Source organism: Stenotrophomonas maltophilia (assembly GCF_004920835.1).
In the GTDB taxonomy this organism is placed as follows: Bacteria; Pseudomonadota; Gammaproteobacteria; order Xanthomonadales; family Xanthomonadaceae; genus Stenotrophomonas; species Stenotrophomonas maltophilia_AQ.
Genome location: NZ_QFHO01000029.1, coordinates 1 through 56,257, shown reverse-complemented (window position 1 = coordinate 56,257; position 56,257 = coordinate 1). Strand labels below are relative to the sequence as shown.

At 66.1% G+C, this 56,257-nt stretch carries 53 protein-coding genes; 25 read left to right on the top strand and 28 right to left on the bottom strand.

Translation table 11 applies throughout. From position 1 onward, the window contains the following. Window positions 1-9: 9 nt before the first annotated feature. From DI041_RS17375 to DI041_RS17365, 3 genes are all read right to left on the bottom strand, one after another. Window positions 10-645, bottom strand: a complete 636-nt coding sequence (locus DI041_RS17375; protein WP_136639514.1) for a glutathione S-transferase family protein — start codon at window positions 643-645, stop codon at window positions 10-12. A 57-nt stretch (window positions 646-702) separates the two neighbouring features. Continuing rightward, window positions 703-1,038, bottom strand: coding sequence for a hypothetical protein (locus DI041_RS17370; protein WP_136639513.1), 336 nt, complete (start codon window positions 1,036-1,038; stop codon window positions 703-705). A 122-nt stretch (window positions 1,039-1,160) separates the two neighbouring features. Next, window positions 1,161-2,678, bottom strand: a complete 1,518-nt coding sequence (locus DI041_RS17365; protein WP_046984349.1) for a fumarate hydratase — start codon at window positions 2,676-2,678, stop codon at window positions 1,161-1,163. Window positions 2,679-2,835: 157 nt separating this feature from the next. Between DI041_RS17365 and DI041_RS17360 the strand changes: the two genes are divergently transcribed. The 5 genes from DI041_RS17360 (at window position 2,836) to DI041_RS17340 (ending at window position 7,857) form a co-directional block, all read left to right on the top strand. Continuing rightward, complete coding sequence (locus tag DI041_RS17360) at window positions 2,836-3,732, top strand: RNA polymerase sigma-70 factor (protein ID WP_046984384.1); 897 nt, start codon at window positions 2,836-2,838, stop codon at window positions 3,730-3,732. Window positions 3,733-3,768: 36 nt separating this feature from the next. Further along, window positions 3,769-4,218: a carboxymuconolactone decarboxylase family protein gene (locus tag DI041_RS17355; RefSeq protein ID WP_046984350.1), complete on the top strand. Its 450-nt coding sequence runs from the start codon at window positions 3,769-3,771 to the stop codon at window positions 4,216-4,218. A 240-nt stretch (window positions 4,219-4,458) separates the two neighbouring features. After that, entirely contained in the window at window positions 4,459-6,330 is a 1,872-nt protein-coding gene (locus DI041_RS17350) for an ABC transporter ATP-binding protein (RefSeq protein ID WP_046984351.1), read from the top strand. A gap of 80 nt (window positions 6,331-6,410) precedes the next feature. After that, complete coding sequence (locus DI041_RS17345) at window positions 6,411-7,190, top strand: ferredoxin--NADP reductase (RefSeq protein ID WP_046984352.1); 780 nt, start codon at window positions 6,411-6,413, stop codon at window positions 7,188-7,190. 109 nt (window positions 7,191-7,299) lie between these two features. Beyond that, on the top strand, window positions 7,300-7,857 hold the full coding sequence (locus DI041_RS17340; RefSeq protein WP_248298499.1) for a TlpA disulfide reductase family protein: 558 nt from the start codon (window positions 7,300-7,302) through the stop codon (window positions 7,855-7,857). 28 nt (window positions 7,858-7,885) lie between these two features. Here the strand turns inward: DI041_RS17340 and DI041_RS17335 are convergent, their stop codons facing one another. Continuing rightward, a complete protein-coding gene (locus DI041_RS17335; RefSeq protein WP_136639512.1) occupies window positions 7,886-8,365 on the bottom strand; it encodes a glutathione peroxidase in 480 nt (159 codons plus the stop codon). Window positions 8,366-8,495: 130 nt separating this feature from the next. Here DI041_RS17335 and DI041_RS17330 point away from each other — a divergent pair, with 130 nt between their 5' ends. Continuing rightward, window positions 8,496-10,664, top strand: coding sequence for a M3 family metallopeptidase (locus DI041_RS17330; protein WP_136639511.1), 2,169 nt, complete (start codon window positions 8,496-8,498; stop codon window positions 10,662-10,664). Between the two features lie 82 nt (window positions 10,665-10,746). On the opposite strand, the gene cfa is transcribed toward DI041_RS17330, so the two are convergent. From cfa to DI041_RS17315, 3 genes are read right to left on the bottom strand one after another with little or no spacing between them, the layout of a single operon-like run. After that, window positions 10,747-11,862, bottom strand: a complete 1,116-nt coding sequence (gene cfa, locus DI041_RS17325; RefSeq protein WP_046984355.1) for a cyclopropane fatty acyl phospholipid synthase — start codon at window positions 11,860-11,862, stop codon at window positions 10,747-10,749. A 19-nt stretch (window positions 11,863-11,881) separates the two neighbouring features. Further along, complete coding sequence (locus tag DI041_RS17320) at window positions 11,882-12,763, bottom strand: DUF3298 and DUF4163 domain-containing protein (RefSeq protein ID WP_136639510.1); 882 nt, start codon at window positions 12,761-12,763, stop codon at window positions 11,882-11,884. A gap of 37 nt (window positions 12,764-12,800) precedes the next feature. After that, entirely contained in the window at window positions 12,801-13,103 is a 303-nt protein-coding gene (locus tag DI041_RS17315) for a GNAT family N-acetyltransferase (RefSeq protein WP_006377679.1), read from the bottom strand. Window positions 13,104-13,312: 209 nt separating this feature from the next. On the opposite strand from DI041_RS17315, the gene DI041_RS21280 reads away from it, so the two are divergent. Beyond that, window positions 13,313-13,474: a hypothetical protein gene (locus DI041_RS21280; protein ID WP_012511601.1), complete on the top strand. Its 162-nt coding sequence runs from the start codon at window positions 13,313-13,315 to the stop codon at window positions 13,472-13,474. A gap of 56 nt (window positions 13,475-13,530) precedes the next feature. On the opposite strand, the gene DI041_RS17310 is transcribed toward DI041_RS21280, so the two are convergent. Then, window positions 13,531-14,157 (bottom strand): rhomboid family intramembrane serine protease, encoded by a 627-nt coding sequence (locus DI041_RS17310; RefSeq protein WP_006377680.1) that lies wholly within the window; start codon window positions 14,155-14,157, stop codon window positions 13,531-13,533. A 7-nt stretch (window positions 14,158-14,164) separates the two neighbouring features. Next, window positions 14,165-15,730: a POT-type proton-dependent oligopeptide transporter gene (locus DI041_RS17305; protein WP_012511603.1), complete on the bottom strand. Its 1,566-nt coding sequence runs from the start codon at window positions 15,728-15,730 to the stop codon at window positions 14,165-14,167. Window positions 15,731-15,892: 162 nt separating this feature from the next. Between DI041_RS17305 and DI041_RS17300 the strand changes: the two genes are divergently transcribed. Then, window positions 15,893-16,729: an endonuclease/exonuclease/phosphatase family protein gene (locus tag DI041_RS17300; RefSeq protein ID WP_136639509.1), complete on the top strand. Its 837-nt coding sequence runs from the start codon at window positions 15,893-15,895 to the stop codon at window positions 16,727-16,729. Window positions 16,730-16,917: 188 nt separating this feature from the next. On the opposite strand, the gene DI041_RS17295 is transcribed toward DI041_RS17300, so the two are convergent. Further along, window positions 16,918-17,529 (bottom strand): superoxide dismutase, encoded by a 612-nt coding sequence (locus DI041_RS17295; protein WP_005410310.1) that lies wholly within the window; start codon window positions 17,527-17,529, stop codon window positions 16,918-16,920. A 220-nt stretch (window positions 17,530-17,749) separates the two neighbouring features. On the opposite strand from DI041_RS17295, the gene DI041_RS17290 reads away from it, so the two are divergent. After that, the gene (locus DI041_RS17290) at window positions 17,750-18,202 is read left to right on the top strand and encodes a guanyl-specific ribonuclease (RefSeq protein WP_136639508.1); all 453 of its coding nucleotides are present in this window, start codon (window positions 17,750-17,752) and stop codon (window positions 18,200-18,202) included. Then, the gene (locus DI041_RS17285) at window positions 18,199-18,612 is read left to right on the top strand and encodes a barstar family protein (protein WP_006377729.1); all 414 of its coding nucleotides are present in this window, start codon (window positions 18,199-18,201) and stop codon (window positions 18,610-18,612) included. Before DI041_RS17290 ends, DI041_RS17285 begins: the two co-directional genes overlap by 4 nt. Before the next feature lie 144 nt (window positions 18,613-18,756). Here the strand turns inward: DI041_RS17285 and DI041_RS17280 are convergent, their stop codons facing one another. Together DI041_RS17280 and DI041_RS17275 are read right to left on the bottom strand one after the other, a co-directional pair. Then, window positions 18,757-20,523, bottom strand: coding sequence for a hypothetical protein (locus DI041_RS17280; RefSeq protein ID WP_136639507.1), 1,767 nt, complete (start codon window positions 20,521-20,523; stop codon window positions 18,757-18,759). A gap of 10 nt (window positions 20,524-20,533) precedes the next feature. Next, on the bottom strand, window positions 20,534-21,133 hold the full coding sequence (locus tag DI041_RS17275) for an NfuA family Fe-S biogenesis protein (RefSeq protein WP_006377738.1): 600 nt from the start codon (window positions 21,131-21,133) through the stop codon (window positions 20,534-20,536). Window positions 21,134-21,223: 90 nt separating this feature from the next. On the opposite strand from DI041_RS17275, the gene DI041_RS17270 reads away from it, so the two are divergent. The 3 genes from DI041_RS17270 (at window position 21,224) to zupT (ending at window position 22,894) form a co-directional block, all read left to right on the top strand. After that, on the top strand, window positions 21,224-21,574 hold the full coding sequence (locus tag DI041_RS17270) for a 4a-hydroxytetrahydrobiopterin dehydratase (RefSeq protein ID WP_006377739.1): 351 nt from the start codon (window positions 21,224-21,226) through the stop codon (window positions 21,572-21,574). Beyond that, window positions 21,571-21,987 carry an energy transducer TonB gene (locus DI041_RS17265; protein ID WP_046984361.1) on the top strand — a complete coding sequence of 139 codons (417 nt, stop codon included), beginning with the start codon at window positions 21,571-21,573 and terminating at the stop codon, window positions 21,985-21,987. Before DI041_RS17270 ends, DI041_RS17265 begins: the two co-directional genes overlap by 4 nt. A 97-nt stretch (window positions 21,988-22,084) precedes the next feature. After that, entirely contained in the window at window positions 22,085-22,894 is an 810-nt protein-coding gene (gene zupT, locus DI041_RS17260; RefSeq protein WP_006456115.1) for a zinc transporter ZupT, read from the top strand. Between the two features lie 126 nt (window positions 22,895-23,020). On the opposite strand, the gene DI041_RS17255 is transcribed toward zupT, so the two are convergent. Continuing rightward, the gene (locus DI041_RS17255) at window positions 23,021-23,995 is read right to left on the bottom strand and encodes an RluA family pseudouridine synthase (protein WP_136639506.1); all 975 of its coding nucleotides are present in this window, start codon (window positions 23,993-23,995) and stop codon (window positions 23,021-23,023) included. 408 nt (window positions 23,996-24,403) lie between these two features. On the opposite strand from DI041_RS17255, the gene DI041_RS17250 reads away from it, so the two are divergent. Beyond that, on the top strand, window positions 24,404-27,718 hold the full coding sequence (locus DI041_RS17250) for an Rne/Rng family ribonuclease (RefSeq protein WP_136639505.1): 3,315 nt from the start codon (window positions 24,404-24,406) through the stop codon (window positions 27,716-27,718). A 142-nt stretch (window positions 27,719-27,860) separates the two neighbouring features. Here DI041_RS17250 and DI041_RS17245 read toward each other — a convergent pair whose 3' ends face one another. The 10 genes from DI041_RS17245 to DI041_RS17200 all read right to left on the bottom strand — a co-directional run bounded on the left by DI041_RS17245 (window position 27,861) and on the right by DI041_RS17200 (window position 41,747). Further along, the gene (locus DI041_RS17245; protein ID WP_136639504.1) at window positions 27,861-28,748 is read right to left on the bottom strand and encodes an endonuclease/exonuclease/phosphatase family protein; all 888 of its coding nucleotides are present in this window, start codon (window positions 28,746-28,748) and stop codon (window positions 27,861-27,863) included. Between the two features lie 2 nt (window positions 28,749-28,750). Then, entirely contained in the window at window positions 28,751-31,918 is a 3,168-nt protein-coding gene (locus DI041_RS17240; RefSeq protein ID WP_136639503.1) for a discoidin domain-containing protein, read from the bottom strand. Beyond that, window positions 31,915-32,751: a carbohydrate ABC transporter permease gene (locus DI041_RS17235; protein WP_006378064.1), complete on the bottom strand. Its 837-nt coding sequence runs from the start codon at window positions 32,749-32,751 to the stop codon at window positions 31,915-31,917. Before DI041_RS17235 ends, DI041_RS17240 begins: the two co-directional genes overlap by 4 nt. Further along, window positions 32,748-33,629, bottom strand: coding sequence for a carbohydrate ABC transporter permease (locus tag DI041_RS17230; RefSeq protein WP_046984366.1), 882 nt, complete (start codon window positions 33,627-33,629; stop codon window positions 32,748-32,750). The genes DI041_RS17235 and DI041_RS17230 overlap by 4 nt, the downstream gene beginning before the upstream one ends. Continuing rightward, window positions 33,626-34,966: a sugar ABC transporter substrate-binding protein gene (locus DI041_RS17225; protein ID WP_006378067.1), complete on the bottom strand. Its 1,341-nt coding sequence runs from the start codon at window positions 34,964-34,966 to the stop codon at window positions 33,626-33,628. The genes DI041_RS17230 and DI041_RS17225 overlap by 4 nt, the downstream gene beginning before the upstream one ends. A gap of 4 nt (window positions 34,967-34,970) precedes the next feature. Next, window positions 34,971-36,575 carry a glucoamylase family protein gene (locus tag DI041_RS17220; RefSeq protein WP_136639502.1) on the bottom strand — a complete coding sequence of 535 codons (1,605 nt, stop codon included), beginning with the start codon at window positions 36,573-36,575 and terminating at the stop codon, window positions 34,971-34,973. Between the two features lie 251 nt (window positions 36,576-36,826). Beyond that, entirely contained in the window at window positions 36,827-39,913 is a 3,087-nt protein-coding gene (locus DI041_RS17215; RefSeq protein WP_136639501.1) for a TonB-dependent receptor, read from the bottom strand. 76 nt (window positions 39,914-39,989) lie between these two features. Next, entirely contained in the window at window positions 39,990-41,027 is a 1,038-nt protein-coding gene (locus DI041_RS17210) for a LacI family DNA-binding transcriptional regulator (RefSeq protein ID WP_046984369.1), read from the bottom strand. A gap of 148 nt (window positions 41,028-41,175) precedes the next feature. Continuing rightward, the gene (locus DI041_RS17205; protein ID WP_046984370.1) at window positions 41,176-41,451 is read right to left on the bottom strand and encodes a BolA family protein; all 276 of its coding nucleotides are present in this window, start codon (window positions 41,449-41,451) and stop codon (window positions 41,176-41,178) included. After that, complete coding sequence (locus DI041_RS17200) at window positions 41,448-41,747, bottom strand: YciI family protein (protein WP_046984387.1); 300 nt, start codon at window positions 41,745-41,747, stop codon at window positions 41,448-41,450. Before DI041_RS17200 ends, DI041_RS17205 begins: the two co-directional genes overlap by 4 nt. A 361-nt stretch (window positions 41,748-42,108) precedes the next feature. Between DI041_RS17200 and DI041_RS17195 the strand changes: the two genes are divergently transcribed. The 3 genes from DI041_RS17195 to DI041_RS17185 are packed head-to-tail and all read left to right on the top strand — an operon-like array spanning window position 42,109 to window position 45,575. Further along, the gene (locus DI041_RS17195) at window positions 42,109-43,014 is read left to right on the top strand and encodes a segregation and condensation protein A (protein WP_046984371.1); all 906 of its coding nucleotides are present in this window, start codon (window positions 42,109-42,111) and stop codon (window positions 43,012-43,014) included. 13 nt (window positions 43,015-43,027) lie between these two features. Continuing rightward, entirely contained in the window at window positions 43,028-43,903 is an 876-nt protein-coding gene (scpB, locus tag DI041_RS17190; RefSeq protein WP_046984372.1) for an SMC-Scp complex subunit ScpB, read from the top strand. Further along, window positions 43,896-45,575, top strand: coding sequence for a pseudouridine synthase (locus tag DI041_RS17185; protein ID WP_046984373.1), 1,680 nt, complete (start codon window positions 43,896-43,898; stop codon window positions 45,573-45,575). The genes scpB and DI041_RS17185 overlap by 8 nt, the downstream gene beginning before the upstream one ends. A 115-nt stretch (window positions 45,576-45,690) precedes the next feature. Here DI041_RS17185 and DI041_RS17180 read toward each other — a convergent pair whose 3' ends face one another. After that, entirely contained in the window at window positions 45,691-46,479 is a 789-nt protein-coding gene (locus DI041_RS17180; RefSeq protein WP_046984374.1) for an AraC family transcriptional regulator, read from the bottom strand. A 90-nt stretch (window positions 46,480-46,569) separates the two neighbouring features. Here DI041_RS17180 and DI041_RS17175 point away from each other — a divergent pair, with 90 nt between their 5' ends. Continuing rightward, window positions 46,570-47,724: an MFS transporter gene (locus DI041_RS17175; protein WP_136639500.1), complete on the top strand. Its 1,155-nt coding sequence runs from the start codon at window positions 46,570-46,572 to the stop codon at window positions 47,722-47,724. 78 nt (window positions 47,725-47,802) lie between these two features. On the opposite strand, the gene DI041_RS17170 is transcribed toward DI041_RS17175, so the two are convergent. Then, a complete protein-coding gene (locus tag DI041_RS17170; protein WP_012511621.1) occupies window positions 47,803-48,210 on the bottom strand; it encodes a hypothetical protein in 408 nt (135 codons plus the stop codon). Window positions 48,211-48,563: 353 nt separating this feature from the next. Here DI041_RS17170 and DI041_RS17165 point away from each other — a divergent pair, with 353 nt between their 5' ends. Continuing rightward, window positions 48,564-48,857, top strand: coding sequence for a hypothetical protein (locus tag DI041_RS17165; protein ID WP_046984376.1), 294 nt, complete (start codon window positions 48,564-48,566; stop codon window positions 48,855-48,857). On the opposite strand, the gene DI041_RS17160 is transcribed toward DI041_RS17165, so the two are convergent. The 3 genes from DI041_RS17160 to DI041_RS17150 form a co-directional block, all read right to left on the bottom strand. Beyond that, window positions 48,844-49,278, bottom strand: a complete 435-nt coding sequence (locus tag DI041_RS17160; protein WP_046984377.1) for a hypothetical protein — start codon at window positions 49,276-49,278, stop codon at window positions 48,844-48,846. The two genes, DI041_RS17165 and DI041_RS17160, sit on opposite strands and share 14 nt — an antisense overlap. A gap of 103 nt (window positions 49,279-49,381) precedes the next feature. Then, entirely contained in the window at window positions 49,382-50,188 is an 807-nt protein-coding gene (locus DI041_RS17155) for an amidohydrolase (RefSeq protein ID WP_136639499.1), read from the bottom strand. Between the two features lie 13 nt (window positions 50,189-50,201). Continuing rightward, window positions 50,202-51,350, bottom strand: coding sequence for a pyridoxal phosphate-dependent aminotransferase (locus DI041_RS17150; RefSeq protein WP_005410338.1), 1,149 nt, complete (start codon window positions 51,348-51,350; stop codon window positions 50,202-50,204). A gap of 186 nt (window positions 51,351-51,536) precedes the next feature. Between DI041_RS17150 and ccmA the strand changes: the two genes are divergently transcribed. From ccmA to DI041_RS17120, 6 genes are read left to right on the top strand one after another with little or no spacing between them, the layout of a single operon-like run. Beyond that, entirely contained in the window at window positions 51,537-52,166 is a 630-nt protein-coding gene (gene ccmA, locus DI041_RS17145; protein WP_005413987.1) for a heme ABC exporter ATP-binding protein CcmA, read from the top strand. After that, window positions 52,163-52,858: a heme exporter protein CcmB gene (gene ccmB, locus DI041_RS17140; RefSeq protein ID WP_006456616.1), complete on the top strand. Its 696-nt coding sequence runs from the start codon at window positions 52,163-52,165 to the stop codon at window positions 52,856-52,858. The genes ccmA and ccmB overlap by 4 nt, the downstream gene beginning before the upstream one ends. A gap of 43 nt (window positions 52,859-52,901) precedes the next feature. Continuing rightward, a complete protein-coding gene (gene ccmC / locus DI041_RS17135; RefSeq protein ID WP_006378253.1) occupies window positions 52,902-53,672 on the top strand; it encodes a heme ABC transporter permease CcmC in 771 nt (256 codons plus the stop codon). Continuing rightward, window positions 53,669-53,857: a heme exporter protein CcmD gene (locus DI041_RS17130; protein ID WP_046984380.1), complete on the top strand. Its 189-nt coding sequence runs from the start codon at window positions 53,669-53,671 to the stop codon at window positions 53,855-53,857. Before ccmC ends, DI041_RS17130 begins: the two co-directional genes overlap by 4 nt. After that, window positions 53,854-54,315, top strand: a complete 462-nt coding sequence (gene ccmE, locus DI041_RS17125) for a cytochrome c maturation protein CcmE (RefSeq protein ID WP_136639498.1) — start codon at window positions 53,854-53,856, stop codon at window positions 54,313-54,315. Before DI041_RS17130 ends, ccmE begins: the two co-directional genes overlap by 4 nt. Then, the gene (locus DI041_RS17120; RefSeq protein WP_065724273.1) at window positions 54,316-56,235 is read left to right on the top strand and encodes a heme lyase CcmF/NrfE family subunit; all 1,920 of its coding nucleotides are present in this window, start codon (window positions 54,316-54,318) and stop codon (window positions 56,233-56,235) included. Window positions 56,236-56,257 lie beyond the last annotated feature (22 nt).

Genomic DNA, 56,257 nt, shown 5'->3' with positions numbered 1-56,257 from the left:
CAGAACGGACTACAGCCAGTCGGTGATGCCTTCGCGGCGGTACACCTCGGCGAACGCCGGGCGTGCCTTCATCGCCGTGGCATGCGCCTTGAGCGGCGGCCAGGTGTCGCTGGGCTTCGGCATGTTGCGCGACCAGCGCATCAGCATCACCAGCATGTAATCGGCCACGCAGGGCGTCGCGCCCAGCAGGTACGGTCCGTGTGCCTGCAGGTGCGTGGCCACATGCTGCCAGGCCGCTTCCAGGCGCTGCCGTGCCATCTCGCGGCTGGCCTCCACGTTTGCCTCGCCCGCCACTTCGTGCGGATAGAACCAGGCACGATAGGCCGGCTGCAGCGTATTGGCACACCAGAACATCCAGCGGTAGGCATCGGCGCGCTGCGGCGTGCCCAGTGCGGGCAGCAGGTGGGCCTCCGGATGGCGGTCAGCCAGATACAGTGCGATCGCCGCCGCTTCGGTCAGTACCAGGCCATCGATCAGCAGCGTCGGCACTACACCGGCCGGATTCAGCGCCAGATACTCCGCTGATTTGTGCTCGCGCGCGTCGAAATCCAGCAGCACCAGTTCGTGTTCGATGCCCAGCTCGATCAGCAGCCAGTGCACCACCAGCGCGGCAGTACTGGTTGAACCATACAGCGTGGTGCTCATGCGCGGCTCCTGTGTGGATGGATCCGCCGATTATGCGCCCACGCGAGCGGTCGTTGCTCAGCCGCAGCGGCTCATGCAGGTATCGCGGCCTTCGCCACAGGACATGATCGGTGTGCGTACTGCGCAGTCATGCGCCTTCAGTTCACAGGAGCGGCGCAACTCGGGGTTGGTGACGTCCTTGCAGCGCTTGTCCGGCGCCGGCACCATCTGTTGTTCGCAGCTGAAGTCGTTGCTGCCGATACTGCCCCGCGCCATGCAGCTGCGATAGTCGGCCTGGCACTGCATGCGGCACTGCGAGGAGGCGGAGAAGTCCGCACCTTCGTACGAGGATGTGCTGCTGCAGCCGGCCAGGGCCAGCAGGATCGCAACGGTGATGAATCGATGCAGGCCCATGAACACGTCCTGTGTGAGGTCGCGCCGAGCCTAGCAGAGCAGATGCTGCAGGTTCGTTAACCCTCACCACACAACAACGGCGCCACACGGGCGCCGTTGCTTGAACCGGATGCGCGGCAGGATTACTCCACCACCACCGGAATCTTGCCGATGCGGGCCTGCCATTCGCGCGGGCCGGTCTTGTGCACCGATTCACCGGTTGAATCCACCGCCACGGTCACCGGCATATCCTGCACGGTGAACTCGTAGATCGCTTCCATGCCCAGGTCGGCGAAGCCAACGACCTTGGCCGCCTTGATCGCCTTGGACACCAGGTAAGCCGAACCACCGACGGCCATCAGGTAGGCCGACTTGTTGTCACGGATCGCTTCAATCGCCGCCGGACCGCGCTCGGCCTTGCCGACCATGCCCAGCAGGCCGGTCTGTTCCAGCACCTGGCGGGTGAACTTGTCCATGCGGGTGGCCGTTGTCGGGCCGGCCGGGCCCACTACTTCGTCACGCACCGGATCGACCGGGCCGACGTAGTAGATGAAGCGGCCCTTCAGATCGACCGGCAGCTGCTCGCCCTTGTTGAGCATGTCGACCATGCGCTTGTGCGCCGCGTCGCGACCGGTCAGCAGCTTGCCGTTGAGCAGCAGGGTCTGGCCCGGCTTCCAGCTGGCCACGTCCTCTGGGGTGATCGTGTCCAGGTCCACGCGGGTGCCCTTGGACGAATCGTAGGTCAGCTTCGGCCAGTCTTCCAGCGACGGCGGGTCCAGCATCACCGGGCCGCTGCCATCCAGGGTGAAGTGCGCATGGCGGGTGGCGGCGCAGTTCGGAATCATCGCCACCGGCAGGTTGGCCGCATGGGTCGGGTAATCGTTGATCTTGATGTCGAGCACGGTGGTCAGGCCGCCCAGGCCCTGCGCACCGATGCCCAGCGCGTTGACCTTCTCGTACAGCTCCAGGCGCAGCTCCTCGATGCGGTTGGACGCACCACGGGCTTGCAGCTCGGTGATGTCGATCGGCTCCATCAGCGCTTCCTTGGCCAGCAGCATCGCCTTCTCGGCAGTGCCGCCGATGCCGATGCCGAGCATGCCCGGCGGGCACCAGCCGGCGCCCATGGTCGGCACGGTCTTCAGCACCCAGTCGACGATCGAGTCGGACGGGTTGAGCATGGCGAACTTGGTCTTGGCTTCCGAACCACCGCCCTTGGCAGCGACGATCACTTCGACCGTGTTGCCCGGCACCACCTTGACGTTGACCACGCCCGGGGTGTTGTCCTTGGTGTTGATGCGCTTGCCGGCCGGGTCGGCCAGCACCGAGGCGCGCAGCTTGTTGTCCGGGTGCATGTAGGCGCGGCGCACGCCTTCATTGGCCATGTCCTCCACGCCCATGGTGGCGTCATCCCAGCGCACGTCCATGCCGATTTCCAGGAAGACGGTGACGATGCCGGTGTCCTGGCAGATCGGCCGATGGCCTTCGGCGCACATGCGCGAATTGATCAGGATCTGCGCCATCGCTTCCTTCGCGGCCGGCGACTCCTCGCGCTCATAGGCGGCGGCAAGGTTCTTGATGTAGTCGACCGGGTGGTAGTACGAGATGTACTGCAGCGCGTCGGCGATGGACTGGATGAGGTCTTCCTGCTTGATCGATGTCACGGATTGCTCGCTTGCTGAAGGCTGGCGGAGGTAATCCGCCCATTTTACCCCCTCCCCCGGCCGCAGGTAGAGTCAGGGGTCAGATCCCTTTCCCAGGGAAAGGGATCTGACCCCGCCTCCCTGTCACGCCATGCGCCACTACGGCGTCCTTGCCCACATGAACGCCGAAACCGCTTTCCAGACCCACCGCCCGCGCCTGATGGCGCTGGCCTACCGCCTGCTCGGCAGCCGCGCCGACGCCGAAGACGTGGTCCAGGATGCCTGGCTGCGCTGGTCCGGCGCCGACCCGGCGGCCGTCCGCGACCCCGAAGCCTGGCTGGTCACCACCACCACCCGGCTCGGCCTGGACCGGCTGCGCGCGGCCAAGCGCGAGCGCGTGCACTACGTCGGCCCGTGGCTGGCCGAACCGCTGGCGGTCACCCTCGAGCCTGACCCGGCGCCCGGTCCGGCCCAGCTGCATGCGCTGGCCGACGACGTCTCGGTCGCCTTCCTGACCCTGCTCGAACAGCTCGGCCCCGAGGAACGCGCCGCCTTCCTGCTGAAGGAGGCCTTCGACCACGACTACCGCGAAATCGCCGACCTGATCGGCCACAGCGAGGCCAACTGCCGTCAACTGGTGCACCGTGCCCGGCAACGCCTGCAGGCCGGACGACCGCGTTTCAACGCCGATGCAGGCCAGCACCGGCAGTTACTCACGCGCTTCATGGACGCCTCCCAGCGCGGCGACAGCGAGGCGATCCAGGCCCTGCTGCACGCCAACGCGCTGCTGGTCTCCGACGGTGGCGGCGTGGTCACCGCAGCGGTGCGCCCGCTGCTGGGCGCCGAACGCATCGGCCGCCTGTTCTGGGCCATCGCCCGCCGCGGCGCGGTGCATCCGGCGCAATTGGGCTACGTCAATGGCGAACCGGCGATCCTGCGTTTCCAGGGCGATCGCCTGCACTCGATCACCACCATCGAAGTGGTCGATGGCCGCATCGCCAACGTGTACAGCGTGTTGAATCCGGAAAAGTTGCCGGACGTTGTCACGCGCGGTGACGGTGCGGCGTCCTTGTAATGAAAGGCGGCCATCGTGGCCGCCGTGGAGCCGAAAATGTCCGACCACGCCTCTCCCCGCGTCCCTTACACCCGCCTGGCCGCCGAAGCCTTCAAGGGCCTGCTGGCCACCAGCAAGGCGGTGCATGACAGCTCGATCGATCCGACGTTGATGGAACTGGTGTTCCTGCGCGTCTCGCAGCTCAACGGCTGCGGCTACTGCATGGACATGCATGCCACCACGCTACGCAAGGGCGGCATCGAGCCGCGCAAGCTGGACACCCTGCCCGCGTGGCACGAAAGCCGCTTCTTCGATGTGCGCGAACGCGCGGCGCTGGGCTGGGCCGAGGCGCTGACCCGCTTGACCGACGGTGCGCCGTCGCAGGCGGCGTTCGATGCACTGGCGCCGCACTTCGATGAGAAGGGCATCAGTGACCTGAGCATGGGCATTGCGGTGATCAATGCCTGGAACCGGCTGGGGGCGGGCCTGCTGCCGCCGCTGCCGTAAAAGGGGGCCAGCCCGGTAGGTCAGGTTCCTGCAGCTGTTGGTAGATGTCGACCTTGGTCGACACGGTAGATCCACGCCATGCGTGGATGTGGTTGGGTCGGATCCCTTCGCAACGCGAAGGGCTCTGACCCGATCTGGCTGGTGGGGTCAGAGCCCTTTGCGCAGCAAAAGGATCCGACCCCGGCGGCCACACGGCTGCCCTGACCCCACCTGCACGTATCAGGCGCGCACAATGGCGGCATGCCAGCCTCTCCCATTGCCGGCGCTGCCGCCGCGAAGAAACCCAGCCTGCGCCAGCGCTTCAAGGCGATGCGCAACCTGCCGCCGTTCCTGCGCATGGTCTGGCAGACCAGCCCCGCCCTGACCCTCGCCAGCCTGGGGCTGCGCCTGATCCGTGCGCTGCTGCCGGTGGCGATGCTCTTCGTCGGCAAGCTGATCATCGACAGCGCCCTGCACCTGAGCCAGCACGACGCTGGCTTCCCGCCACTGGGCGAAGCACTGTCCAGCGGCGTGCTGAATCCGTTGCTGGGCCTGCTGGCGCTGGAGCTCGGCCTGGCCATCGCCTCGGATCTGCTCGGCCGGCTGGTCAGCTATGCCGATGCGCTGCTGTCGGAACTGTTCGCCAACGTCACCAGCATCCGGCTGATGGAACACGCGGCAACGCTGGACCTGGAGGACTTCGAGGACCCGGACCTGCAGGACAAGCTGGACCGTGCAAGGCGCCAGACCATGGGCCGGATGAACCTGATGAGCCAGCTGTTCGGCCAGGTGCAGGACGCGATCACCGTGGCCAGCCTCGCCGTCGGCCTGCTGGTGTATGCGCCATGGTTGATCCTGCTGCTGGTGCTGGCGCTGGTGCCGGCCTTCATCGGCGAATCGCACTTCAACGCGGCCGGCTACAGCCTCAACTTCCAGTGGACGCCGGAGCGCCGCCAGCTCGACTACCTGCGCCAGCTGGGTGCCAGCGTGGAAACGGCCAAGGAAGTGAAGATCTACAACCTGCATCGCTTCCTGGTGGAACGCTATCGCAGGTTGTCTGCAGCACTCTTCCAGGCCAACCGTGCACTGGCACGGCGGCGTGCGTTCTGGGGCACGCTGCTGGCTGCGCTCGGCACGCTGGGCTACTACACAGCGTACGCCTACATCGCATGGCGCACGGTGCGTGGCGACTTCTCGATCGGCGACCTGACCTTCCTCGCCGGCAGCTTCCTGCGCCTGCGCCAGCTGCTGGAAGGCCTCCTGATCGGGTTCTCGCAGGTGGCCAGCCAGGCGCTGTACCTGGATGACCTGTTCTCGTTCTTCCAGATCCAGCCGGAAATCCACTCGCGCGAAGGTGCGGTACGCGTGCCGCAGCCGATACGCGAAGGCTTCGTGTTCGAGAACGTCGGCTTCCGCTACCCGGATGCCGAGCAATGGGCCGTGCGCCACCTCGATTTCCAGCTGCGGGCCGGCGAAGTGCTGGCCCTGGTCGGCGAGAACGGCGCCGGCAAGACCACGCTGGTGAAGCTGCTGGCGCGACTGTACGAACCAGACGAGGGCCGCATCCTGCTCGATGGCCGCGACCTGCGCGACTACGACCTGGACGACCTGCGCGCCAATCTCGGGGTGATCTTCCAGGACTTCGTGCGCTACAACCTCAGCGCCGGCGAGAACATCGGCGTCGGCCAGGTCGAGGCGATGGACGACCAGGCGCGCATCGCCGACGCCGCGCGCCGCGGCATGGCCGAAGAAGTGATCGACGACCTGCCCGCCGGCTACGACCAGCTGATCGGCCGCCGCTTCAAGCAGGGCGTGGACCTGTCCGGTGGTCAATGGCAGAAGATCGCCATCGCCCGTGCATGGATGCGCAACGCGCAGGTGATGATCCTGGATGAGCCAACGGCGGCGCTGGATGCGCGAAGTGAGTTCGAGGTGTTCCAGCGGTTCAGGGAACTGGCGGATAATCGCACCGCAGTGCTGATTTCCCACCGTTTTTCCTCGGTACGCATGGCTGATCGCATCCTGGTGCTGGCCGATGGCCGGATCGAGGCCAGCGGCACCCACGAGCAGCTGATGGCCGAGGGCGGTCGTTATGCCGAGCTGTTCGAGCTGCAGGCGGCGGGTTACCGCTGAGAACGCCTCTCGTTCCGCCTAATGAGAACCTGTCTCATTTGAGATAGAATCACCCCCGACGACTTCCGATAGATACGCCCATGTCCTCCGCTTTTGGCGCCGAAACGGTGCTTGAGGTCCGTCACTGGACCGATGCCTACTTCAGCTTCACCCTCACCCGCGACAGCGGTTTCCGCTTCGAGAACGGCCAGTTCGTGATGATCGGCCTGGAAACCGAGGCGCGGCCGCTGCTGCGTGCGTATTCCATCGCCAGCGCCAACTGGGAAGAGCATCTGGAGTTCTTCAGCATCAAGGTGCAGGACGGCCCGCTGACCTCGCGCCTGCAGCACATCAAGCCGGGTGACAAGGTGCTGGTCGGCAAGAAGCCCACCGGCACCCTGCTGATCAGCGATCTGCACCCCGGCAAGAACCTGTATCTGCTGGGCACCGGCACCGGCATGGCGCCGTGGCTGTCGGTCATCAAGGACCCGGAAACCTACGAACGCTTCGAGAAGGTGATCCTCTGCCACGGCGTCCGCTACGAAAAGGATCTGGCCTACCGCGATTACTTCGAGAAGGAACTGCGTGAGCACGAGTTCCTGGGCGAGATGATCGGCGACAAGCTGCTGTACTACCCGGCCGTCACCCGCGAGCCGTTCGCCAACCAGGGCCGCCTGACCCAGCTGATGGAAAGCGGCGAGATGCAGCGCACGCTCGGCCTGCCGGAATTGAGCCCGGAGAACGACCGCGCGATGATCTGCGGCAGCCCGCAGATGCTGGCCGACCTGCGCAGCGTGCTCGATGCCCGTGGCTTCCAGGTCTCGCCGCGTATTGGCCAGCCGGGCCACTACGTGTTCGAGCGCGCGTTCGTCGAGAAGTAAAGCGCGGGGCCCTGGCCCCGCATTTGTACGCGACCTGTTGCGCACCCTGCGCATTGCAGGCATCGTCCCCCCGCACGGGCCGATGGCCCTCCCGGGGAATACACGGATGATGAACACATCGATCCCGCACTGGATGCGGGCTTGGGCAATTGCCGGCCTGCTGCTGGCAGCGGTTCCGGCGTGGGCTGCGCCGCCTGCACGCGGCGAAACGCCGCCGCAGGCGCTGGGCAACGACCGCAAGGGCAATCCGGTCAATCTGGCCGATCAGCGCGGCAAGGTGGTCATCGTGACCTTCTGGGCCTCCTGGTGCGGGCCCTGCCGCAAGGAACTGCCGATCCTGGCCCATCTACAGCAGGTGATTGGCGAGGACGCCTTGAAGGTCTACGCGGTCAACTGGGGCGAACCGCGGCTGGAGGTCAGCCGGCTGATCCGCCAGCGTGACTGGCCGAAGCTGGAGTACCTGCATGATCCTGGCGGTGCGCTGGCGGAGCAGTTCGGCATCGTCGCCGTACCCCACATGTTCATCGTCGGCCGCGACGGCACCATCGTCCATGCCCATCGCGGCTACAGCGAGGCCAGCCTGCCGCGGATCATGCAACAGGTGATCGAAGCCCTGCCCGAAGAGGTCCGCAACCGGCAGGCAGGCGTACCAGCGCTGGGACACTGAGCGCTGCGCCCAAGGCGACCGGCAGCTGTTACAGCAGCGCTTCGATCGCGCTGCGCAACTGCTCCGGCCTGGTGGTGGGCGCATGGCGCGATACCACCCGCCCCTGGTGGTCGACCAGGAACTTGCTGAAATTCCACTTGATGCGGGCACTGCCCAGCAGGCCGCGCTTCTCGCGTGACAGCCACGCCCACAGCGGCTCGGCCCCCTCGCCATTGACCTCGATCTTCTCCGACAGCGGAAAACTGACCGGATAGTCCAGTGAACAGAACTGGCGGATCTGCGCGGCGTCGCCGGGCTCCTGCGCGCCGAACTGGTTGCACGGGAAGCCGATCACCACCAGACCGCGCTCGCGGTACTCCTGCCACAGCTGTTCCAGCCCGGTGTACTGCGGGGTGAAGCCACAACGACTAGCGACATTGACCAGCAGCAATGGGTGGCCCTTGTAGCGGGCCAGCGGCTGCGGCTGGCCGTCGAGGTCACGGAAGCTGAAATCGTAGGCAGTGGTCATGGCAGCGGGCCGTGGGCGGTGAACGCATGGTACCCGCGCCCGGCCCGGACAACATGCCTTTTGACACAAGTGCCGGCGCGCCGGGCCGGGTTACCCTCGGGCCCTTGTTTGCCTTACCGGAGCTATTACCTTGACCACTCGCCTTGCCCTTGCCGTGGCCATGACCCTCGGCCTTGCCCTGCCCGCCTACGCTGCCAGCGCCGCCACCGCGGCCGCCGCCAGCAGCGCCCAGCAAGCCAACCCGTTCTTCGCCGACAGCCCGCTGCCACTGCACTTCCCTCAGTTCGACAAGATCAAGGACAGCGATTTCGCTCCGGCTTTCGACGCCGGCATGGCGCAGCAGCTGAAGGAAGTGGAGGCCATTGCCAACACCAAGGCCAAGCCGACCTTCGAAAACACCATCATCGCCCTGGAAAAGAGCGGTGACACCCTGGATCGCGCGACCACCGTGTTCTTCAGCCTGGTCGGCGCCGACACCAACGACACCCGAAAGAAGCTGCAGGCCGATTACTCGGCGAAGTTCGCCGCGCACAGCGATGCGATCGCGCTGAACGGCAAGCTGTTCGCCCGCATCCAGGCGCTGTACGACACCCGCAGCCAGCTGGGTCTGGACGCCGAAGGCGTGCGCCTGGTCGAGAAGTACTACGACAACTACGTACGCGCCGGCGCCAAGCTGTCCGAGGCCGACAAGGCCACGCTGAAGGCCATGAATGCCGAGCTGGCCAACCTGGGCACCAAGTTCAGCCAGAACGTGCAGTCGGAAGTGAACGCCTCGGCGATCACCGTCGATGACGTCAAGGAGCTGGACGGCCTGTCCAAGGAGCAGATCGCGGCTGCTGCCGAAGCCGCCAAGGCCCGTGGCCTGGACGGCAAGTACGTGATCACCCTGCTCAACACCACTGGCCAGCCGCCGCTGACCAACCTGGCCAACCGTGCCCTGCGCCAGAAGATCTACGAAGCCTCGACCACCCGCGGCAGCCGCGGCGGTGAGTTCGACAACACCGCGCTGGTCTCGCGCATCATGCAGCTGCGTGCCGACAAGGCCAAGCTGATGGGCTTCCCGAACTTCGCCGCCTACAACCTGACCAACCAGACCGCCAAGACCCCCGAAGCGGTCAACGCGATGCTGGGCAAGCTGGCTCCGGCCGCAGTGGCCAATGCCAAGCGCGAAGCCGCCGACCTGCAGGCGATGATCGACAAGGAACAGAAGGCCGCCGGCAAGAAGACCTTCGCCCTTAAGCCGTGGGACTGGGCGTTCTACAGCGAGAAGGTGCGCCAGGCCAAGTACAACTTCGACGAATCGCAGCTGAAGCCGTACTTCGAGATGAAGAACGTGCTGGAGAACGGCGTGTTCTACGCGGCGGGCCAGGAATTCGGCCTGACCTTCAAGCAGCGCACCGACCTGCCGGTCTACCACGACGACGTCACCGTCTATGACGTGTTCGATGCCGACGGCAGCCAGCTGGCGATCTTCATCTTCGACCCGTACGCCCGCGCGTCCAAGCGTGGCGGTGCGTGGATGAATTCCTACGTCTCGCAGTCCAAGCTGACCGGCTTCAAGCCGGTGGTGGCCAACCACCTCAACATCCCCAAGCCGCCGGCCGGCCAGCCGACGCTGCTGACCTGGGATGAGGTGAACACCACCTTCCACGAATTCGGCCATGCCCTGCACGGCATGTTCTCCAACGTGAAGTACCCGTACTTCTCGGGCACCTCGGTGCCGCGTGACTTCGTCGAGTTCCCCTCGCAGGTCAACGAAATGTGGTCGGACAACCCGGCCATCCTGAAGAACTACGCCAAGCACTACCAGAACGGTTCGGCGATGCCGCAGGCGCTGCTGGACAAGGTGCTGGCCGCTGCCAAGTTCAACCAGGGCTTTGCCACCACCGAGTACCTGGGTGCGGCCATGCTCGACCAGCGCTGGCACCAGATCGGTCCGGACCAGGTGCCGGCCGCCAAGGACGTGATGGCCTTCGAGCGCGCCGCGCTGGAGAAGGACGGCATCTACTATGCGCCGGTCCCGCCGCGCTACAAGACCCCGTACTTCAGCCACATCATGGGCGGCTACTCGGCTGGCTACTACGCCTACATCTGGTCGGAAGTACTCGACGCCAACACCCAGAAGTGGTTCAAGGACAACGGCGGCCTGAGCCGCAAGAACGGCGACCACTTCCGCGCCACCCTGTTGTCCAAGGGCGGCAGCGTGGATGCGATGCAGCTGTTCCGCGATTTCGCCGGCCACGAGCCGCAGATCGAACCGCTGCTGGAAAAGCGTGGCCTGACCGGCGCCGGCAACTGATCGCCAGTGCGGTAGTGTGAAATGAGAACCGCCCGGGAAACCGGGCGGTTTTTTTGTTGGGGTTGGGGTCAGAACCCTGGATTCAACGCGGCGCGACGTATCCCCCCGGCACGCCTTCCGGCGACAGCACCATCTGCCACAACTGCGCGTGCCGGCAACGGAAGGTCGCCATCGAGCCGGCCAGGTAGAAACGCCACATGCGACGGAAATGCTCGTCGTAACGTTCATCCAGCCGTGGCCATGCTGCTTCCACGTTGCGCCGCCACGCCTGCAGGGTCAGGTCGTAGTCGGTGCCGAAGTTATGCCAGTCCTCCAGCACGAAGCGGCCCTCGAACGCCTTGGTGACCTGCACTGCCGACGGCAGCATCGAATTGGGGAAGATGTAGCGCGCGATCCACGGATCTGTGCGATGCCGCGAGATGTTGGTGCCGATGCTGTGCAACAACAGCAGGCCGCGCGGCGACAGGCAGCGCTTGGCCACCTCGAAGAAACTGCCGTAGTTCTTGTCACCAACGTGCTCGAACATGCCGATCGAGAAAATCGCATCGAACGGCTCGTCCAGTTCACGGTAATCCTGCAGGCGGATCTCGATCGGCAGGCCGGCGCACAGTTCGCGCGCGAACTCGGCCTGTTCCTGCGAGATGGTCACACCCACTCCGCTGACGCCGTAGCGCTCGGCGGCAAACTTCAGCGCTTCACCCCAGCCGCAACCGATATCCAGCACGCGCTGGCCCGGACGCAGGCCCAGTTTGCGGCAGACCAGGTCGAGCTTGGCTTCCTGCGCGGCGTCGAGATCATCGGCGTTGCGCCAGTAGCCGCAGCTGTAGACCAGGCGCCGCCCAAGCATGGCCTGGTAGAGATCGTTGCCGAGATCGTAGTGGCGGCGCCCGACTTCATAGCTGCCCTGCCCGACCTGGAGATTGAACAGGCGCGCCTTCAGCGCATCGGCCACTTCGCGCCAGCCGTGCACCCGCTCATCCAGGTGCGCCTGCATCAGGTGGACGAGGAATTCATCCAGGACGTTGGCATCCCACCAACCGTCCATGTAGCTCTCGCCGAGACCAAGCGAGCCGTGTGCCATGACCCGCGCGAAGAAGCGCGGGTCATGCACCTGGATGTCCTGTGGCTGGGTACCGCCGATGCGGACCCCGGCTTCCTGCAGCAGGCCGGAAACCCGCTCCTGCAACCCTGTATCCACGCCACCTCCTCGACTGCGGTCAACCGCGTGCGAACAGCTCCACGTAGTCCTTGGCCACGTGCGGCAACAGCACCGCCGCCGGTACATCGGCGGTCTGGGTGCCATCCGAGTATGGACCCACCTGGTACGGCGGGAAAACAAAGCGCAGCGCGGTGATCTGCCCCTTGTCGTCGGTGAGCGGCTGGAACTGGCTGAAGTTGTCGGCCTGCGGGCCGGTGCCGTCGGCAATCATGCGCGATGCGTTGCGCAGCGATTCCTGCAGCTGGGCCGGGTCCATGTCCTCACCACTGAGGCGGGTCGCCACGCGTTCGCGCAACTGGTCGGCGACGAAGTCACTGATCGCTTTCCAGCCCTTGGCATCGGCCACCAGCTTTTCGGCGCTGAGCATCTGCTGATGCTGCGGCAGCCACACGAAGCGCGCCACCAGCGGCTCGCCGTGGGCGCCACCGGTATAGCGGCTGCCATCGGCGCTGACCACCACCAGCTGCGGGGTTTCCAGCAGTTTCTCGAAGCTCAGCGACAGCTCGTAGGGCATGGTCGGCTTGTCATTGCCCAGCCCGTCCAGCGCCTGCTGCAGATCACTGCGTGCACTGGTGGCGTAGCCCTGCAGCGCGCGCGCCAGGCCCGGGTAACGGTCGATGCCGGCCGGATAGCTGATGCCCACCACTTCGCGCTCGTTGTTCTCGATCACATCGCGCAGGTCCAGCGGCGCTTCCGCAGCCGGCGTTTCACCTGCCGCAGCGGCCTCGGCGGCAGGCGCCGCGTCGGTCGCCGCTGACGGCTCGCTTTCACGCTGGCAACCGGCCAGCAACAGCACGCCCACCACGCCGGCCAGCACGCTGCCGTGCAGTGGCCGGTTGTTTCCAATCTTCATCGGGATCCCCTGTTCATGTTTGTACATCATCGCCTGCCATGGCTGAAGCGTGACCCGCTGGCATTCAGCCAACGAGCAGGTCGTGATACTCCTCGTGCCGCTGCAGGAAGGCCTCGGCGTACGAACACGCCGGCACCACCTTGTACTTCTGTTCGCGGGCGAAACGCAGCGCGACGCGGGTCAATTCACCGGCAATGCCACGGCCAGCGATCGGCTCGGGCACTTCGGTGTGGGTGATGACCATGCGCCTGCGCTTGATCTGGTAGTCGAGCACCGCCAGCTGTCCTCGCACGCGGGCGGTGAAGCGGTGGCTGGCCAGATCATGTTCGACCTCGTAGGCCAGACCGGGGGGCGTGACCGAAGCCATGGAGCTGTCTCCTGCGACGACTGCGTGGATGGTGCGCAGCCGGGCGCCATGATCGCGTGAAGCCTGAACAGGGGCAAGTCCGATCCATTCACGTCAGTTCCCGACCCTCAAGCTGGAGGGTGGGCGGCCGCTATCGCCTGTGGAGGGGTACGGCCAGGCTGGCACGACCCTTGCGACCGTTGACCATGCGCACCACCGCGGAGGCTCCCATGCACCCCAGCGATACCCATTCCGATACCGACCGTGCCCTGCTGGAGGGCCTGCTGCAACTGGCGGTGGAGGGGCAGACCGAAGACCAGGATTTCCAGCGCATCGGCGAGGAGGTATTCGCCCGCCTGCAGGACACCTACGGCCAACAGACCCGCGCCTGACCAGGAGCGGGGGCCAACCCCGGGGTCGGATCCAGCGGATCCGACCCCGGCCAACTTCAACCGCCGCCGAGGCGGAAGGTCGGGTTGGAGAGTTCGCGCAGGAAGTGGTTGAAGATGCTCGGCTGCATGGCCAGCATGAAGATCACGCCGAATGCCGCGCCGGCCAGGTGCGCACTGTGGTTGATGCGGTCACCGCCACGCTTGTCCATCCAGATGCTGTAGCCGACGTAGAACGCGGCATACACGATGGCCGGTGCCGGGATGAAGAACACCAGGATGATCGACCACGGCTTGATCAGGATGAAGGCGAACAGCACCGCCGACACCGCACCCGACGCACCCAGGCTCAGGTAGTTCGGGTTCTTCTGGTTCTTCAGGTAGCTGGGCAGGATCGAGACCACCAGCGCACCGATGTAGAACGCCGGGTAGGTCAGGTAGCTGCCGGTCAGCTGCACCATCACGCTCTCGATGAACCCCCCGAAGAAGAACAGGGTGATCATGTTGAAGATCAGGTGCGACCAGTCGGCATGGATGAAGCCATAGGTCACCAGGCGGTCGTACTGGCGGTGGCGGTCCACTGCCGGCGGCCACAGGATCAGGCGGTCGGCCAGCTTGCGGTTGTTGAAGGCCATCCACGACAGGATGGCGGTGACGGCGATCAACAGCAGATTGACGGGGGTCATGTCAGGCTCAGGCGCTACGGTAGTTGTCGACCATACGATAGCGTTTTGCATACCAACCGAAAGCCAACGCCGCAATGAAAGCGAAACCGGCGAAGAAGAACATCAGGAACGCCGCCTCGCTCAGCCCTGTCCCTGCAATCTGGTGGGTCACCGTGTCGTTGCGCACCGCGGCGTTGGACAGCAGTACCCACAGGTTGCCGATGGTGGTGGTCAGGTTCCAGAAGCTCATCACCACGCCCTTCATCGCCTGCGGCGCCTGGCTGTAGGCAAATTCCAGGCCGGTGGCCGAGACCAGCACTTCACCGAAGGTCAGCAGCGCATACGGCAGCATCTGCCAGAAGATCGACATCGCATTGCCGCCATCCATCACCACCTGGATACCACCCACCACGATCCAGGCCAGGCCGCTGAAGGCGATACCGGCGGTCATGCGGCGCAGCGCGGTCGGTTCGAAACCGAAGCGACGCAGGGCCGGGTACAGCACCAGGTTGTTGAACGGAATCAGGATCATCACCAGCAGCGGGTTCAGCGCCTGCATCTGCGAGGCGGTGAACCAGCTCGGCATCTGCATCTGCTGGCCCTGCAGGACCCAGGTCGAGGCCTTCTGGTCGAACAGCGAGAAGAACGGCGTGGTCAGCGCGAAGATCACCAGCACGCGCAGTACCGAACGCACACCTTCCACGGCTTCGGCCGGATGCTGGCCGCGGGCGCGGTCCAGCTGCAGCCAGGTGCCGCCACCGATGCCAGCGAGGATGGCGACCAGCGCCAGGCACAGGCAGATCACGATGCCGAGCGAACCGACCAGGCCGAACGAGGCTGCCGCCAGTACCAGGCCGAGCACGGCGATCACCAGGCCCGGGCGGCCCTGGCCGGCGACGCGCGCGGTCAAGGCGGTGCGCACCACGTTGGCGAACGAATGCGGGTCCTTCGGCGGCAGCGGCACCAGCACGTAGCGCTTGCGGCCCAGCCAGAACACGAAGGTGGCGATGAACATCAGGATGCCCGGGATGCCGAACGCCCACTGCGGGCCCCAGTTCTTCAGCACCAGCGGGATCAGCAGCGAGGCAAACAGCGAGCCGAAGTTGATGATCCAGTAGAAGGCGTCGAAAACGATCTTGGCCAGGTGCTTGTTGCTCTGGTCGAACTGGTCGCCCATGAACGAGGCCACCAGCGGCTTGATGCCGCCGGCACCGAGCGCGATCAGGCCCAGGCCGAGGAAGAAGCCTTCGCGGCTGTTCTCGAACAACGCCAGGCACAGGTGACCGGCGCAGTAGACCAGGCTGAACCAGAGGATGGTGTGGTACTTGCCGAAGAACTTGTCAGCCAGCCAGCCACCGAGCAGCGGGAAGAAATACACGCCGATCATGAAGCTGTGCATGATGTCCTTGGCTTCACCGGCACGGCCTTCCGCAGTGATTTCCTGCAGCAGCAGCGAGGTGATCAGGAACTGCACCAGGATGTTGCGCATCCCGTAGAAACTGAACCGCTCGCAGGCCTCATTGCCGATGATGTACGGGATCTGGCGCGGCATCTTTCCCTGGCCGGCGATGGGGGCAACTGCGTCGTGGCTCATCCTGTAAGGCATTCCTGCAAAGCGAAAGGCGCAAGATTACCGGAACCCGGGCTTGCGAAGCACGCTGCAGGGCTGCATGACAACGGTGCCAATCCGTGGCAGACACGCCATGCCCTGCCGGAAGTCACGGAACCTGCACGACAAAAGCGTAAACTTATCGTTATGCGCCCCCCCGCCCTCGCCCGCCTCCTGCTCGCTTGCCTTGCGCTGCTGCTGGCGTGGCAGGCCCAGGCGCGGCCACAGGCGCCGGCTGCCGCCACCGGCGACAGCGAGCCACGGCAGTTGACCGTGGCCGCACTGGAACTGCCCAGCCGCGACGATGCACAGTGGAAGCTGCGCCGTGAGCAGGTCGCCCAGCTGTTGACCGAACTGCAGCCGGACGTGATTTCGGTGCAGCAGGTCCTGCAGCAGCAGGGCCGGAACCCGGCCTGCTGGCTGGCCAGCCGGCTGCGCTACAGCTGCGACTTCGTCACCGCCGATCCGCCCAGCCAGCCGCTGCGGCATGGCAACGCGATGCTGACCCGGCTGCCGGTCAGCGAGGACGGCGTGACCCTGCTGCACCCGCCCGGCACGTTCAGCGCGGCCGGCATGATGCGGCTGAAGCTGGGCGCGTCGCTGCTCAACGTCTACGTGGCGCGCCTGCGTCCGGACCCGGACGAGGCCATCGCCCGCCAGCACCAGACCAGCGACCTGATGACCTGGATCAGCGCCACCGCCGAGGGCATGCCCAGCCTGATCGCTGGCGACTTCTCGGCCAGCACGGTGGAACTGGTGCGCAGCACGCCGGGCTTCCAGCCGGCCCGGCGCAATCCCGGCGCACCGGCGGCCAGTGGCGGCGGAGCAAGTGGCCATGGCCTGGACGTGCTGTTCCAGGTCAAGCACTTCGGCGGCATCCGCCAGCAGCCGATCCTGTTGCCGGCCGACGGCGACCTGCCCGGCCTGCGCCTGGGCGTGATGGCGACCCTGCGCCTGCAGGGGGATACGGCCACGGCCGAATAGCCCCGCTCATCCCCGCGGCACGCCTCACCCCGGTAGGTGGCCTTGGTCGGCACATTCCCACCGCGCGCGCACATGTTTCCGTGCCGACCAAGGTCGGCACCTACCGGAATCAGCCCCATTTCCAGGACTGACAGACAAAAAAAGGCCGGGGTCTCCCCCGGCCTTTTCCGCTCATCCAGTCACTGCGATCAGGCGATCGCTTCCTGGTAACGGCGCTCGACTTCGTTCCAGTCGATGACGTTGAAGAACGCGCCGATGTATTCCGGACGACGGTTCTGGTACTTCAGGTAGTACGCGTGTTCCCACACGTCCAGGCCGAGGATGGGGGTGTTGCCTTCCATCAGCGGGCTGTCCTGGTTGCCGGTGCTCTCGACCACGACCTTCTTGTCCGGGGTCACGCTCAGCCATGCCCAGCCGCTGCCGAAACGGGTCAGCGCAGCCTTGGTGAAGGCGTCCTTGAACTTGTCGAAGCCGCCCAGGTCCTTGTCGATGGCCTTGGCCACGTCGCCCACCGGGTTGCCGCCAGCATTCGGAGCCATCACGGTCCAGAACAGCGAGTGGTTGGCATGGCCGCCACCGTTGTTGCGCACCGGACCCTGCAGGTTCTCCGGCAGCGACTTGAGCTTCTTCACCAGTTCTTCGACCGGCAGGTCAGCGTACTCGGTGCCTTCCAGCGCCGCGTTGACGTTGTTGATGTAGGTCTGGTGATGCTTGGTGTGATGGATTTCCATCGTCGCCGCATCGATATGCGGTTCCAGCGCGTCGTAGGCGTAGGACAGCTTGGGCAGGGTGTAGGCCATGATGCATCTCCTGATTGCGAGGGCACCCGACGGTGTCGGGCGTTGCGCGGTGAATGATGGGGACAGACCGCCAGATTACCAAGGGGGATGTAAAGGAAATTGCGTCCTGCCAGTGAGCACGACGGCAATTGTTACGCAGCAGTGACGCGACGCCGTCCTCATGCACCGTGCAGCGCACAGGCGCTACAGTGCCTGCACCACCCTCTCCCGCCCCTGCCCCATGCGCAACCCCCGGCTGCTGATCACCGCCATCGCCCTGCTCGTGCTCGGCCTGGTCGTCAACCATTTCATGCAGCGGCCTCCGGCGCCGCAGTTCGCACCGGACCTGCAGAGCGCGCCCGCTGCACGCACAACGCCTGCGCGCAGCAGCAATGACAGCGGCCTGCCGGCCTTCCTGCCCGCCGAGGCACGCCAGACCATTGCCCTGATCCAGCGCGGCGGTCCGTTCCCGCATCGCCAGGACGGCAGCATCTTCGGCAACCGCGAACAGCAACTGCCGCAGCGCTCGCGCGGCTACTACCGCGAATACACCGTTGACACCCCCGGTGCGCGTACCCGCGGCACGCGCCGCATCGTCACCGGTGGCGATCCGCCGGAGGCGTGGTACTACACCGACGACCACTACGCATCGTTCCGCAGCTTCACCGTACCGGCCCCGGGAGCGCAGCAATGAGCCACGACGATTTCGGCCTCGGCCTGCACGACATCAACAATGCCGGCGTCTATGCCATCGACAGCGACGACATCAGCGCACTGGCCGCAGCGATGCGCGATGCCGGCCTGAAGGTGATACGCATCGACCTGGATGGCGTGGCCGACAAGCGCACCCTGCTTGCCCGTCTGGCTGCGCAGCTGGATTTCCCGGCGGGGTTCGGCGGCAACTGGGATGCGCTGTCGGACAATCTGCGCGACCTGCAGTGGCTGCCGGCCAACGGCTATGCGCTGTTCCTGGCCGATGTCGACGCATTCCGTGCGGCCACGCAGAAGGATTTCGATACCCTGCTGGACGTGATGGACGAAGCCAGCCGCGACTGGGTCGGCCGCGACGTACCGTTCTGGGTATTCCTGTCGCAGAGCGCGTGAGGTAGATGCCCTGGTAGATGCCGACCTTGGTCGGCATGCGCTGATGCCTTGGCAGATGCCGACCTTGGTCGGCGTTTCTGTGCCAACCAAGGTTGGCACCTACCAAAGCGCGAGCCGGCCAGCGTGCGGGGCGCGGCCCCCTGCCTAGCGGCTGCCGTTATCTTCCTGCAGTTCCTTTTTGAACGGGATGTCTGGCGGCGGTCGCGCCACGGCCGGCTGGTCCTGCATGTTCGGGTTGGTCAGCCCACAGCCGCCGCCCGCCTGCAGGATCGAGATCACGCAGGAAATCTTCGAGTTCGTACCCGGCAATGGAATCTCCATCGCCTTGATGCCCTTGCGCACCCATTCGGCCAACAGCGATTCCTGCGGCACCCAGTACTTGTCGAACGAGGTGGGTGTGTAGTCGTACGGTGGTCGCTTCAACCAGGTGCCCGATTGCGCAATGCGTTCCTTGCTCCAGCCATCGTTGGCGCCACCGGGCGCACCGCGCTCGGCACGACCCTCGCCTTCCTGGCCCGGCACGCGCACGCTGCCATCTGCATTGAACAGGCCACTGCCCTTGCCGGTGGTGCTGGCCTGGCGGGCGCCCTTGTCGGCGCCGTCATGGTTGCGGTTCGATGCGCCCCAGTCATCACCCTTGGCGGGCGTGGCCCAGTTGCCCGGATTGGGCGCCGGGCGCGCCCCTGCCTGAGCCGGGGTCGTGCTGGATGCAGCAGGCCGCGCAGTACTGCTGTTCGCCTGCGTCGCGCTGCCATTGGCTGCCGGCGCGGGCGTTGCCGCGGGTGCATTCCCACTGAAAGACGATGGGGCTGCCGCCGGTGCCGAGGCTACTTCGCGCTCGCGCACCTGTACGTCACGACCCGCCGGCGCATGCACCGCCGGTTCACGACCGGCGACGGTTGCCATCCGCACCTGCGGATCGACCACCGCCTGCACTTCACGCTCGCGCACCTGCACGTCCCGCTGCGGCACGCGCACCTGCACGTCGGCCGTGCGCAGCGGCTGCGGCACAACCGGCGCGTCGACCGTACTGACTTCGCGCTCCTGCACCTGGATCTCGCGCAACTGCGGCGATCGCACCGCAACCTCAGGCGCCTGCACCGTAGTGGGCGTCGGCGTTGCCTGCACCGGCTGCACGCTGCGCTCGCGTACCGAGGGCGTGGTATCGCGCGGCACGATGCTGACTTCGGTGCGCGGCACGCTGACCGGAGGCACCACGAAATCGGTGCTGGCCTGGGCTACTTCGGTAGCCTGCACCGGCGACGGCGGCGGCGCGGCAACCGGTGCGGGGTCGGCTTCGGCCGGCGGCGACGGCGCGCTGGCTGTCGGTGCTGGAGCCGGTGCGGGTGCGGGCGACGACGCGGCCGCAGGACGCGGCTCAGGTGCAGTCGCTGCCCCTGCTTCCTGGCCGACGGCAACCTGGCCGGCCGGTGCCGCCGCAGCCGCCTCGGCACCCGGCTGATCGCCCCCGCCTTCCTGTGTGGCGCGTCCGACGAATTCCACCTGCACACGCTCGCCTTCGGCACCGTCCTGCTCCGGCTCGGTGGTGCGGATCACGGCGACCCACAGCAACAGTACGAAGAACAGCAGGTGCAGCAGCGCACTGGCCAGTGCCGAGATCCAACGCATCCAGCGCTGGTCGCGCGGCGCCGCATCCCAGTCCTGCCAGAACAGGCGGCGCAGCGCCTGCCAGGGGGACAACGCAGGCAACCGCCCGGGCGGGCCAGGCAGCGGGCGCGGCAGCAGTACCGCAATCACTTCGCGGGCATGCAACGGCCGCGACAGCGGGCCCAGCGAGCGCAGCCACAGCGCCCAGCCGTACGGCAGGCGCGTGGTTTTTTCGAGGACGGCGCTTGGCTGCTGGCGGGCCAGCAGCAGGTCGATGAGTTGCTCGGCCCGGGTCAGAGGCACGCGTCAGCGATCAGGCGGCGTTGCCGCGAGGAATATACGGCGCGTGGCCACTGTCGTGGTCGGTCGCGTCACGCACAGCGGTCACGCCCGGCACGCGGCCCATCAGGGTCTTCTCGATACCCTGCTTGAGGGTCACATCGGCCATGCCACAGCCCTGGCAACCACCACCGAAGCGCAGCAGCACTACGCCTTCAGCCGAGACTTCCTGCACCGCCACCTTGCCGCCATGCGACGCCAGCTGCGGGTTGATTTCGTTTTCCACCACCCAGTGCACGCGCTCCACCAGCGAGGCGGCATCACCGGGCGCTTCGCCCTTGATGCGCGGTGCCTTGATGGTCAGCTGCTGGGCGCCCGCGGTACCGGCGACGATGTCGATCTCGGCACCGTCAAGCCAACCCACGCTGGCTGCATCGACGTAGAGGGTGAAGCCATCGCAGTCCACCGCCCACTCGTCACCAAGCAGGTCGCTCGGCTCGGCGAACTCCAGCCGGGCATCGGCGCGCGGGGTACCGGGATCGACCGCGCTCAGGCGCACGCCCATGCCGGGCGCGCCCTCGCGTTCGATCAGCTTGCGGAAATGGGTCTGGGCAGTGTCGGAGATCTGGATCATCAGGCTATTCTAGCCAAGTAAGCGTCAGCCGCTCATTCGGTTTATACACCGTCCGGCGCATTGTTCAGTCAACACGAGGTGGAGATTCCCATGGCCGACCTGATTCCGCTGGCCCAGGCCCGTTGCGTGCCGCGCAAAGGCAGCGACCACAAGCTCGGCGAAGCCCGCCTGGCCGAACTGTTGCCGCAGGTTCCCGGCTGGGAGCTGAGCGAGGGAGGCCAGGCGCTGCTGCGCACCTTCCGCTTCAAGAACTACTACGCCACCATGGCCTTCGTGAACGCGCTGGCCTGGATTGCCCACCACGAGGACCATCACCCGGACCTGGGCGTGCACTACGACCGCGCGGTCGTGCGCTTTTCCACCCACGACGTGGGCGGCCTGAGCGAAAACGACTTCATCTGCGCGGCCAAGACTTCGGCCCTGACGGAGCAACTGCCATGAACGTACGCCTGCTGAGCCTGTCCCTGATCGCTGCGACCGGCCTGGCCGGTTGTGGCGCGTCCGAACCGGCGGCCCCGCCCCCGCCGCCGCCGACTGAAGTGGCTGCGGTTAAGACGCCGCCGCCGCAGTACCCGCTGGAACTGGCCTGCATGGGCGTGGGGGGTACCAGCACCTTCAAGGTGACCATCGGTACCGACGGCAAGCCCAGCGAGGTCGCCCTGCTGACCGGCGCCGGCAACCCGCAACTGGACGAGCTGGCCAAGACCGCCGTGCAGGGCTGGCAGTTCAACGCCGCCACCCGCAATGGCCAGCCGGTGCCCGCCACCATCCAGGTGCCGGTCAGCTTCAACCCGCCGCAGCCGAAGCCAGACCAGTGCTTCGCGATTGAAGAACGCCTGCGCCGCGGCGGCTGATCGCCCGCACCCGACGAGGCCAGCCGACGCCCGCCTCGCCCTTGCCGCCCCGGCCCTGTCCGGGGCGGTTGTCTGTTGACCAGGATCGCGTCGGTACATGCTGCAGATTCCCCCCGAAAATGTCTGGATCGCGCTGGCGGTCACCCTCGCGGCCGGCCTCGCCACCGCCATCGGCAGCCTGCTGGTGCTGTTCTCGCGCCGGCCCAATCCGCGCCTGCTGGCGTTCGGCCTGGCCTTCGCCGGTGGTGCGATGGTCTATGTGTCGCTGTCGGAGATCCTCAACAAGTCCATTGCCTCGTTCGCGCTGGCCTATGGCGAGCGCACCGGCTTCACCTACGGCACCCTGGCCTTCCTGCTCGGCGTGATCGTGATCGTGCTGATCGATCACTTCATCCCCAACCCGCATGACAGCCTGGACAAGCAGGACCCGGCGTTCCGCGAGAACAGCCGCGAGTACCTGAAGCGGGTCGCCCTGTTGACCTCGATCGCGATCACCGCGCACAATTTCCCGGAAGGGCTGGCAACGTTCTTCGCGACGCTGGAGAGCCCGTCGGTGGGCATGCCGCTTGCCTTCGCCATTGCCATCCACAACATTCCCGAGGGCATCGCCATTGCGGTGCCGGTGTACTTCGCCACCCAGAACAAGTTCTACGCATTCAGCGCCAGCCTGCTGTCGGGCCTGGCCGAACCGGTGGGCGCGGCGCTTGGCTACTGGCTGCTGTCCGGATCACTGTCGCACGCCACCTTCGGCTGGGTGTTCGGGCTGATCGCCGGTGTGATGGTGTTCCTGGCGCTGGATGAGCTGCTGCCGGCGGCCAAGCGCTATGCCAAGGGCCACGAGACGGTGTATGGACTGGTGGCAGGCATGGGCACGCTGGCGATCAGCCTGGTGCTGTTCAAGTGGTGAGGGGTTTGCGGCCCACTCCGTAAAGTCGAGCTTGCTCGATGGGCTTTCCGCGCGACCCTACCGAAGCGCAGTCGAGCATGGCTCGATTCCACAGGGGGAGACGCCGAGCATGGCCCGGCGCTACCTTCAGCGAAGCCGGTCCAGCGCCTCGACCAACTCATCAGCCAGCGGCGCGTTCAGCACATACGGTGTCTTGCCCGCGTCCAGCGCGAACTCCAGCGACGCAGCGTGCAGGAACAGGCGTTTCAGCCCGATCTGCTCACGAAGCCGCTTGTTGACCGCAGGATCGCCGTATTTGTCGTCACCGGCCACCGGGTGCCCCAGATGCTGGGCATGCACGCGGATCTGGTGGGTGCGGCCGGTTTCGATGCGCACCTCGCAGTAGGAATGGCCGCTGCGGCGCTCAAGCACCCGGAAGTGGCTGATCGATTCCTTGCCGATCGCATTGACCTGCACATGGCGCTCGCCGCCCTGGCGCAGGCCCACGTGCAGAGGCGCGTCGACCGTCATCACACCGTCGGGCATGCGCCCGGCCAGCAGGGTCAGGTAGCGCTTGCGGATGCCGGCGCCATGGTCTTCACGCAGCAGCGCCTGCAGTTCGCTCAGCGCCGAGCGCTTCTTGGCCACGATCAGCAGGCCCGAGGTGTCGCGATCCAACCGGTGGACCAGCTCCAGGGTCTGGCCCGGCCGCAGGGCGCGCAGGGTCTCGATGGCGCCGAAGCTGATGCCGCTGCCACCGTGGCTGGCCACGCCGGTCGGCTTGTTCAGGGCCAGCAGGCGGGCATCCTCGAAGACGATGGCCTGCTCCAGGCGGCGCATGAACGCCTCCGGCGGGCCGGCCTTGTCTCCCTCTTCAGTGAGACGAACCGGCGGCACACGCACCTCATCGCCCGCTTCCAGCTTCCGCTCGGCCTTGGCACGGCCGCCATTCACGCGCACCTGGCCGCTGCGCACCAGCTTGTAGACCAGGCTGCGCGGAGCGCCTTTCAGCTGGCCCAGCAGGAAATTGTCCAGGCGCTGGCCGGCGCGGTCGGCGGGAACGGTGATCATGCGCACGGAAGGCTTGTCGCCAGCGGGCTTGGTGGGGTCTTGGGCGGTCATCAGGCTGTTTATTCTGTTACACTCGGGGGGCGATATAAGGGATTGATTTCGTTGGAAGTTACTCAGGGCCAGAAGCCCAGCTTCCGACGAATCCGGCACAGTGCGCGACCACCGCCCGCGGGGCGGCCATGTTAGCGGCTCACCGGCCTTCCCGGCCATCGCCGGATGTCTGACACACAACCGTGCTGAACATGTCCCGCGTGGCGCTCCAGCCTGGCTGACAGCTGCCTGCGGCCTTGTAACACCCCAAAACCCATAAGAGTGAAGCGCTCCCGCGGCCTGCCGTGGTGTCGTAGCGCTGGAAACCCAAGCCGCCCTCCCCGCGCTTGCGCGAATGGGCGGCGAACCGTGTCCAGAGGCGAAACCCCATGGCGTTCCGCGCGGTAGCCGCTTGCGAGGAACGCAACAATGAAGCGAATGCTGATCAACGCCACGCAGGCTGAAGAGCTGCGTGTTGCCATCGTGGATGGCCAGTCGTTGTATGACATCGACATCGAACAGCCGTCGAAGGAACAGAAGAAGTCCAACATCTACAAGGGCCGGATCTTCCGCATCGAGCCCTCGCTGGAAGCGGCCTTCGTTGAGTACGGTGGCGGCCGCCATGGCTTCCTGCCGCTGAAGGAAATCTCCCGCGACTATTTCCAGGCCGGTGTCGACCACAACAAGGCCGGCATCCGCGAGCTGCTGAGGGAAGGCCAGGAAATCGTTGTCCAGGTCGACAAGGAAGAGCGCGGCAACAAGGGCGCTGCCCTGACCACGTTCATCTCGCTGGCCGGCCGCTACATGGTGCTGATGCCGAACTCGCCCAGCGCGGGCGGTGTCTCCCGTCGCATCGAAGGCGAGGACCGGGCCGCCCTGAAGGACGCCCTGGACAAGCTGAACATCCCCGACGACATGGGCGTGATCATCCGCACCGCCGGCGTCGGCCGCGATGCCGAAGAGCTGCAGTGGGATCTGGACTACCTGCTCAACGTCTGGCGCGCGATCGCCGAAGCGGCCCTGAGCAAGCCGGCCCCCTTCCTGATCTACCAGGAATCGCGCCTGATCGTGCGCGCCCTCCGTGACTACCTGCGCGCCGACATCGGCGAGATCCTGGTGGACACCGAGGAGATGTACGAGCACGCCAAGGAGTTCATGCAGCAGGTGATGCCGCAGACCCTGCGCAAGCTCAAGCATTACAAGGACGACATCCCGCTGTTCAACCGCTTCCAGATCGAATCGCAGATCGAGGGCGCCTACGAGCGCAACGTGCGCCTGCCGTCGGGTGGTTCGATCGTGGTCGACCAGACCGAAGCGCTGACCGCCGTCGACGTCAACTCCTCGCGCGCCACCAAGGGCAGCGACATCGAGGACACCGCGTTCCAGACCAACCTGGAAGCGGCTGAGGAAGTGGCCCGCCAGCTGCGCCTGCGCGACCTGGGTGGCCTGGTGGTCATCGATTTCATCGACATGGCCTCCAACAAGCACCAGCGTGAGGTCGAAAACCGCCTCGCCAACGCGCTGAAGTACGACCGTGCACGCGTGCAGGTCGGCCGCATCTCGCGCTTCGGCCTGCTGGAAATGAGCCGCCAGCGCCTGCGCCCGAGCCTGGGCGAGTCGAGCCAGATCGTCTGCCCGCGTTGCGACGGCCACGGCCGCATGCGCAGCGTCGAGTCGCTGTCGCTGTCGATCATCCGCGTCGCTGAAGAGCATGCGATGAAGGAGAACACCGGGCAGGTGCTGGTACAGGCCCCGGTGGAGATCGCCAATTACCTGCTGAACGAGAAGCGCAGCGCCCTGCGCGAGATCGAGCAGCGCCACGAGGCGCCGATCGTGATCGTCGCCGATGAGCAGCTGCACACCCCGCACTACGCCGTCACCCGCCTGCGCGACAACGAGCTGGGCGAGGAAAGTGGCAGGCCGAGTTACCAGCGCGGCACCCCGCGCAAGCTGCCGGTTCACGCGCTGACCAAGGGCCAGCTGAACATTCCGCCGCCGATGGTGACCCAGGTCAAGCACAACTCCCCCGCCCCGGTGCGTGAGGAAGTGGAGCCGGCTGCAGCCCCGGCTCCGGCACCAGTGGCCGCAGTCGCTCCGGCCGCAGCCGCCAGTGGTGGCGTCGTCGGCTGGCTGAAGCGCATCTTTGGCGGCGAGCCGGCACCGGCGCCCGCACCGGCTCCGGCCGCACGCCAGCCGCAACAGGACGGTGGCCGCCGTGACCGCAACAAGGATCGCAACAAGGACCGCAAGGACCGTCGCGATGACAGCCGCGGCAACGGCAATGCGCAGCAGCAGAAGGACGGCGGCAACCGCAAGGACCGCGGTGAGCAGCGCAAGGACGGCCGCCAGGGTGGCAACGGCGCCAATCCTGGCACTGGTAATGCCCAGCAGCCGCAGCAGGGCAAGCAGAAGGATCAGCAGAAGGACGGCCAGCAGCAGCCGCAGCAGAACAAGCAGCGCAACGAGCCGCAGGCCCAGAACCCGCAGCAGCAGCAGCCGAAGCTGAAGCAACCCCGGCAGCCGCGTCCGCAGCAGGACGGCGACAAGCCGGCCGAAAAGCCGCAGCGCAACGCCGCCGAAGCCGCTGCTGAAGTGGCAACCGCGGCCGCCGCGGTGACCGCGACGGCGGCCGTCGCCAATACCGTGACCGCGCAGGAAGCCACTGCACCGGTTGCACCGGTTGCCACTGCCGCTCCGGTGGACGCTGCCCCGGTGGTCGACACCGCCATGGCCGCAGGCGCCGAGGCTGAAGCTGCTGTCGTGACCGGTGAAGAGGCTGCGGCCGAGGCCACGGGCGACCAGACTGGCGAGGGCGCGAGCCGTCGTCGTCGTGGCCGTCGTGGTGGCCGCCGCCGCCGCCGCGGTGGCGCCGAGAACGCCACCGGCAATGACGCCTTGGGCGACGATCAGGACGACGGTGACGAAGGCGATGACGCTGACGGCACCGAACCGAACGTCGGCAACACCGGCGAGGCCGCTCCGGTCGGCGTCAGCCAGCTGACCCGTTCGCAGCCGGAGTTCGATTTCGACGACGAGGCCGAACCGGCCGCCGTCGAAGCAGAGAAGCCGGCCCGCGCCGCCGCAGCTGTCGTGGCCGCGCCGGTCGCGGTGGTAAGCAGCGCCGTGGTCGAGGCCGCCGTTCCGGCCGTCGCCGAGACCGCAGACCCGGTTGAGACCATTGCCAAGTCCGAAACGGCATCCTCGCCGGTGCAGACCAGCATGCTCGACGCCATCGACGCAGCAACCCCGGCACAGCCGGTCGCCGTTGCCGCCCCGGTGGCAGAAGTAAAGCCGGTCGTGGAAGAGGTCGCTCCGGTGATCGAAGCGAAGCCGGTGGTGGTTGAAGCCGCTCCGGTGGTCGAGTCGAAGCCGGCGGTGGTTGAAGCCGCTCCGGTGGTCGAGTCGAAGCCGGCGGTGGTTGAAGCCGCTCCGGTGGTCGAGTCGAAGCCGGCCATGGTTGAAGCCGCTCCGGTGGCTGAAGCGAAGCCGATCGTGGTTGAAGCTGCCGCGGCGGTTGAAGCGCCGCAGGTCGTCGAGACCGCGCCGATCGCTGAACAGCCGGTCGCTGCGGTAGTGGTGGAAGCCGCACCGGTGGAAGCCGCTGCACCGGTCGCCGAGGCGGTGGTGACGCCGTCGATCGACCCGGTCGCCGATGGCCACACCGACGCTGCCGCCCAGGCTGCTGAAGCCAAGACCGACGAAGAAGACGAAGAAGCCGCCAAGCGCACGCCGCCGGCGAACTGATCGATCTTTGATCGCGTGAAAACCAAACGGCGGGGATCGATGATCCCCGTCGTTTTTGTTTGTGCGTTGGGTAGAGGCCGACCCTGGTCGGCGCTGTTGGTTCGTGCCAACCAAGGTTGGCACCTACCGAAGCGTGTCTGCGTCAGGGTTTCGGCGCGAACTGCAGGCGGGTCCACACGCCGTAGTGGTCCGAGGCCCAGCGGCCGCTGTCGTCGGGCTGATCGAACAGGATCCTCGCCTCGCGCGCCACCATTTCATCCTGCTGAAAGAAGATGTGATCGATCCGCGATGGCGCCTGGTAATAGTGGCGGTTGAGCGTACTGACCCCGGCCAGGTCGGTGTTGACATGCACGCTGCCGTAGCTGTCGCCGTAGTGGCTGCGCAGTTCGCTCAGATCGCCGGCATCCACCAGCGCGTTGAAATCGCCTGCGATCACCACCGGTGCCGCAGCGGAAGTGGCCGTGATGAAGCGCAGCAGATCCTCCACCTGGGTGCGACGGATACGTTGGCCGCTTTCATCGCTGCGCTCATTGAGATGGGTGGCATAGACGTTCACCGGTCTGCCATCGACGTCGATGCGCAGATGGGCGACGGTGCGGTAGTCATCCAGTGGCAGCAGCAGGTGATCGTTCCGGGCCAGCACCGGGCGCCGGGTCAGCAGCGCATTGCCATAGCGCTTCGGGGCCCCGACCGGATCGGTGGAAACGAACAGATACGTGTAGCCGAGCTGGCTGGCCAGCCACTGCGCCTGGTTGCGCAGGGTGCGGCGCTGGATCACCTCCTGCAGGGCAATCGCATCGGGCTGCAGGCGCTTGAGTTCGGCAACGATGCTGCGCCGGCGGCTCGGCCAGTCCTCGCGATCATGATGCAGATTGAAGGTGACCATGCTCATGCCCGACGCATGGGCGGTATCGGCCGGCAACGTCGTTGCCGGCGTTGCCGCCGCCATCGTGAAGCCTGGCAGTGCCAACGCGACGGCCAGCCCAAGGGCACGCACGACCGTGCGCGCCCTCGCCCCCTGTTGTTTCATCGTTACTGTCCCTTGCGTTCTGCGCGGCGCACCGCGCTTGGCACTTCAATCTCGACCCGCGCAGGCAACTGGTGCACGTGCAGTTCCTTGTTGACCCACTCGGCCGTTTCGCCGTTGATGGTCGCCTCGCCCGGATCACCCGCGTATGGCCATGGCAGCACCACGCCACCGACCGGCGGTACCAGGCCCGGCTGCACGTCCAGCACCAGCTGCTTTTCGCTGCGCTGCAGGCGATAGTTGAGCTGGCCCTGCGGTGTGCGCAGGCCCTGCACGGCAATGCCCTCGCCCTGCAGCCACGCGCTCGGCACGCCCGCGGCCAGCACCAGCGCGTCGTCCATGTCGCGGTGGTAAGCAAACATGTCCAGCGCCGAGCGCACGAAGTCCGAGGCCACCCAGGCATGCGGCAGGTCGCCGACGAAGAACGGCTTGCGCGGCGTACGCGAGACCACTTCGGCCCACTGGTTCCAGGCCTGCGGCGCGCGATCCTTGAAGAAGAACTCGGTGGCCTGCCAGGCACGGTCGCGCCAGCCCAGGCGTACGAACGCGGCCACGTTGCGCCATTCGTAAGGCGTGTAGTCCTTCCACTCGCGCTTGCCGTCACGGCGGGCGACGAACTCCTTCCAGTAGCGCTCGAAGGTCGCCTCCAGCGCCTGCTGTGGCAGCCGGTCCTGCTCGCCGCCCGGGGCCAGTGCGATGGTGGTCGAGGTCGCGTCGAAGTCGCCCAGCTCGGCCGAGCCCGGGAGATAGTCGATGTTGTGCTGCTGCATCGCCGACAGCAGCGACGCCTGCAGGTCGTCGCGGAACTGGTCGCGCGATTCGGCAATCTGCATCGCTTCAACCTTGCCCAGCTGGGTGGCCAGCTGCGCCGCATCCTTGTAGCCACGCAGCGCCCAGAAGTTGTCCCAGTACGAGTGCATCGGCTTGGCCGAGTAACCCTCATGGCTGATCGACGCCGGCATCATCCCGTAGAAGGCCGGATTGCGCGCACGGTTCTCGTCGGTGCGCTCACTGGCGCGCAGCTGCTCCATGTAGGTGTAGGCGCCCTGTACGTGCGGCCACATCAGTTCCACGAAAGTGCTGTCGCCGGTGTAGCGGCCGTACTCGGCGATGCTGTAGATCAACTCGCCGTGGCTGTCGTTTTCCGGCACCGGGTCGCTGCCGCGCGCGTCGACGCAGCACGGCACCTTGCCATTCTCGAACTGGTAGGGCGCGTACCAGTTGATGTAGTCGCGCACGGCATCGCTGCGACCCATGCGCAGCAGGCCTTCGGAAATCATCGCGCCGTCTCGGATCCAGCTGCGTGCATATGACCGCGTGCCCGGCTGCAGGCGCGGGCCAACACGAGAGATCAGCATGTGCGCGACCGCGGTGCGGAGGGTGTCGACCAGCGCTTGGCCGGCAGCCGGCACCTGCAGCGACACCACGCCCAGTTTCTGCCGCCACTGTTCAGCCACCTGGGCCTGGGCCTTGGCCACGTCCAGTGCCTGCGGCGCCCAACCTCCGGTCTGCGGCAGTACCACCGCCACTTCGCGGCTCTGGCCGGGCTCCAGCCTGATCGTATACATCAGCGCGCCCGACGCCATGCCGGTGCTGTCCTTCACCGTCGTGGTGGCCGGATACTTTCCCTCCGCCAGATGCATCACATCCAGCTTGCCGTCGAAGGTGCTGGCGAAGCGTGCGTCCGGCACCTGCAGCGGATAGATGCGCGGCTCGCCATTGATCCGCACCAGCTGCTCGCCGACATCCAGCGCATCGATGCGGCTGAAGCCACCGACGGTGTTGAGGAACTGTGTCGGCGGGTTGACCTGCCAGGGGCGGATCGCCAGCGCCAGGGTGTACTCGTGCGCGACCTTGTCCGGGTTGCTGAGACGATAGCGACCGATCAGCTGCGCGCGCTCGGGAGTGCCCTGCACGAAGCTGGTTACCGCCAGGCCGGCCTTCTCATGTACCCAATCGACGTTGGCGATCGGCAGGTAGTGGTCCTGCAGCGATTGGGTGATGGCGACCTTGGACCAGTCCAGCAGCTTGCCATCGAGGCGGATGAACGGCTCGATGCTGAAGCTGCCCTTGGCCGGCTCCAGTGCGCCGTCCTCGCTGATCAGCGCCTGCTCCTGGCCGCCATCGAGGCCCAGCAGGGTCCAGTACGGCTGCTCGCCCACGTAGGCACGCGGCAGCGACCCGCGCGGCAGGTCGGCGGCCACCGAAGACAGGAATGCGTTCGGGGTCGCGGCGAAGGCCAACGGCTTGAGCGCGATGTCACGGATGCCGTAGCGCCAGTTCGGGCCATCCTGCAGGTCGAAGCGCACGTAGCGTGCATCGGTATCCGGCAGCGCCAGCCAATCACGGCCACCGGCACCACTGGTCACCTCACGCACGGTGCGCCAGTCACGGCCATCCTCGGAGGTGCGCACGGTGTAGCGGCGGGCCTCCAGGTTCGGCAACCAGTCGATCACCGCGCCACCGATCTCGCGGCTCTTGTGCAGGTCCAGGCTGATGGTCTGCTGCTTGACCCCGCCACTGATCCAGAAGGTATCGCTCCTGCCATCGATCATGCGGTCCTGCAGCGCCATCGCGGTATCTGCGATCACCGACGGCACCAGCGCCGAATCATCCTGCGGTGGCAGGCCCTGCAGGGTCAGCTTGTCGAAGCACACCGTGCCGCGCCCACCGACCTTGCTGTAGAGGGTGAACTCCACCGCCGCGCTGCGCGACATCTCCTTCTCGGGCGACGGCCCCCAGGCCTTGTCGATCTGGCGGCGGCGATACTCGACCGGTGTCCATGTCTTGGGGAAGGCGTAGCCAGGACGGTTGACCCACCAGACGTTATCGCCGCTGGCGTCGATCAGCTTGAACTGCAGGTCGTTGCCCGGCGAGTCACCGCGCAGCTGGAAGCCAAAACGATAGTTGACCGGGTATTCGATGTTCAGCGCGCGACGGATGCCGACGTAGCCGGAGACGTTGTGGAAGTCGTAATCCAGGCACAGCGCGCGGCCGCCGCCGGCACCGCTGACCGGCCGCAGCGAACCGCTGACCTGGTCGGACAGCACCAGCTTCCAGGCACTGATGTCGTCGAAGTCGTCCAGCACCTTCGGCGCCGGCAGCGCCGGAGGTGCGGCGATCGCCAGGGAGGTCCACAACAGGCCCAGTCCAACGGCGATCGCTCGCTTCATCCTTTGACGCTCCCCAGCAACAGACCTTGGATGTAGTACCGCTGCAGCACCAGGAACAGCGCCAGCACCGGAACCACGGTGACCACCGCGCCGGCCATCATCATTTCCACGTCCATGATGTGCTCGCGCGAGAGGGTGGCCAGCGCCACCGGCAAAGTGTAGTGCTCCTGGTCAGTCAGCACGATCAACGGCCACATGAAATCGTTCCATGCGCCCATGAAGGTGAAGATGGCCAGGGTCACCAGCACCGGCTTGAGCATCGGCAGCACGATCTGGAAGAAGATGCGCAACTCCCCTGCCCCATCGATGCGCGCTGCTTCCAGCAGTTCGTCGGGGATCGAACGCGCGTACTGGCGGACCAGGAAGATGCCGAACACGCTGGCCAGCGCCGGCACGATCACGCCGCCGAAGCTGTTGACCAGGCCGAGCTGCTTCATCAGCAGGAACAGCGGCAGCATCGCCACTTGTGCCGGGATCACCAGTGCGGCCATCAACACCTGGAACAGGCGTTCGCGGCCGACGAAGTTCAGCTTGGCGAACGCATAGCCGGCCATGGTGTTGAGCAGCAGCGAGCCGAGGGTGATGCCCACCGACACCAGCAGGCTATTGGCGAAGTTGCCACCCATGCCGGTGCGCGCGAACAACTCATGGTAGTTGCGCGTGGTGATGCTGGACGGCAGCAACGGCGGCGGGAAGTGGGTCGCCTCGCCCTGCGGCATGAACGAGACCGAGAGCATCCACAGCAGCGGTGCCAGGCTGACCAGGGCCAGCACAAGCAACGCACCATTGATCAACCACGGATACCAGCGCGACTGGCCGATTTCACGACTCATACCAACTGCCTCTTGCGGCCGAAACGCAGCATCACGGTGGTCACCGCCAGGATGATCAGGAACAGCAGGAACGCCACTGCGGAGGCGCGTCCCAGGTTCCACCACTTGAAGCCTTCCTCGAACATGAAATACAGCACGCTGACGGTGCTCTGCAGTGGGTCGCCGCGGGTCATCACGTAGGGCTCTGCGAACAGCTGGAAGTAGCCGGACACGGTGATCACGCCGACCACCAGCAGCACCGGGCCGAGCATCGGCAGGGTGATGTGCAGGAACTGCTTCCAGCGCGAGGCACCGTCGATGCGGGCGGCCTCGTACAGGTCATGCGGGATCGCCTGCAGGCCCGCCAGGAAGATCACCATGTTGTAGCCGAAGTTCTTCCACACCGCGAACAGCATGATGGTCGGCATCGCCCAGTTGGGATCGCCCAGCCAGTCGATCGGACTGATGCCCAGATGCCCCAGACCGTAGTTCACCAGACCGTAGCTGGTATGGAACAGGTAGCGCCAGATCACCGCCACCGCCACCAGCGTGGTCACCACCGGCGCGAACAGCGCGGTACGGAACAACGCCTTGAAGCGCGCGGCCGGTGCATTCAGCAGCATCGCCGCGCCCAGCGACACGCCGATCGACAACGGCACGCCGATCAGCACGAAGTAGGTCGTGTTCCACAGCGACTTCCAGAACATCGGCGTCTGCAGCAAGTCGACATAGTTGCCCAGGCCGACGAAGCGCAGGTTGCTGCTGTCAGCCAGGGCATACAGGTCGAAGTCGGTCACGCTCAGCGCCAGCGCCGAGGCGACCGGCAGGCCGAAGAACATGCCCAGCACGATCAGCGAGGGACCGGCAAAGATCCAGCCGGCAAGTGAAGTACGTTTCATTGCGCGCTCCCGGCGGCCACGGCACTGCTCGATTGCGGCGACGGCACGCGCTGCTGCAGGCGTTGTTGTTCATGCATCCAGCGGCGCTTGGCCAGCACCTTGTCCACGCGCTGGTCCAGTTCTTCCACGGCCTTGTCCTGCGGCAGGCCGCCGCGCACCACCTTCTCGGTGACGATGCGCATTTCCTGCACGATGCGCTCCCATTCAAGCACCTTCGGCGTCGGCTTGACCCGTTCCAGCTGGTCACGGAACGCAGCAGCCAGCGGATCGTTGGCCAGCGAAGGCGCGTTCCAGGTGCTGCGGCGTGGCGGCAGGTCGCCGATGATCGAATGGAAGCGCGCCTGGATTTCCGGCCGCGACAGGAACTCGATCAGCTTCCACGACGCTTCCTTCTGCTGCGACTTGCGGAAGATCACCAGGCTTGTGCCACCGGCAATACCGGCGCCCGGGCCATCCGGGCCCGGCAGCGCGGCGGTGCCCCACTGCCCTTCCAGTTCCTTCGGCTGCAGCTTCTTGAACTCGCGGATGTTCCAGGGGCCGGAAATGTAGAACACGTTGAAGCCACGGAAGAACTCGTCCCAGACGTTGGAGATCTGCGTCTCGGACATCTTCGGCGCCCAGCCCTGCTCGAACATGTTGGCGTAGAAGGCCAGCGTGCGACGGAAACCGGGGCTGGCGAAGTTGCCGCGGGTGTCATCGTCGCGCAGCAGCGGATCAGGCTGCTGCAGCGCCAGCGACAGCTGCTGCTCGAACTCGTTGATCGGCATCAGCACCGCATAGCGGCTCGGGCCCTGCATTCGCTTGATTGCCGCCATCTGCTCGTCCCACTCCTGCCACGTGCGCGGCGGGTGGTCATAGCCGGCTTTGGCCAGCAGGTCCTTGCGGTAGTAGATCAGGCGCGTATCGACGTACCACGGCACGCCGACCAGTTCACCGTGGATCACGTTGGTATCCCAGATGCCCTGGAAATAGTCCTTCGGGTCGACCACGGCCGAACGCTGCACGAACGGCTGCAGCGGCGTCAGCGCGTCGAGTTCGGCGAACTCCGGCACCCAGGTGTTGCCGAGCTGGCACACGTCCGGCAGGCCGTCGGCGGCGAACGCGGTCAGCAGCTTCTCGTGCGCGGCCGTCCACGGGATGTTCTGCACATCCACCTTGATACCGGGGTTCTCGGCCTCGAATTCGTGGATCAATTCGCTGACCACCTCGGCTTCGCGCCCCATCGCCCAGAAGCGCACGGTGGTGGTGCCCGGCTCGGTGCGGGCGCAGCCGGCCACGGCCAATGCGGCCAGGGCAGGCAGCGCCCAGCGGCGCAGGCGGTCGATCCAGTTCGGCATCAGGTTACTTGCCCTGGCCTGTGGTGCGGTTGGCATTGTTCTTCTGTTCCTGCGCGGCAGCCGCGCGTGATTCGGCGATACCCACCGCGCGTGCCGCCGCGGCCTTTTCGTCTTTCTGCAGTTCCAGCGGCTGGAAGGAGCCTTCCGGCGCCAGCCAGCCACCGTTGAACCCGGCCCGCTCCAGGCCCTTGCGGATGTACGGGTTCTTCTTCATCACTTCCCAGACAAAGTCATCGCGGTAGTTGGCGATCATGGTCAGGATCGGGCCCTGGTCGATGGCGATGTAATCGCTGGCGACCCAGCCCCGATCCGGCACCAGGCGACCGGTCTTGATCGGGATGTCGTAGTTGAAGCTGGGGTTGAACGAATCCAGGAAGCCGTAGCTGGAATAGATGTAGTCGCCAAAGCGCTTGTGCATCTCCAGCGTGGCCGGGATCACCTGCTCGGGGGCGAACACCACCGACGCGATCGCAGCGGTGGGAGCGATGGTGCCGTCATCGAAGTTCTCGCGCAGGCCAGCGCCGCGCGAGGAGTAATGGCGGAACTGGCGCTGCTCGCCGCGATAGTCCTGGGTGGTGTTCTGCGGTCCGTCGCTGGCAGTCAGGCCCCACACGTTCTCGCCGTACTCCTTCCACTGCATGGGGTTGGCGATGGCGTATTCGCGTTGGGCCAGCGCGGCCGAGCGGCTGTTGAGGAAATAAGTGCTGCCGCGCTCGCGCATGTACGCGTCCTGGATGTCGCGGAAGTCGATCCAGACGTGGCTGTACTGGTGGCCGAACAACGGGCCGAATGACAGGTATTCCTGGCCCTGGTACACGCCCCAGTCGTTGTCATAGGTACGCGTCCACACGGTCCACGCATCCGGGCTGACCGGATGCGTCGGCGAGCCCAGGGCGAGGATGTAGACCATCATCGCCTCGTTGTAGCCCATCCAGTCGTGGTCGATGAAGCCGCTCTCCGGGAACCAGCCCATCGAGATCAGCGGTGCACGCTGCTGCAGCCACGGCCAGTCGACCTTCTTGTACAGCGTGTCGGCGATCTGGCGGATCTCCTTCTCGCGCGGATCGTCGCCGTCGTAGTACGACTGCGCGAACAACACGCCCATCATCAGCAGTGCGGTATCCACCGAGGACAGTTCGACCCAGCTGTCGTAGCGGCGGCCTTCCTGCATGTCCAGGAAGTGGTAGTAGAAGCCCTTGTAGCCGGCCTTGCCGGTGCGCTGCGGGCCCATCGGCACGTCGCGGAAGAACTTCAGGGTGGTCAGCGTGCGGTCGATGGCCTGGTTGCGGCTGACCCAACCGTTCTCGATGCCGATCGGATAGGCAGTCAGCGCGAAGCCAACCGAGGCGATGCTGGCAAACGGCCTCGACGGGTAACGGTCCGGGGTCAGACCGTTGATTTCGTTGGTGGTGTCCCAGAAGAACTGGAAGGTACGGCGTTCGATGTCATCGAAAAGCGGCGGCAGCACCGGCTTCATCGGCCGCGGTGGCGCGTCGGCCTCGATCAGGATCACCTGCGGCTGAGGCTTGGCAGGCTCCTGCTGGGCCGGCTGGCAGGCAGCAACGACCAGGCTCAACGCTGCGACGGACAACAGATGGCGTGCCAGCATGGCGCGATTTCTCCGGTGGTCTGATCGATGGGAAAGCATACCGTCCAATGATCTGAAATCGTTTACAAGATGCGTTCTTAAAAAACCACGAAAAACGTGGTTTGACACCGCGATCATTGCCCACGCCGCTGCCCCCTGGCCGGCAGCGGCGTGGGCAATGGACCGGCACCGGGCCGGCCATTGCCGTTTTTTCATCCTGCCGATGCCGCCGGCGGACCGGCGGCATCGGGTATTGCTTCAGGCGGATCGGCTTAGAAGCGGAAGCCCACTTCCGCCTTGACCTGGCGCGGGGTACCGATGACGTCGCCGGTCTCGTTGTAGCTCACCAGCAGCTTGCCGTCCTGCTTGACGTAGTTCAGGTTCGAGAAGTTGTCGAAGTTGAGCACGTTGATGATGTCGATACGCGCGTACAGCTCGGTATCGCCAGCCAGCTTGAAGGTCTTGGTCGCCTGCAGATCCAGCGAGCGGTAGCCGAAGATCTTGCCACCGAGCAGGAAGCGGCCATTGCCACCCGGAGTACCGGCGGCCGGAGTCGGCAGGCAGTTGGCGGTGCCCGCCTGGGCGATGCAGGACCAGTCGTTGCCCGGCGTCGGCGTGGCCAGGGTCAGCTTGCCACCGAAGGTGATGCCCCAGAAGCCATCATACGAACCGGTCACCACCAGGCGGTGACGCGGCGCGCCGTTGGACTTGATGGTCGGGTATTCACCAATGGTGCCGCGATCGAACGAGTAATGCTCGTTGATGTTGCGGTTGTGACGCGCGTTGGTCCAGGTGTAGGCGATCGAAGTGCCCCAGCCGCTTTCCTTGCTGTACGGCTTCTGCGCCGACAGCAGGACCTGGGTCGATCGGGTCTTGATGCCCTGCTGGCCGATGATCAGGCTGCCGAAGCCCGGAATGTTGCAGTTCCACGGCTGGCCATAGGTCGGCTCCTTGGCACCACACAGCATCTGGTTGTCAAAGAAGTTGCCGTTGTTGAAGCGGTTGCCCAGGGTGAAGGCAAAGCCGTCATAGGTCAGCGTGCGGGAGATCGTGGCATCGGTCAGCCACTCGCCGAACTGGTTGCTCATGCCCAGGCTGAACTGGTCGGCGTACGGCACCTTCATGTTGTTGTTCAGCAGATCGACCTCCATGCCTTCATTGCTGGTGGCCCCCAGCAGTGCCTGCACGTTCTCGATGCCGTTCAGCAGGTTCGGGTTCCAGTCAAAGCACGGCGTCTGGCCATACATGCAGTTGCCGGTGGCCGGGTTGCGGAAATACACGGTCGGCTGCGGCAGCGCCAGCTTGGTGGTTTCCAGTGCCAGGTTGTCGAACAGGTCGCGGTCATAGGAACGGCCGGCGCCACCATGGAACACGTGTCGTTCGTCGGCATTGACGTCATACGAGAAGCCCAGGCGCGGCTGCCAGGCATTCTTGAAATTCTTGCGGTTGTGGCCGGTGCTGATGTAGTCGTTGACGTTCAATCCGCTGAGCGCCAGCGTCTGCGCGTAGGTCTGGGACACGCCCACCGGCGCGTTCGGATCCTGCGAGAACAGCGCTTTCACGACCTCCGGCGGGGTCACGAAATCGGTATAGACCGGATTCTTTTCGTAATCCCAGCGCAGGCCGATGTTCAGCTGCAGGTGATCGTTGACCTGCCAGTCATCCTGGATGAACAGACCAATCTGCTTGACCTTGGCGCGCACTTCAGACTGCACGCCGGTGACACCGGTGCTGGCCTTGGTGAACTGGGCCTTGTACGGCGTGCCCGACGGGAACGCCGGGTTGTCGATGGTGTAGGAGAACTGCGGATTGATCTGCGCCGCGTCGGAGGCGTACAGGTCGATCTGTTTGTACTTGGCCCCCATCTTGATGGTGTGGTCGCCGGCCCACTGCAGGCCATCGAGGGTCAGGTTGTCCTCGATCGCCCAGCCCTTCTGGCCCTTCACCTGCGAGGCGAAGGCATCGGCTGCGCCGACCTGGACAAGGGTCTTCTCCTGCGGACGGTTGGCGTCCGAGTCACCGAAATCCGGTGCGGTGTAGATGATGCCGTTGCCAAAGCTCAGCGGCAGCGGGTTGTTGAAGGCCTCTTCATGGGTGACCATCAGCTCGTTGTAGAAGCGCTCACCGCTGTGGTTCCAGCGCAGGGCGTAACGGCGGTCGGTGTTGTCAACGACCTTGCCGTGAACCTTTGCGGTCTGACCACTGAACTGCTGCTGGGTCTCGTCGCGGTCCTGGAAAGTCAGTTCGATGCGATCGTTGTCGGTCGGCTCGAAGTCGATCTTGGCGAAGATCAGGTCCTGCTGGAACGGCTGGCTGGCCGGGCCGAGGCCAGCGGCGCCGTCAGCCGGCAGCTTGGCGGCAGCGGGCGTCACTGCGCCGTCCGGTGCAATGGTCACCGGCAGGTCGAAGCGCTTGGCTTCATAGGTGACGAAGAAGTGGGCCTTGTCCTGGATGATCGGGCCACCCAAGGCGAAGCCATATTCCTTCTCGGCCGATTCTTCCTTGCTCTTGCCCGGCTGGCGTTCGGCCGGGGTCATCGCGCGCATGCTGTCGTTGGTGTAACGGTAGAAGGTTTCACCCTTGAACTCGTTGGTACCGGACTTGGTGGCGGCGGTGATCGCTGCACTGGACACCTGGCCGTACTCGGCCTTGTAGTTGCCGGTGATGACCTTGTATTCACCGATGGCCAGCTGCGGGAACGGATTGCCTGCGCTTCCGGACTGGCCGGAGATGCCGCCGCCCTTGACGTAGCTCTTCTGGCCCACGCCATCGATGTAGACGTTGGTGCCATCGGAATTGGTGGCGCCGCCGCGCAGCGAGGTGTTGCCCTTGGCATCGCGGGTGAAGATCATGCCCGGCACCGCGTCGGCGAACTCCAGGAAGTTGCGCGACACCTGCGGGGTAGTCTGGATCTGCTGCAGGCTGACAGTCTTGCCGACTTCAGAGGTGCGCACTTCCTGCAGCAGGGTCGGCGCAACAACGTTGACGGTGTCCAGGTTGGTGGCCGCGGTCGCGCCGGGGGTGCTGCTGGCGGCGTCGGCAAAGTTCAGGGTGGCGGTCGAGGCCACGGTGACGGTGACCTTCTGGGTCTGGCCGTTAGCGACCACGTTGTAGGTGCCCGGATCCAGGCCCATCAGCGAGTAGCTGCCATCGGCGCGGATGGTGCCGCGGCGGACGGTGCCGGTGGCCACGTTGGTGGCGGTGACTTCGGTGCCTGCCTGGGCGCCGGCAACCTGGCCGCGCAGGCTGGCGTTGGCCGACTGCGCCATGACGTTCGGAGCGGCGGCCAGCATCAGGCAACTGACCAGTGCGGTGCTCAGCAGCCGGCGTGCCGGCGTGCGGAAGGTGGTGTGCATCATCAACTCAATCTCCGGGTGGCGGTGACCGCTTGCGCGGTCCCTGCGATCAATCAAAAAAGAAGGAACGCCTCTGGCTTCAATGGCCCGATGGCGGAGTGGTGGAATCGCGAACTATCAAGCGGGGAACCAGGGTCTGCTTGTCCCCTGTCCCGTCCGTGGAGGTGCCGTCCATCAACTGCAGCAGGCGCGTCATGGCCCGGTCGCCGAGCTCGGCGATGCTGACCTGCATGGTGGTCAGCGACGGGTGGACGAAACGCGCCAGCGGAATGTCATCGAAACCCGCCAGCGCGACATCGGACGGGACCTGGACACCGGCCTGCGTGAACGCATACAGGCAGCCCAGGGCCATCATGTCGTTGGCCGCGAATACGGCATCGGGCAGCGCTCCGGCTGCCAGCAACTCCTGACCGGCGCGGTGGCCGGAAGCTTCGTCGAAATCACCGGGCAGCTCGATGCCTTCGGCGCCACTGCCAAAAGCCGCCAGCGCGTCACGGAAGCCACGCAGGCGCTCGCGCGCGTCGAAGTTGAGGTCCGGGCCAGAAATGAAGGCGATGCGGCGGTGACCGGCCTCGAGCAGGTGGCGGGTCATCGCCATCGCACCAGCATGGTCGTCGATGCTCAACACCGGATGGTCCTGACCGGGCAGATAGGTGTTGATCAACACCGTCGGCAACGACTGCGGCAGGTTGTCGGTCAGGAAGCCCGGACTCTCGGCATAAGGCGAGAGCACCAGCAGGCCATCGACGCGGCCGCGCATGGCGCGCAGGGCGGCGCCCTGCTGTTCCTGGTCGCCGTGGTAGCTGGACACCAGCAGGTGCTGGCGACGGCTACGGGCAACGTTGTCGATGCCGCGCATCAACTCGGAGAAGAATTCACCGTACAGGTCCGGCAGCACCACCCCCACCGTATTGGTGCGGCGGCTGCTCAGGCTGCGGGCGGCGGCGTGCGGGGTGTAACGCAGCCGTGCGGCGACCTCCAGCACAAGCTGGCGGACCGGTTCGGCGACATTTTCATGCCCGTTGAGCGCGCGGGAAACCGTGGCCACGGAGACCCGGGCTTCGCGTGCGACGTCTTTGATTGTGATAGCTGCCTTGTTCACGAAGCCGCCCTCCACGGCTTGGACCTACCAGCATTGGCGCGGAATGTAAGCGTTTCCATCTGGGCTTGTAAACAGTCCGTTAGGCGAATGTCCCGAAATGGACATGGAAATCTGTCTGCGCCGGCCCCTGCGGGGACCGGCCAGGACAGCGTGGGACAAGGCCTCAGCCCTGTTCTGACGGGGTCAGCGCACGGATGGACAGCGCGTGGATATCCGTCTCCATCATCGCTCCCAGCGCGGCGTAGACCGCGCGGTGACGGGCCAGCGGGCCCAGCCCGGCGAACCGATCACTGACCACATGCACGTTGAAATGGCCACGACCGTCGCGGGCGCCGGCATGGCCAGCATGGCGATGGCTGTCGTCCTCGATTTCGAGCACGATCGGGGCCAACGCTTGTTGCAGCGCATCACGAATCCGCTCGATCCGTTCCGCGTTCACGGCAGCACCTTGCGGAACGGCCGCACCTGCACATGGGTGTAGACACCTGCCGCCACGTAGGGGTCGGCATCGGCCCAGGCCTGCGCCTGCGGCAACGAATCGAACTGGGCAATCACCAACGAGCCACTGAAACCGGCCGGGCCCGGGTCTTCGCTGTCCACCGCCGGGCAAGGCCCGGCCAACAGGAGGCGACCTTCGTCGCGCAGCGCGTGCAGCCGCGCCAGGTGTTCCGGCCGCGCCTGCAGTCGTTGCGCCAGGACATCCTGGCCGTCATACCCTTCGATCACATACCACACCGGCATTTCCTCGCTCGCGTTGTCGGTGCGCTGATTCTAGCCAATGCGGCCCCTGCCCCGGTCGCAGCTGGACACTGGCGCGGCAAAGGCTTACTCTAGACTCCATTGCACGTGGCTGGATGCAGCAGCCCGTCGGTTTTTGCGGCCAACGCAGCCCCCGACGACCGTCCCGCTGTTTCAAAGGGGCCACGTAGACGACCTCCCCGTAGTCCCGTCGCTGCCGTTCCCTGCGGCGCGTCCTGCTGTTTGATATGTGTGGAAGCGCGCCGATCCCGGCGTGTCTGGTGCCCTGGGGCTCCGTGGCGTTGGCCCGGTGAACCCGGTGCCGCGACTGGTCCGTTGCAATCCTGATGTCCATTAGATGACTTCCGAACTCGCGCTCGACGCGAACCCGCCAACCCGGCCGCCCGCCCCCCAGCAGCAGGAAATGCCGCTGGCCGTGGTGCATGGGCAACCAGTCCTGCAGATTCCGCAGGACCTGTACATCCCGCCGGATGCGCTGGAAGTCATCCTGGATGCCTTTGAAGGCCCACTGGACCTGCTGCTGTACCTGATCCGCCGGCAGAACCTGGACGTGCTGGACATCCCCGTGGCCGAGATCACCCGGCAGTACGTGGAATACATCACGGTGATGCGCGAGCTGCGTTTCGAGCTGGCCGCCGAGTACCTGGTGATGGCCGCGATCCTCGCCGAGGTGAAGTCGCGCATGCTGCTGCCGCGCCCGGTCAGCGAGGAAGGCGATGAGGCCGACCCGCGTGCCGAGCTGGTACGCCGGCTGCAGGAGTACGAACGTTTCAAGCAGGCTGCCGAGGACATCGACGCCCTGCCCCGCCAGGACCGCGATACCAGCCTGGCCCACGCCTTCATGCCCGAACGGGCGACGGTGAAGCTGCCGCCGCCGGTCGACCTGAAGGAAATGCTGATGGCCCTGCACGACGTGCTCAAGCGCGCCGAGCTGTTCACCGGCCACGCGATCAAGCGCGAGGCGCTGAGTGTCCGGCAGCGCATGGGTGAAGTACTCGGCCGGCTTGAAGACGGCAAGTTCTACCGCTTTGAAGGGTTGTTCACCGCCGAAGAAGGCAAGCTGGGCGTGCTGGTCACGTTCCTGGCGGTGCTGGAACTGGCCAAGGAGCAGCTGCTGGACATCGTCCAGGAAGAACCGCTGGCGCCGATCTATGTGAAGTCATTGGCCGCCGGCAACACCAACGCCCCGCTGCAGTTCAGCAGCGAGTTCGACGACAACGACGCCGCCAATGCCAACGAGTGAGCGCTGACTGCCGATGGATCAACCGCTGATCGACCGCATTGTCGAAGGTGCGCTGCTGGCTTCCAGCCAGCCGCTTACCCTGGCCCAGCTGAAGGACCTGTTCCCGGAAGAGGAACCGGCACCGCCGGGCAGCATCGAACGTGCGCTGGAACGCCTGCGCGACGCCTGCGAAGGCCGTGGCGTGGAACTGGTCGAGGTCGCCTCAGGCTTCCGCTACCAGGTCACCGGCGAAGTACACGGCTGGATCAGCCGGCTGTGGACCGAACGCAAGACCCGCTACACCCGCGCTACTTTGGAAACCCTGGCGCTGATTGCCTACCGGCAGCCGATCACCCGCGGCGAGATCGAACAGGTGCGCGGCGTGGCGGTCAGCAGCAACATCATCCAGGCGCTGGAAGAACGCGAGTGGATACGCGTGGTCGGGCACCGCGACGTGCCTGGCAAGCCGGCGTTGTTCGGTACAACCAAGGGCTTCCTGGACTACTTCGGCCTGAAGCGACTGGATGAACTGCCGCCACTGTCGGAACTGAAGGACCTGGGCGAACTGGAGCCACAGCTGTCGCTGGACCGCGATGCACCGCCCCGGGCTGGCGCCGAAGGCCCCGATGTTTCGACCGGTGGTCACGATGACGCCGCCAATGATGACACCGGCCTGGCCGGCAGCGAGACCCCCGATTCCGCCGATGCAGCCCCTGCCTCGGCCTCCGATGAGCAAGCACCTTCGCCCTTCGATGATGGGCATCCCGATTCCGCGCCGGGCGAGCGCGCGGTGCCAGTGAACGAACGCGAAGACAACGCCGTCGCGATGACGACCGTGGCTGTTGACCAAGCCGATTCCGAACCAGAGGCCGACCTCGAAACCGTCGGCCGGAGCAAAACTGATGAGTGACACCCCCCGTAACAAGCTCTCGCTGAAGCGCGAAGCCACCTCCGAACAGTTCAAATTGGAAGAACGCCTGCACAAGGTCCTGGCCCAGGCCGGCCTCGGCTCGCGCCGCGCGCTGGAACAGCGCATCGCCGAAGGCCTGGTCAAGGTCAACGGTGAAGTCGCGCAGACCGGCATGTCGGTCAAGAGCGGCGACAAGATCGAGCTGGACGGCCGTGGCTTCGTCGCCACCGCCCTGGCCGAGCCGTCGCGCGTGCTGGTCTACAACAAGCCGGAAGGCGAAGTGACCACCCGCGAAGACCCCGAAGGCCGCCCGACCGTGTTCGAGTCGCTGCCGCCGCTGAAGGGCGCGCGCTGGATCGCGGTCGGCCGCCTCGACATCAATACCACCGGCCTGCTGCTGGCCACCACCGACGGTGAGCTGGCCAACGCCATGATGCACCCGTCGTTCGAGGTCGAGCGCGAGTACGTTGTGCGCGTGCGTGCCCCGGAAGGCGAAGAGAAGGTCTCCGACGCCATCATCGACCGCCTCGGCCGCGGCGTGGCACTGGAAGATGGCCCGGCCAAGTTCGACGAGATCGAACGCATTGGCGGCACCGATTCGCACGACTGGTTCCGCGTTGTGGTGAAGGAAGGCCGCAACCGCGAAGTGCGCCGCCTGTGGGAATCCCAGGGTTGCCAGGTCAGCCGCCTGAAGCGCACCCGCTACGGCAAGGTTACCCTGCCGCGCGAACTGGCCCGCGGCCATTCGGTGGAGCTGGGCAGCGCCCAGGTCGAAGCCCTGCGTGCGCAGCTGAAGCTGGAAGAAGGCGCGCCGTCGGCGCTGACCCTGCAGCCGGTGATCGGCCAGCGCCGCGCCGCCAAGACCACCGTGCGCGTACGCGAAGGTGGCCGTGGCAATGCCTACGTCAACGGCCACAACACTGCCGATGAAGGTCGCGAGCTGCGTCGTTTCGACAACGTCCGCGAAGACCGCGGCCGTGGTCGTGGCGGCAAGGCAGGCGGCGGCTTCAAGGGCGGCCTGACGGTCAGCGGTGAAGCCGCAGCCAAGCAGTCGCAGAAGCCGTTCAAGCAGCGCGCACAGAAGAACGACCGCTCGTTGCCGGAAGGCAACCCGGCGGCATTCCGTACCTGGTATGTGCCGGACGGTGTCAGCACCGGCCCGAGCGGCCACCGCAATGCCGGTCCGGGTGCTCGTGGCCCCGGCGCACGCGGTCCGGGCGCAGGCGGCCAGGGTCGTCCATACGGCAAGCCGAAGGGTCCGGGCGCAGGCGCCGGTGGCGGCCAGGGCCGTGGCGGTTTCGGTGGTGAAGGCCGTGGCGCCGGTGGCGGCCAGGGCCGTCCGGCCGGTGCCGGCAACCGCTCGCAGGGCCAGGGCAACAAGCACCCGTACGGCCATCCGGGCAACGCCCCGAGCTTCCCGTCCGACCACGCCAATCCGGGCTTCAACCCGTATGGCAGTGCGCGTCCGGCCGGCAACGGTCGTCCGGGCGGCAACGCCAATGCACGCCCGGGCGGCAACCGCGGCGCAGGTGGCCCCGGTGGCAACCGTGGCCCGGGCGGTCCCGGCGGCAATCGTGGTCCCGGCGGCCCGGGTGGCAACCGTGGCCCGGGTGGCCCCGGCGGCAACCGTGGCCCCGGCGGCCCGCGCCGCAGTGGCCCGCGCGGCGGCTGATCGCTGACGCGAGCGACATGAAAAACCCCGGCTCCGGCCGGGGTTTTTCTTTAAAAAGGGGACGGAGGGGATTAATTCGTTTTTGCCACGGTGTGTATCGAAGGGGCGAAAACGACTAATCCCCTCCGTCCCCTTTTGCGTGGCGCTGGAAAGCGGCGGGCGTAGTGCCGGTCATGCTGCGGAAGAAGGCAATGAACGGGCTCTCGGCGGAGAAGCCGGTGTCCTGGGCCACATGCGCGACGCGATGGCCGAGCAGCAGCAGCTCCATGGCCCGCATCAGGCGCCATTGCTGGCGCCAGGCCTGATAGCTCATGCCGGTATCGCGTTGCATCAACCGACCGACGGTACGCGCGCTCAGGCCTGTGCGCGCGGCCAGCTCCCCCAGTTCGGGCGGCAGCTGTTCGGCCAGCGGCAGGCAACGTGCAATCCGCGGATCACGCGGTAAAGGCAGGTCCATCGGCGCCACCGGTGCAGCGGCGATTTCCAGCACGCACAACCCCAGTTGATGGTGCGCGCGCGGCGACTGCCAGTCATGGTCGAACGGTGCCTGCGCGATCGGCTCCAGCAAGGCCTGCAGCAGCGGGCCTACGCCGATGATCGCCGGCTGCCGGGGCAGCTGGGCCGACAGGGTGGCGTCGAAGTACAACGAACGGTAGTCGACCGCTTGGCGCATCTGCGCGCGATGGCGCAGCCCACCCGGAATCCACGCTGCGCGCGCGGGCGGCAGCAGGCTGATGCGATCACCATAGGTCAGGCGCGTACAGCCCTGTCGGGTGTACAGCAGCTGCGCGCGTGCGTGCTGGTGCCAACCCGAATCGTGATCCGCCAGTGAGGCCGCGATCCCCAGCACCGGAGCGCTCCAGGCATCGGCGTCGAAGTGCGCGTCCGGCTGCAACCAGGCCATGTCTGATTTCATACATTCGATGACAGGATAGACAGGGTGCGCCATTGCGGACGCGACCACAATGCGCGGCCCCGTTCCTGGAGCGCCCGCATGTCGCGTCGCCTGTTGTTGCTCGCCATTGCACTGCTGATGTTTCCGCAGCTGGCACAGACCCTGTACAGCCCGGCCCTGGCCGATCTAGCCATACGCTTCGCCTTGCCGCCGAGTGCCGCCAGCCAGGCCATGAGCCTGTACCTGTTCGGCTTCGCTGCGGGTGTGCTGCTGTGGGGGCGCCTGGCCGATCGTATCGGTCGTCGCCCCGCCCTTCTCTGTGGCCTCGGCGTTTTCGCAGTGGCTGCATTGGGCGGCCTGATGGCTGGCAGCTTCGGCCAGGTGCTGCTGGCCCAGGCATTGGCCGCAGTCGGCGCCGCCGCCGCTTCGGTGGTCACCCAGACCGTGCTGCGCGACCATCTGCAGGGGCCGGCGTTGGCGCAGGCATTCTCCTGGATCGGCATGGCGTTGGCCCTGAGTCCGGCCATCGGTCTTGCACTGGGCACGCTGCTGGTCGCCGCCAATGGCTATGTCGGCGTACAGTCCGGCCTGCTGCTGATTGCTGCCCTGCTGGCAGTCGCATGCCTGGCAGGGCTGCGCGAAAGCCGCCCTGTACAGATCCCGCACACGCCCATGCTGCCGCTGCTGCGGGAACTGCTGCGCGATCGCTGGATCTGGTCACACGCGTTGCTAGTGATGGCCTTCAACGTCGCGATGTACAGCTGGTATGTACTCGGCCCCTTCGTGTTTGCGCGCCTGCACTGGCCAGCCACCTGGTTCGGCGCCAGCGGCGCGGTGCTGGCACTGGGTTCGGCATTGGGCGCGTGGGGCAATGGGCGCCTGCTGCGTGCAGGCGTTGCCACAACCACGCGCATCCGCATCGCCGCAGGACTGGTTCTTACGGGAGGCCTGCTGGCCGCGTTGCTGCATGATCACCCGGCCCTGGTCGCGGCGATGGTGCCGGTGGTGACGGGCTTCGGCCTTGCCATTCCCAATGTGCTCGGCCAGGCCCTGCGCGGCTATCCACATTGTCTCGGCAGCGCAGGCGCGCTGTTCGGCCTGCTCTACTACCTGTTGATCGGTGCGGCAATGGCACTGGCCGGTGCAGTGCAGCTGCTGGCACCAACCCTTATCCTGTGTGGCCTGCTGGCCTTGTGGCTGCAACGGGACAGGGCAGTTGACGGCGGAAGGCCTGGTTGTGGATCGCAACGGTGAAGGAGCCGGTCCCGCTGCCATAAGGGCAGCAGAGGCCCCGGGGGTTACGCCCCGGGGCCTGGGTCAGCGGACAATCGATTACTGCACGTTGATCACTTCGTCCATCGGCGCAAGGAAGTTGCCAGGGCTGTTGCGCGACGCCGAGATCACATAGGTCCCGGGTGTTGCGATGGTCGCGGTGCAATGGCGAATCGGCGTGGTGTTGCCACCGTCGTAATTGTCATTGGTACGGCACAGGAACTGACCATTGGCATAGACCGAGAAATTACTCGTTCCATCCACCTGGCCGCCGCCTGTGATGTAGATCTCCGATGGCGAGCCGGCCACACGCGGCAGGGTCCCGATCTCGAACCTGGCCGTCACCGGATGCGGTAACAGGCTAGGACAGGACACAACGATGCCGCTGTCGGACAGGCAGACTTCGGCGTGGGCGATCGCGGGTGTGGCGATGAGGGCCACGAGCAGCACGGACGTTCTGAACTCCATTCCAGCGTCTCCAATGATCCCAGCAGAATCGCTGGGACGTCCCTGTTAGGCATTGCGGGGTTACTGCAAGGTCAAGGAAATGTAAATGCACTGCGTGCCCACAGCATCGGATGGGTGCAGGATCCCCTCTGGGCGGTGCGTTGCACGCCTGTACTGCTGCTGGCACCCATCCCTTCCCGATGGCTTCATGTCGATGCAGGATGCTCACCGCCGCGCGGCACTTTCCCTGCGCATCTTGACGTTCACAGCTCATGTTAGGAATTGCTGCAAACACGGGGCATTGTGCGCCACGCACGGAATTCACATCAGGGCGCTGGCTATCGTGCGTGCTCTCCCGCACAAGGCAGATGCCCATGATCACCATCACCGCCGAACAGGCCCGCGCCAACGCCGATGCCGCCAAGCGCCCGATCGAACAGTTCTACCGCGACCTCGACAACTCGATCCAGATCGGCTCGGAAAATGGCCGCCGCTATATCGTGTTCGGCTTCAGCCAGGTGATGGCCAGCGAGCAGCTCGTCGAAGACGTGGTCGCACAGCTGCTGAAGAATGGTTTCGGTGTCGAACGGTTGTTGAGCGATTCCGAACAGCACTACATCCGGATCAGCTGGGATGGCGCAGCGCAGCGCCGCCTCAACGCCGGCTGAGGGTGAACGCGGTACCGTCCACGCCCAGGTCCCAGCCCTTGCCGGTACCGGACAGGGCCAGTGAGATGTCGCCCTTGGTCATCACCTGCGCATTGCTGGATTTCATCGCACCGGCATGTGCACCGACCGATGCGTAGGTGCCCAGTAGCTGATCGATGCTGATCGCGCCGGTGAAATTGCCACGCCCGTTGGTGATCTTCGACTTGCCCACGGTCAGGCCGCCCCCCTTCATCTGGATGCGCACCGGCATGCTGGCGCCGTTGCTGCAGGTGACAGTGCCATTGCCGGAGGCAGTCTTGTAGATCAGCGACCAGCCGGACAGGTTGTAGTGCAGCTCGCAATCGAGGTTGCCGGCAGCGTGCGCGGCCGGGGCGAGCGATGCGGCAGACAGGGCCAGCAGCAGGGCGAAGGGCTTGTTCATGGCGGGACTTCCCGTTCGGTCGGACTGGCGGCGAATCTAGCAGCGCGCGCGTGCAGGTTGAATGCAGGCGCGCGCGCTGGTGCGGCAGCGTTCAGGCCGTCGCTCAGGCCTGTTCGTCCAGATGGAAGGCATCGGCATCAAGCATGGCCGGGAAGCGCGCGCGGTGTGCGGCCAGCGCCTCGGCCGAAATGGTGGTGGTGACCACCTGTTCGCGCTCGCGGATCTCCACCTGAGGCTGCCCCAGGAAATCCAGCACCGCGCTGTCACCTGCGTAGTGCAGCTGGTTGCCATCGACGCCGACACGGTTGACCGCAGCAACGAAGCACAGGTTCTCGATCGCCCGCGCACGCAGCAGGGTCCTCCATGCATAGGCGCGTGCCGACGGCCAGTTGGCGACGAAGATCTGCAGGTCGAAATCCAGCTGCTGCGGACGCTCCACGTTGTAGCGGTTGCGGCAGAACACCGGGAAACGCAGGTCGTAGCAGACCTGCGGATTGATCCGCCAGCCCTTCCATTCCACGCTCAGGCGCTCGCGACCGGCCGAATAGCGCTCGTGCTCGCCGCCATAGCGGAACAGGTGGCGCTTGTCGTAGTACTGCAGCTCGCCGTCGGGCGTGGCGAACAGCAGACGGTTGTAGACGCCCTCGCCCTCGCGCAACTGCACGCTGCCGATCACCGCCGCGTTCAAGGCCCTGGCCTGCTCGCGCACCCAGGCCACGGTCGGGCCATCCATGCCTTCGGCCTGGGCGATGGCCTCGTTGGAGAAGCCACTGGTGAAGGTCTCCGGCAGGATCACCAGGTCGGTGCTGCCGGCCAGCGGCGCCAGCAACGCACCGTAGTAGGCACGGTTGCCAGCCGGGTCGTGCCAGCGGGTGTCACCCTGGACGAGGGAAATGCGCAGGTCCTGCATGTTCAAGCCTCGCTCAGAGCAGGCGCAGGCGTTCGATCGCCGCGTCCATGGTCGCTTCATTCTTGGCAAAGCACAGGCGCACCAGGCGCTGACCAGCCGGCGGATTCTCGTAGAACGGCGACAGCGGAATGGCGGTGACGCCCTTCTCGATGGTCAGCCACTTCACGAACTCATGGTCCGGCAGATCGCTGATGGCCGAGTAATCGACCAGCTGGAAATAACCGCCCGGCACCGGCAACGCCTTCAATCGGGTGCCGGCCAGCTGCTCGCGGAAGCGGTCGCGCTTGGCCTGGTAGAACGCGCCCAGCTCCAGGTGGTGTTCGGGTTCATCGCGGATCATCGCGGCAAAGCCGTACTGCGCCGGGCCGAAACTGGTGAAGGTGTTGTACTGGTGCACCTTGCGGAATTCGGCGGTCAGCGCCGGCGGTGCGATCGCGTAACCGATCTTCCAGCCGGTGCAGTGGTAGGTCTTGCCAAAGCTGGAGATGACGAAAGCGCGCTCACGCAGTTCCGGATAGCGCAGCGCCGATTCGTGGCGGCGGCCATCGTAGATGATGTGCTCGTACACCTCATCGGAAATCAGGTAGATCTGCGTGCCACGCAGCAGCTCGGCCAGCGCCTGCATGTCCTGCGCCGACAGCATCGCGCCGGACGGGTTGTGCGGGGTGTTGACGATCAGCATGCGGGTGCGCGGGGTGATGGCCGCGCGCACGCGGTCCCAGTCGACGGCGAAGGTCTGCGGATCCAGCGACACATGCACCGCCTTGGCGCCGGCCAGGTCGATCGCCGGCTCGTAGCAGTCATAGGCCGGGTCGAGCACGATCACTTCCTCGCCGGCACGCACCACGGCGTGGATGGCGTTGAAGATGGCCTCGGTACCGCCACTGGTGACAGTGATCTCGCTGTCCGCATCCACCTGCGCGCCGTAGCAGTCCAGCGCCTTCTGCGCGATGGCCTGGCGCAGCGGCGCCACACCGGTCATCGGCGGGTACTGGTTCAGCCCGGCGGCCATCGCCCTGGCGGTCTCGTCGATCAGGCGCTGCGGCGCCGAAAAGTCCGGGAAACCCTGGCCCAGGTTGACCGCGCCGTGTTCGGCGGCGAGCTGGGACATCACGGTGAAGATCGTGGTACCGACCTTGGGCAGCTTGGTGTTCGGTTGCATCGGCCTGGGGATATGGGGAAACAGGCCCCTGAGTTTACGCAATCCCTGCTTCGGTGGTGCCGGCCGCTGGCCGGCAACCTCGGACAATCTGCGACGCTTGGTCGCGCCTGCCGGCCAGCGGCCGGCACTACCGTATGCATTCACCGCTACAATTGCCGCCGCACTCCGGCATGAAGACCCTGCCCCTTGAACACCCCTGCATTGCTGGCCGCCAGCGGCCTGAGCTTCTCCCGCAATGACGAGCCGGTGTTCGGCCCGCTGGACTTCCATGTGGACGCCGGCGAGGCGCTGCTGGTGCAGGGCGGCAATGGTGCCGGCAAGACCACCCTGCTGCGCGTGCTGGCCGGCCTGGCCCGGCCCGGTGCCGGCCAGGTGCGGATCGACGGCAAGCCGGCCAGCAATGCCGAGCGTGCACGCTATGTGGCCTACCTCAGCCACCTACCGGCGCTGAAGCCGGACCTGGATACGCTGGAGAACCTGCATTTCCTGTGCGGCCTGCACGGTCGCCGCGCGCGGCAGATGCCGGGCAACGCACTGGCCATCGTTGGCCTGGCCGGTTACGAGGACACCCTGGTGCGGCATCTGTCGGCCGGACAGAAGCGGCGTCTGGCACTGGCACGCATCTGGCTGTCGCCTGCGCCGTTGTGGCTGCTCGACGAACCCTATGCCAACCTCGACCTGGAGGGCATCACCCTGGTCAACCGGATGATTTCCGCGCATCTGCGTGCCGGCGGCGCTGCACTGGTCACCACCCACGGCGCCTATGCCGCACCGCCGGTGCGTACCCGCCAGCTCGACCTCGGCGGTGCTGCATGATCGCGCCGGGTACCGAACCGGGCCTGTGGCAGACCGCAGGTGCGCTGCTCAAGCGCGACCTGCGCCTGCTCTGGCGCCGTCGCGGCGACGCATTGCAACCGCTGCTGTTCGCGGTACTGGTGGTGGTCCTGTTCGCCCTCGCCCAGGGCCGCGAACCACAACTGCTGGCCGCCACCGCCGGCGCAGTGCTGTGGCTGGCGGTGCTGCTGGCCGGCCAGCTGTCACTGGATTCACTGTTCCGCTCCGATGCCGAAGACGGCTCGCTGGAACAATGGCTGCTGGCGCCGGTGCCACTGGCCTGGCTGGTGCTGGTGCGCGTGCTGCTGCACTGGGCCACCACTGCGCTGCCTCTGATCGTGGTCAGCCCGCTGCTGGCCGAAATGCTGCATCTGCCGCATGACCAGCTGCCGATGTTGCTGGCATCGTTGCTGCTGGGAACACCGTTGCTGAGTCTGATCGGTGGTGTGGTCGCAGCACTGACCGTAGGCATCCGGCGCTCTGGTATTCTCGTAGCGTTGCTGTCGTTGCCGCTGTACGTGCCGGTGCTGGTGTTCGGTGCAGGCAGTCTGGCGGCGGCCGGACGCGGACAGGATCCGGTCGGTGCGCTGCTGATGCTGGGCGCCGGCCTGCTGGTCGCGCTGGTGCTGGCTCCGCTGGCCACCGCTGCTGCAATACGTATTTCTCTGAGTTGACCGAGCTGAGAGCCAATCCACCCCTGCTGGATAGCCGCCACGCATGAATCCGATTGTCCGCTGGTTCCACCAACTCGGCTCGCCCCCCACGTTCGACCGATTCGCTGCCCGCTGGTCGCGGGTGTTCTACCTGGCTGCGGTACCGGTGCTGCTGGTCGGCATGTGGCAGGCACTGCTGGTGGTGCCGCCGGAAGCCAAGCAGCTGGACAGCTTCCGCATCCTCTACATCCACGTGCCCAGTGCCTGGATGAGCCTGTTCGTATTCGCGCTGATGGCGCTGTATGCCGCCATCGCACTGATCTGGCGGATCAAGGTCTGCGAGATCCTGGCCATGGCCTGCGCGCCGATGGGCGCAGGCTTCACCCTGATCACCCTGCTCACCGGCAGCATCTGGGGCAAGGGCACCTGGGGCACCTGGTGGGACTGGGACCCGCGCATGACCAGTGAACTGGTGCTGCTGTTCCTGTACCTGGGCGTGATCGGCCTGTACCACGCCATCGAGGACCGTCGCAGCGCCGCTCGCGCGGCTGGCCTGCTGGCCATCGTCGGTGTCAGCCTGCTGCCGGTGATCCGCTATTCGGTGGACTGGTGGGGCGGCCTGCACCAGCGCCAGTCGATCAACGTGTTCGGTGAATCGGCGATCAGCAGCGCGATGATCGCGCCGCTGTGGTGGATGGTGATCGGCACCAAGTTCTGGTTCGCAGGCTCGGTGCTGGCCAAGGCCCGCGCCGACAACCTCGACCGCGAGGCCGGCAAGGCCTGGGTCGGTGGCCGGGTCGATGCCGCACGCCCGGCCGGGGAGGCCCAGCCATGACCCACCTGCCTTACGTGATCGGTGCCTATGCCGTGTTCGTACTGGTGCTCGGCGCCGATGCCATCGGTTCGTGGCTGCGCCTGCGCGTGGCACGCCGCCTCGCCCTGGCACGCCAGCAGCGACAGCAGACCCGCGCCGGCAAGCAGGAAGCCGCGTCGTCGTTGCCGACGGAGCTGGAACGATGACCCCGGTACAGCGTCGCCGCCTGGTCTGGGTGCTGTTGGCCCTGCTTGCGTCCGGCCTGGCCACCGCGCTGGTGGCGATGGCACTGGAGCGCAACATCGCCTACCTGTACACGCCCTCGGAGGTGCTGCGCGGGGATGTCGATGCGCAGTCGCGCTTCCGCCTGGGCGGCATGGTGGTGAAGGGCTCCTTCAACCGCCCGGTCGGCTCGCTGGAAGCACGCTTCGAGGTCACCGACGGCGATGCTCAGCTGGCGGTGAGCACCTCACGGATCCTGCCGGACATGTTCGCCGAGGGCACTGCCGTGGTTGCCAGCGGCCGCCTGCAGGACGGAATCTTCGTCGCCGATGAAGTCCTGGCCAAGCACGATGAGAAGTATGTGCCGAAGGAAGTGGCCGACAAGATGGGCGACGCCCATCGCAAGCATGATGTGCCGGTGACGGCACCCGAGGTGCGCTGAGTGCTGCCCGAACTGGGTCAGATCCTGCTGTTGTGCGCGCTGCTGGCCTCGCTGCTGCAGGCCGGCCTGCCGCTGGCCGGTGCGCAGCGCAACAACACGGCATGGATGGCGGTGGCGCGACCGGCCGCCTTCGCGCAGCTGCTGCTGCTTGCCGGCGCCTTCGCGGTACTCACCGCCGCGTTCGTTCAGCAGGATTTCTCGGTGCGCTACGTGGCCGAGAACTCCAATTCGCTGCTGCCGATGATCTACCGCTACTCGGCGGTCTGGGGCGCGCACGAGGGCTCGTTGCTGATGTGGGCGCTGGTGCTGGCGCTGTGGACTGGCGCGGTGGCGCTGTTCTCGCGGCACCTGCCGGCGCCGGTACAAGCGCGCGTGCTGGCGGTGATGGGCGTGGTCAGCGTCGGCTTCCTCGCCTTCCTGATCTTCACCTCCAATCCGTTCCTGCGCCTGAACCCGGCGCCACTGGAAGGCCGTGACCTCAACCCGCTGCTGCAGGACCCCGGGCTGATCATCCACCCGCCGATGCTCTACATCGGTTACGTCGGCTTCGCGGTGCCGTTCGCGTTCGCGGTAGCCGCACTACTGGAAGGACGCGTCGACGCCCGCTGGCTGCGCTGGACGCGGCCGTGGACCAACGTCGCCTGGGGCTTCCTGACGCTGGGGATCGCGCTGGGCAGCTGGTGGGCTTACTACGAGCTTGGCTGGGGCGGCTGGTGGTTCTGGGACCCGGTGGAAAACGCGAGCTTCATGCCGTGGCTGGTCGGTGCGGCGCTGATCCATTCGCAGGCCGTCACCGAGAAGCGCGGCACCTTCGGCAGCTGGACGTTGCTGCTGGCAATCGCCGCCTTCGCGCTGTCACTGCTGGGTACGTTCCTGGTGCGCTCCGGCGTGCTTACCAGCGTGCATTCGTTCGCCGCCGATCCCTCGCGCGGCCTGTTCATCCTGGTGTTCCTGTCGGTGCTGGTCGGCGGCAGCCTGCTGCTGTATGCGCTGCGGGCGCCACGTCTGTCGGTGAACGCCGACGATCCGCGCCGTGGCTTCACCGCGACATCGCGCGAAACCCTGCTGCTGGCCAACAACCTGCTGCTGGCCACTGCCTGCGCGATGGTCCTGCTCGGCACGCTGTACCCGCTGCTGGCCGATGCGCTGTCGCTGGGCAAGATCTCGGTCGGCCCGCCCTACTTCGGCAGCCTGTTCCTGCTGCTGATGGCGCCGATGATCCTGCTGCTGCCGTTCGGCCCGCTGGTGAAGTGGCAGCGCGACCAGCCTTCGCGTGCATTCGCGTTGCTGGCACCATGGCTGGGACTGGCCATGTTGCTCGGCGCGCTGGCCTGGTGGCAGGCCCCACAGAACGGTTGGAAGGCTGGCCTGGGCGTTGCTGCAGCGGCCTGGGTCGGGCTGGGCACCGCCCGCTTCGTCTGGCAGCGCCTGCGCGGCAACGGCCGTTTCACCGCCGAAATGCTGGGGATGATCGTCGCCCATGCCGGCATTGCCGTGTTCCTGGCCGGCGCGCTGCTGGTGGAAGCACTCAACGTGCAGCGCGAAGTAGCGCTGGCACCCGGACAGCAGGTGGTGGTCGGCCGCCATGAAGTGCGCTTCGAAGGCGTGGACCATCGCGAAGGTCCGAATTTCATCGCCGACCGCGGCCATCTGCGCGTGTTCCGCAATGGCCGCGAACTGGCACTGCTGCATCCGGAGAAGCGCCAGTACGCCAGTGGCGGCCAGGTGATGACCGAAGCCGGCATCGATGCACGCTTCGACGGTGATGTCTACGTGGCATTGGGCGAGCCGCTGGGCAACAATGCATGGGCGGTACGGGTGCACATCAAACCGTTCGTGCGCTGGATCTGGCTGGGCGCGCTGCTGATGGCCCTGGGCGGATTCATCACCGCCGCCGACCGCCGCTTCCGTCGTCCGTAGGAGTTCCCATGTCCGAGTCCCC

Bases quoted from the DNA above. Each gene is read 5' to 3' on its own strand.
- DI041_RS17230 (WP_046984366.1), bottom strand. From the start codon at position 33,629: ATGAAACGTACTTCACTTGCCGGCTGGATCTTTGCCGGTCCCTCGCTG.
- DI041_RS17310 (WP_006377680.1), bottom strand. From the start codon at position 14,157: ATGACCCCCGTCAATCTGCTGTTGATCGCCGTCACCGCCATCCTGTCG.
- DI041_RS17180 (WP_046984374.1), bottom strand. From the start codon at position 46,479: ATGGCCTGGTTGCAGCCGGACGCGCACTTCGACGCCGATGCCTGGAGC.
- DI041_RS17255 (WP_136639506.1), bottom strand. From the start codon at position 23,995: ATGACCGCCCAAGACCCCACCAAGCCCGCTGGCGACAAGCCTTCCGTG.
- DI041_RS17300 (WP_136639509.1), top strand. From the start codon at position 15,893: ATGCGCCCCCCCGCCCTCGCCCGCCTCCTGCTCGCTTGCCTTGCGCTG.
- DI041_RS17345 (WP_046984352.1), top strand. From the start codon at position 6,411: ATGTCCTCCGCTTTTGGCGCCGAAACGGTGCTTGAGGTCCGTCACTGG.
- zupT (WP_006456115.1), top strand. From the start codon at position 22,085: ATGCTGCAGATTCCCCCCGAAAATGTCTGGATCGCGCTGGCGGTCACC.
- DI041_RS17295 (WP_005410310.1), bottom strand. From the start codon at position 17,529: ATGGCCTACACCCTGCCCAAGCTGTCCTACGCCTACGACGCGCTGGAA.
- DI041_RS17185 (WP_046984373.1), top strand. From the start codon at position 43,896: ATGAGTGACACCCCCCGTAACAAGCTCTCGCTGAAGCGCGAAGCCACC.
- DI041_RS17130 (WP_046984380.1), top strand. From the start codon at position 53,669: ATGACCCACCTGCCTTACGTGATCGGTGCCTATGCCGTGTTCGTACTG.
- DI041_RS17340 (WP_248298499.1), top strand. From the start codon at position 7,300: ATGAACACATCGATCCCGCACTGGATGCGGGCTTGGGCAATTGCCGGC.
- scpB (WP_046984372.1), top strand. From the start codon at position 43,028: ATGGATCAACCGCTGATCGACCGCATTGTCGAAGGTGCGCTGCTGGCT.
- DI041_RS17165 (WP_046984376.1), top strand. From the start codon at position 48,564: ATGATCACCATCACCGCCGAACAGGCCCGCGCCAACGCCGATGCCGCC.
- DI041_RS17150 (WP_005410338.1), bottom strand. From the start codon at position 51,350: ATGCAACCGAACACCAAGCTGCCCAAGGTCGGTACCACGATCTTCACC.
- DI041_RS17160 (WP_046984377.1), bottom strand. From the start codon at position 49,278: ATGAACAAGCCCTTCGCCCTGCTGCTGGCCCTGTCTGCCGCATCGCTC.
- DI041_RS17355 (WP_046984350.1), top strand. From the start codon at position 3,769: ATGTCCGACCACGCCTCTCCCCGCGTCCCTTACACCCGCCTGGCCGCC.
- DI041_RS17220 (WP_136639502.1), bottom strand. From the start codon at position 36,575: ATGCTGGCACGCCATCTGTTGTCCGTCGCAGCGTTGAGCCTGGTCGTT.
- DI041_RS17245 (WP_136639504.1), bottom strand. From the start codon at position 28,748: ATGAAACAACAGGGGGCGAGGGCGCGCACGGTCGTGCGTGCCCTTGGG.
- DI041_RS17360 (WP_046984384.1), top strand. From the start codon at position 2,836: ATGAACGCCGAAACCGCTTTCCAGACCCACCGCCCGCGCCTGATGGCG.
- DI041_RS17270 (WP_006377739.1), top strand. From the start codon at position 21,224: ATGGCCGACCTGATTCCGCTGGCCCAGGCCCGTTGCGTGCCGCGCAAA.
- DI041_RS17170 (WP_012511621.1), bottom strand. From the start codon at position 48,210: ATGGAGTTCAGAACGTCCGTGCTGCTCGTGGCCCTCATCGCCACACCC.
- DI041_RS17250 (WP_136639505.1), top strand. From the start codon at position 24,404: ATGAAGCGAATGCTGATCAACGCCACGCAGGCTGAAGAGCTGCGTGTT.
- DI041_RS17375 (WP_136639514.1), bottom strand. From the start codon at position 645: ATGAGCACCACGCTGTATGGTTCAACCAGTACTGCCGCGCTGGTGGTG.
- DI041_RS17290 (WP_136639508.1), top strand. From the start codon at position 17,750: ATGCGCAACCCCCGGCTGCTGATCACCGCCATCGCCCTGCTCGTGCTC.
- DI041_RS17235 (WP_006378064.1), bottom strand. From the start codon at position 32,751: ATGAGTCGTGAAATCGGCCAGTCGCGCTGGTATCCGTGGTTGATCAAT.
- DI041_RS17305 (WP_012511603.1), bottom strand. From the start codon at position 15,730: ATGAGCCACGACGCAGTTGCCCCCATCGCCGGCCAGGGAAAGATGCCG.
- DI041_RS17240 (WP_136639503.1), bottom strand. From the start codon at position 31,918: ATGAAGCGAGCGATCGCCGTTGGACTGGGCCTGTTGTGGACCTCCCTG.
- DI041_RS17320 (WP_136639510.1), bottom strand. From the start codon at position 12,763: ATGTACAAACATGAACAGGGGATCCCGATGAAGATTGGAAACAACCGG.
- DI041_RS17225 (WP_006378067.1), bottom strand. From the start codon at position 34,966: ATGCCGAACTGGATCGACCGCCTGCGCCGCTGGGCGCTGCCTGCCCTG.
- ccmC (WP_006378253.1), top strand. From the start codon at position 52,902: ATGAATCCGATTGTCCGCTGGTTCCACCAACTCGGCTCGCCCCCCACG.
- DI041_RS17155 (WP_136639499.1), bottom strand. From the start codon at position 50,188: ATGCAGGACCTGCGCATTTCCCTCGTCCAGGGTGACACCCGCTGGCAC.
- DI041_RS21280 (WP_012511601.1), top strand. From the start codon at position 13,313: ATGCACCCCAGCGATACCCATTCCGATACCGACCGTGCCCTGCTGGAG.
- DI041_RS17335 (WP_136639512.1), bottom strand. From the start codon at position 8,365: ATGACCACTGCCTACGATTTCAGCTTCCGTGACCTCGACGGCCAGCCG.
- DI041_RS17265 (WP_046984361.1), top strand. From the start codon at position 21,571: ATGAACGTACGCCTGCTGAGCCTGTCCCTGATCGCTGCGACCGGCCTG.
- ccmB (WP_006456616.1), top strand. From the start codon at position 52,163: ATGATCGCGCCGGGTACCGAACCGGGCCTGTGGCAGACCGCAGGTGCG.
- ccmE (WP_136639498.1), top strand. From the start codon at position 53,854: ATGACCCCGGTACAGCGTCGCCGCCTGGTCTGGGTGCTGTTGGCCCTG.
- DI041_RS17350 (WP_046984351.1), top strand. From the start codon at position 4,459: ATGCCAGCCTCTCCCATTGCCGGCGCTGCCGCCGCGAAGAAACCCAGC.
- DI041_RS17285 (WP_006377729.1), top strand. From the start codon at position 18,199: ATGAGCCACGACGATTTCGGCCTCGGCCTGCACGACATCAACAATGCC.
- DI041_RS17175 (WP_136639500.1), top strand. From the start codon at position 46,570: ATGTCGCGTCGCCTGTTGTTGCTCGCCATTGCACTGCTGATGTTTCCG.
- DI041_RS17195 (WP_046984371.1), top strand. From the start codon at position 42,109: ATGACTTCCGAACTCGCGCTCGACGCGAACCCGCCAACCCGGCCGCCC.
- DI041_RS17370 (WP_136639513.1), bottom strand. From the start codon at position 1,038: ATGGGCCTGCATCGATTCATCACCGTTGCGATCCTGCTGGCCCTGGCC.
- DI041_RS17315 (WP_006377679.1), bottom strand. From the start codon at position 13,103: ATGGCTTCGGTCACGCCCCCCGGTCTGGCCTACGAGGTCGAACATGAT.
- DI041_RS17215 (WP_136639501.1), bottom strand. From the start codon at position 39,913: ATGATGCACACCACCTTCCGCACGCCGGCACGCCGGCTGCTGAGCACC.
- DI041_RS17275 (WP_006377738.1), bottom strand. From the start codon at position 21,133: ATGATCCAGATCTCCGACACTGCCCAGACCCATTTCCGCAAGCTGATC.